General features: G+C 32.2%; 62 protein-coding genes, 7 pseudogenes and 2 other annotated features. All 69 genes and pseudogenes read right to left on the bottom strand.

Annotation, left to right across the window (positions count from 1 at the left end; translation table 11 throughout):
- Positions 1-92: 92 nt before the first annotated feature.
- On the bottom strand, positions 93-809 hold the full coding sequence (gene cwlD, locus LEQ07_RS11950) for an N-acetylmuramoyl-L-alanine amidase CwlD (RefSeq protein ID WP_046823517.1): 717 nt from the start codon (positions 807-809) through the stop codon (positions 93-95).
- 71 nt (positions 810-880) lie between these two features.
- Positions 881-1,273 (bottom strand): 30S ribosomal protein S9, encoded by a 393-nt coding sequence (gene rpsI, locus LEQ07_RS11945; protein ID WP_021431517.1) that lies wholly within the window; start codon positions 1,271-1,273, stop codon positions 881-883.
- A gap of 28 nt (positions 1,274-1,301) precedes the next feature.
- On the bottom strand, positions 1,302-1,733 hold the full coding sequence (gene rplM, locus LEQ07_RS11940) for a 50S ribosomal protein L13 (RefSeq protein WP_021428215.1): 432 nt from the start codon (positions 1,731-1,733) through the stop codon (positions 1,302-1,304).
- 119 nt (positions 1,734-1,852) lie between these two features.
- Positions 1,853-2,584 (bottom strand): tRNA pseudouridine(38-40) synthase TruA, encoded by a 732-nt coding sequence (gene truA, locus LEQ07_RS11935; protein WP_263330816.1) that lies wholly within the window; start codon positions 2,582-2,584, stop codon positions 1,853-1,855.
- An 11-nt stretch (positions 2,585-2,595) separates the two neighbouring features.
- On the bottom strand, positions 2,596-3,393 hold the full coding sequence (locus tag LEQ07_RS11930) for an energy-coupling factor transporter transmembrane component T family protein (RefSeq protein ID WP_046823515.1): 798 nt from the start codon (positions 3,391-3,393) through the stop codon (positions 2,596-2,598).
- Entirely contained in the window at positions 3,387-4,253 is an 867-nt protein-coding gene (locus LEQ07_RS11925) for an energy-coupling factor transporter ATPase (RefSeq protein WP_021428217.1), read from the bottom strand. Before LEQ07_RS11925 ends, LEQ07_RS11930 begins: the two co-directional genes overlap by 7 nt.
- On the bottom strand, positions 4,241-5,080 hold the full coding sequence (locus LEQ07_RS11920; protein WP_263330815.1) for an energy-coupling factor transporter ATPase: 840 nt from the start codon (positions 5,078-5,080) through the stop codon (positions 4,241-4,243). The genes LEQ07_RS11925 and LEQ07_RS11920 overlap by 13 nt, the downstream gene beginning before the upstream one ends.
- A 342-nt stretch (positions 5,081-5,422) precedes the next feature.
- Positions 5,423-5,764, bottom strand: coding sequence for a 50S ribosomal protein L17 (gene rplQ, locus LEQ07_RS11915; RefSeq protein ID WP_046823513.1), 342 nt, complete (start codon positions 5,762-5,764; stop codon positions 5,423-5,425).
- Positions 5,765-5,783: 19 nt separating this feature from the next.
- Positions 5,784-6,731: a DNA-directed RNA polymerase subunit alpha gene (locus LEQ07_RS11910; protein WP_046823512.1), complete on the bottom strand. Its 948-nt coding sequence runs from the start codon at positions 6,729-6,731 to the stop codon at positions 5,784-5,786.
- 77 nt (positions 6,732-6,808) lie between these two features.
- The gene (gene rpsD / locus LEQ07_RS11905; RefSeq protein WP_021428209.1) at positions 6,809-7,432 is read right to left on the bottom strand and encodes a 30S ribosomal protein S4; all 624 of its coding nucleotides are present in this window, start codon (positions 7,430-7,432) and stop codon (positions 6,809-6,811) included.
- A gap of 17 nt (positions 7,433-7,449) precedes the next feature.
- On the bottom strand, positions 7,450-7,848 hold the full coding sequence (rpsK, locus tag LEQ07_RS11900; RefSeq protein WP_021428214.1) for a 30S ribosomal protein S11: 399 nt from the start codon (positions 7,846-7,848) through the stop codon (positions 7,450-7,452).
- A gap of 24 nt (positions 7,849-7,872) precedes the next feature.
- Positions 7,873-8,244: a 30S ribosomal protein S13 gene (gene rpsM / locus LEQ07_RS11895; protein WP_021122034.1), complete on the bottom strand. Its 372-nt coding sequence runs from the start codon at positions 8,242-8,244 to the stop codon at positions 7,873-7,875.
- A 166-nt stretch (positions 8,245-8,410) separates the two neighbouring features.
- Positions 8,411-8,524 carry a 50S ribosomal protein L36 gene (rpmJ, locus tag LEQ07_RS11890; RefSeq protein WP_003373491.1) on the bottom strand — a complete coding sequence of 38 codons (114 nt, stop codon included), beginning with the start codon at positions 8,522-8,524 and terminating at the stop codon, positions 8,411-8,413.
- Positions 8,525-8,558: 34 nt separating this feature from the next.
- Positions 8,559-8,777, bottom strand: coding sequence for a translation initiation factor IF-1 (infA, locus tag LEQ07_RS11885; protein WP_021122032.1), 219 nt, complete (start codon positions 8,775-8,777; stop codon positions 8,559-8,561).
- Between the two features lie 152 nt (positions 8,778-8,929).
- Positions 8,930-9,079, bottom strand: a complete 150-nt coding sequence (locus LEQ07_RS20165; RefSeq protein ID WP_317852076.1) for a hypothetical protein — start codon at positions 9,077-9,079, stop codon at positions 8,930-8,932.
- A 21-nt stretch (positions 9,080-9,100) separates the two neighbouring features.
- Positions 9,101-9,847, bottom strand: a complete 747-nt coding sequence (gene map, locus LEQ07_RS11875) for a type I methionyl aminopeptidase (RefSeq protein WP_046823510.1) — start codon at positions 9,845-9,847, stop codon at positions 9,101-9,103.
- Complete coding sequence (locus tag LEQ07_RS11870) at positions 9,847-10,497, bottom strand: adenylate kinase (protein WP_263330777.1); 651 nt, start codon at positions 10,495-10,497, stop codon at positions 9,847-9,849. The genes map and LEQ07_RS11870 overlap by 1 nt, the downstream gene beginning before the upstream one ends.
- A 14-nt stretch (positions 10,498-10,511) precedes the next feature.
- Complete coding sequence (gene secY / locus LEQ07_RS11865) at positions 10,512-11,780, bottom strand: preprotein translocase subunit SecY (protein ID WP_046823508.1); 1,269 nt, start codon at positions 11,778-11,780, stop codon at positions 10,512-10,514.
- 44 nt (positions 11,781-11,824) lie between these two features.
- Positions 11,825-12,268, bottom strand: a complete 444-nt coding sequence (gene rplO, locus LEQ07_RS11860) for a 50S ribosomal protein L15 (protein ID WP_021428219.1) — start codon at positions 12,266-12,268, stop codon at positions 11,825-11,827.
- Positions 12,269-12,301: 33 nt separating this feature from the next.
- Positions 12,302-12,487, bottom strand: coding sequence for a 50S ribosomal protein L30 (gene rpmD, locus LEQ07_RS11855; RefSeq protein ID WP_021127557.1), 186 nt, complete (start codon positions 12,485-12,487; stop codon positions 12,302-12,304).
- A 15-nt stretch (positions 12,488-12,502) separates the two neighbouring features.
- Positions 12,503-13,012, bottom strand: coding sequence for a 30S ribosomal protein S5 (gene rpsE / locus LEQ07_RS11850; RefSeq protein ID WP_021428196.1), 510 nt, complete (start codon positions 13,010-13,012; stop codon positions 12,503-12,505).
- Positions 13,013-13,030: 18 nt separating this feature from the next.
- Positions 13,031-13,399, bottom strand: a complete 369-nt coding sequence (gene rplR, locus LEQ07_RS11845) for a 50S ribosomal protein L18 (RefSeq protein ID WP_021428220.1) — start codon at positions 13,397-13,399, stop codon at positions 13,031-13,033.
- A gap of 34 nt (positions 13,400-13,433) precedes the next feature.
- Positions 13,434-13,974, bottom strand: a pseudogene (rplF, locus tag LEQ07_RS11840) (50S ribosomal protein L6).
- A 30-nt stretch (positions 13,975-14,004) separates the two neighbouring features.
- Positions 14,005-14,403, bottom strand: a complete 399-nt coding sequence (gene rpsH / locus LEQ07_RS11835) for a 30S ribosomal protein S8 (protein WP_021428203.1) — start codon at positions 14,401-14,403, stop codon at positions 14,005-14,007.
- Between the two features lie 32 nt (positions 14,404-14,435).
- On the bottom strand, positions 14,436-14,621 hold the full coding sequence (locus tag LEQ07_RS11830) for a type Z 30S ribosomal protein S14 (protein WP_021127555.1): 186 nt from the start codon (positions 14,619-14,621) through the stop codon (positions 14,436-14,438).
- Between the two features lie 17 nt (positions 14,622-14,638).
- Positions 14,639-15,181, bottom strand: a complete 543-nt coding sequence (gene rplE / locus LEQ07_RS11825) for a 50S ribosomal protein L5 (protein WP_021431508.1) — start codon at positions 15,179-15,181, stop codon at positions 14,639-14,641.
- A gap of 24 nt (positions 15,182-15,205) precedes the next feature.
- The gene (rplX, locus tag LEQ07_RS11820; RefSeq protein ID WP_021428210.1) at positions 15,206-15,511 is read right to left on the bottom strand and encodes a 50S ribosomal protein L24; all 306 of its coding nucleotides are present in this window, start codon (positions 15,509-15,511) and stop codon (positions 15,206-15,208) included.
- Between the two features lie 22 nt (positions 15,512-15,533).
- Positions 15,534-15,901, bottom strand: a pseudogene (rplN, locus tag LEQ07_RS11815) (50S ribosomal protein L14).
- A gap of 25 nt (positions 15,902-15,926) precedes the next feature.
- A complete protein-coding gene (gene rpsQ, locus LEQ07_RS11810) occupies positions 15,927-16,181 on the bottom strand; it encodes a 30S ribosomal protein S17 (protein ID WP_021428205.1) in 255 nt (84 codons plus the stop codon).
- Positions 16,182-16,204: 23 nt separating this feature from the next.
- Positions 16,205-16,408, bottom strand: coding sequence for a 50S ribosomal protein L29 (rpmC, locus tag LEQ07_RS11805; RefSeq protein ID WP_021122014.1), 204 nt, complete (start codon positions 16,406-16,408; stop codon positions 16,205-16,207).
- Between the two features lies 1 nt (position 16,409).
- On the bottom strand, positions 16,410-16,841 hold the full coding sequence (gene rplP / locus LEQ07_RS11800; protein WP_021428207.1) for a 50S ribosomal protein L16: 432 nt from the start codon (positions 16,839-16,841) through the stop codon (positions 16,410-16,412).
- Positions 16,842-16,874: 33 nt separating this feature from the next.
- Positions 16,875-17,674: pseudogene (rpsC, locus tag LEQ07_RS11795) on the bottom strand (30S ribosomal protein S3).
- 21 nt (positions 17,675-17,695) lie between these two features.
- Entirely contained in the window at positions 17,696-18,031 is a 336-nt protein-coding gene (gene rplV / locus LEQ07_RS11790) for a 50S ribosomal protein L22 (protein WP_021428211.1), read from the bottom strand.
- Positions 18,032-18,064: 33 nt separating this feature from the next.
- Complete coding sequence (rpsS, locus tag LEQ07_RS11785) at positions 18,065-18,346, bottom strand: 30S ribosomal protein S19 (RefSeq protein ID WP_021428212.1); 282 nt, start codon at positions 18,344-18,346, stop codon at positions 18,065-18,067.
- A 33-nt stretch (positions 18,347-18,379) separates the two neighbouring features.
- On the bottom strand, positions 18,380-19,210 hold the full coding sequence (rplB, locus tag LEQ07_RS11780) for a 50S ribosomal protein L2 (protein ID WP_025162560.1): 831 nt from the start codon (positions 19,208-19,210) through the stop codon (positions 18,380-18,382).
- Between the two features lie 31 nt (positions 19,211-19,241).
- A complete protein-coding gene (rplW, locus tag LEQ07_RS11775; RefSeq protein ID WP_025162559.1) occupies positions 19,242-19,532 on the bottom strand; it encodes a 50S ribosomal protein L23 in 291 nt (96 codons plus the stop codon).
- Positions 19,532-20,155, bottom strand: a complete 624-nt coding sequence (rplD, locus tag LEQ07_RS11770; RefSeq protein WP_021431504.1) for a 50S ribosomal protein L4 — start codon at positions 20,153-20,155, stop codon at positions 19,532-19,534. Before rplD ends, rplW begins: the two co-directional genes overlap by 1 nt.
- A 28-nt stretch (positions 20,156-20,183) precedes the next feature.
- A complete protein-coding gene (gene rplC, locus LEQ07_RS11765; protein ID WP_025162558.1) occupies positions 20,184-20,813 on the bottom strand; it encodes a 50S ribosomal protein L3 in 630 nt (209 codons plus the stop codon).
- 91 nt (positions 20,814-20,904) lie between these two features.
- A complete protein-coding gene (gene rpsJ / locus LEQ07_RS11760; RefSeq protein ID WP_021431502.1) occupies positions 20,905-21,216 on the bottom strand; it encodes a 30S ribosomal protein S10 in 312 nt (103 codons plus the stop codon).
- Positions 21,217-21,665: 449 nt separating this feature from the next.
- Positions 21,666-22,859 (bottom strand): elongation factor Tu, encoded by a 1,194-nt coding sequence (gene tuf, locus LEQ07_RS11755; protein WP_046823501.1) that lies wholly within the window; start codon positions 22,857-22,859, stop codon positions 21,666-21,668.
- A gap of 98 nt (positions 22,860-22,957) precedes the next feature.
- Positions 22,958-25,024, bottom strand: coding sequence for an elongation factor G (gene fusA / locus LEQ07_RS11750; protein WP_046823506.1), 2,067 nt, complete (start codon positions 25,022-25,024; stop codon positions 22,958-22,960).
- A 56-nt stretch (positions 25,025-25,080) separates the two neighbouring features.
- Complete coding sequence (gene rpsG, locus LEQ07_RS11745) at positions 25,081-25,551, bottom strand: 30S ribosomal protein S7 (protein WP_263330776.1); 471 nt, start codon at positions 25,549-25,551, stop codon at positions 25,081-25,083.
- A gap of 112 nt (positions 25,552-25,663) precedes the next feature.
- Positions 25,664-26,092: a 30S ribosomal protein S12 gene (rpsL, locus tag LEQ07_RS11740; RefSeq protein WP_263330819.1), complete on the bottom strand. Its 429-nt coding sequence runs from the start codon at positions 26,090-26,092 to the stop codon at positions 25,664-25,666.
- 316 nt (positions 26,093-26,408) lie between these two features.
- Positions 26,409-29,888: a DNA-directed RNA polymerase subunit beta' gene (gene rpoC / locus LEQ07_RS11735; protein WP_263330775.1), complete on the bottom strand. Its 3,480-nt coding sequence runs from the start codon at positions 29,886-29,888 to the stop codon at positions 26,409-26,411.
- 43 nt (positions 29,889-29,931) lie between these two features.
- A complete protein-coding gene (gene rpoB / locus LEQ07_RS11730) occupies positions 29,932-33,633 on the bottom strand; it encodes a DNA-directed RNA polymerase subunit beta (protein ID WP_263330774.1) in 3,702 nt (1,233 codons plus the stop codon).
- A gap of 264 nt (positions 33,634-33,897) precedes the next feature.
- Complete coding sequence (gene rplL / locus LEQ07_RS11725) at positions 33,898-34,260, bottom strand: 50S ribosomal protein L7/L12 (protein WP_021428185.1); 363 nt, start codon at positions 34,258-34,260, stop codon at positions 33,898-33,900.
- A 76-nt stretch (positions 34,261-34,336) separates the two neighbouring features.
- On the bottom strand, positions 34,337-34,840 hold the full coding sequence (gene rplJ, locus LEQ07_RS11720; protein ID WP_021428184.1) for a 50S ribosomal protein L10: 504 nt from the start codon (positions 34,838-34,840) through the stop codon (positions 34,337-34,339).
- Positions 34,841-34,877: 37 nt separating this feature from the next.
- Positions 34,878-35,005: a sequence feature (ribosomal protein L10 leader region), on the bottom strand.
- Positions 35,006-35,057: 52 nt separating this feature from the next.
- Positions 35,058-35,756, bottom strand: coding sequence for a 50S ribosomal protein L1 (gene rplA / locus LEQ07_RS11715; RefSeq protein ID WP_046823502.1), 699 nt, complete (start codon positions 35,754-35,756; stop codon positions 35,058-35,060).
- A gap of 76 nt (positions 35,757-35,832) precedes the next feature.
- Complete coding sequence (rplK, locus tag LEQ07_RS11710; RefSeq protein ID WP_025161505.1) at positions 35,833-36,258, bottom strand: 50S ribosomal protein L11; 426 nt, start codon at positions 36,256-36,258, stop codon at positions 35,833-35,835.
- Between the two features lie 29 nt (positions 36,259-36,287).
- Positions 36,288-36,833, bottom strand: coding sequence for a transcription termination/antitermination protein NusG (nusG, locus tag LEQ07_RS11705; protein WP_025161504.1), 546 nt, complete (start codon positions 36,831-36,833; stop codon positions 36,288-36,290).
- Between the two features lie 15 nt (positions 36,834-36,848).
- Positions 36,849-37,070: a preprotein translocase subunit SecE gene (secE, locus tag LEQ07_RS11700; protein ID WP_021428169.1), complete on the bottom strand. Its 222-nt coding sequence runs from the start codon at positions 37,068-37,070 to the stop codon at positions 36,849-36,851.
- A gap of 25 nt (positions 37,071-37,095) precedes the next feature.
- On the bottom strand, positions 37,096-37,245 hold the full coding sequence (rpmG, locus tag LEQ07_RS11695) for a 50S ribosomal protein L33 (protein ID WP_021121979.1): 150 nt from the start codon (positions 37,243-37,245) through the stop codon (positions 37,096-37,098).
- Positions 37,246-37,459: 214 nt separating this feature from the next.
- The gene (gene tuf / locus LEQ07_RS11690; RefSeq protein ID WP_046823501.1) at positions 37,460-38,653 is read right to left on the bottom strand and encodes an elongation factor Tu; all 1,194 of its coding nucleotides are present in this window, start codon (positions 38,651-38,653) and stop codon (positions 37,460-37,462) included.
- A gap of 64 nt (positions 38,654-38,717) precedes the next feature.
- Positions 38,718-39,364 (bottom strand): annotated as a pseudogene (gene sigH, locus LEQ07_RS11685) (RNA polymerase sporulation sigma factor SigH).
- 60 nt (positions 39,365-39,424) lie between these two features.
- Complete coding sequence (locus LEQ07_RS11680; protein ID WP_046823499.1) at positions 39,425-39,952, bottom strand: NYN domain-containing protein; 528 nt, start codon at positions 39,950-39,952, stop codon at positions 39,425-39,427.
- A gap of 4 nt (positions 39,953-39,956) precedes the next feature.
- Positions 39,957-40,690, bottom strand: a pseudogene (gene rlmB, locus LEQ07_RS11675) (23S rRNA (guanosine(2251)-2'-O)-methyltransferase RlmB).
- Positions 40,691-40,702: 12 nt separating this feature from the next.
- Entirely contained in the window at positions 40,703-41,461 is a 759-nt protein-coding gene (gene thyX / locus LEQ07_RS11670) for an FAD-dependent thymidylate synthase (protein ID WP_263330767.1), read from the bottom strand.
- 134 nt (positions 41,462-41,595) lie between these two features.
- Entirely contained in the window at positions 41,596-42,009 is a 414-nt protein-coding gene (locus LEQ07_RS11665) for a Mini-ribonuclease 3 (protein WP_025162206.1), read from the bottom strand.
- A pseudogene (gene cysS / locus LEQ07_RS11660) lies at positions 41,994-43,390 on the bottom strand (cysteine--tRNA ligase). Before cysS ends, LEQ07_RS11665 begins: the two are co-directional and overlap by 16 nt.
- 113 nt (positions 43,391-43,503) lie before the next feature.
- Positions 43,504-43,677: a hypothetical protein gene (locus tag LEQ07_RS11655; RefSeq protein WP_161794395.1), complete on the bottom strand. Its 174-nt coding sequence runs from the start codon at positions 43,675-43,677 to the stop codon at positions 43,504-43,506.
- A gap of 163 nt (positions 43,678-43,840) precedes the next feature.
- A complete protein-coding gene (gltX, locus tag LEQ07_RS11650; protein WP_263330764.1) occupies positions 43,841-45,322 on the bottom strand; it encodes a glutamate--tRNA ligase in 1,482 nt (493 codons plus the stop codon).
- Between the two features lie 220 nt (positions 45,323-45,542).
- On the bottom strand, positions 45,543-47,258 hold the full coding sequence (locus LEQ07_RS11645) for a proline--tRNA ligase (protein ID WP_263330763.1): 1,716 nt from the start codon (positions 47,256-47,258) through the stop codon (positions 45,543-45,545).
- A 52-nt stretch (positions 47,259-47,310) separates the two neighbouring features.
- Positions 47,311-47,529, bottom strand: a binding site (T-box leader).
- A gap of 148 nt (positions 47,530-47,677) precedes the next feature.
- Positions 47,678-48,157, bottom strand: a complete 480-nt coding sequence (gene ispF, locus LEQ07_RS11640; RefSeq protein ID WP_046823493.1) for a 2-C-methyl-D-erythritol 2,4-cyclodiphosphate synthase — start codon at positions 48,155-48,157, stop codon at positions 47,678-47,680.
- Positions 48,158-48,253: 96 nt separating this feature from the next.
- The gene (ispD, locus tag LEQ07_RS11635) at positions 48,254-48,853 is read right to left on the bottom strand and encodes a 2-C-methyl-D-erythritol 4-phosphate cytidylyltransferase (RefSeq protein ID WP_332843138.1); all 600 of its coding nucleotides are present in this window, start codon (positions 48,851-48,853) and stop codon (positions 48,254-48,256) included.
- A gap of 137 nt (positions 48,854-48,990) precedes the next feature.
- On the bottom strand, positions 48,991-50,079 hold the full coding sequence (locus LEQ07_RS11630) for a PIN/TRAM domain-containing protein (protein WP_046823491.1): 1,089 nt from the start codon (positions 50,077-50,079) through the stop codon (positions 48,991-48,993).
- Positions 50,080-50,177: 98 nt separating this feature from the next.
- On the bottom strand, positions 50,178-51,218 hold the full coding sequence (disA, locus tag LEQ07_RS11625) for a DNA integrity scanning diadenylate cyclase DisA (protein ID WP_263330817.1): 1,041 nt from the start codon (positions 51,216-51,218) through the stop codon (positions 50,178-50,180).
- Positions 51,219-51,248: 30 nt separating this feature from the next.
- Positions 51,249-52,627 (bottom strand): annotated as a pseudogene (radA, locus tag LEQ07_RS22600) (DNA repair protein RadA).
- A 205-nt stretch (positions 52,628-52,832) separates the two neighbouring features.
- Positions 52,833-55,133 carry an ATP-dependent Clp protease ATP-binding subunit gene (locus tag LEQ07_RS11615; protein ID WP_263330762.1) on the bottom strand — a complete coding sequence of 767 codons (2,301 nt, stop codon included), beginning with the start codon at positions 55,131-55,133 and terminating at the stop codon, positions 52,833-52,835.
- A gap of 129 nt (positions 55,134-55,262) precedes the next feature.
- A complete protein-coding gene (locus LEQ07_RS11610) occupies positions 55,263-57,197 on the bottom strand; it encodes an elongation factor G (protein WP_263330761.1) in 1,935 nt (644 codons plus the stop codon).
- Positions 57,198-57,671 lie beyond the last annotated feature (474 nt).

The following is a 57,671-nucleotide window of genomic DNA, read 5'->3' as shown; positions in this document are numbered from 1 at the left end:
TTTTATGTTTAATTTTATATTTATATACATAAAAAGACATAAAAAAACAACTTATATATTTAAATATATAAGTTATTTTTACATATTTCAATTTAATTATGTACATTTGTTCCAAAATATTTTTGAATGCCTGCATATATAGCCCAAGCTACTTTTTCTTGATATTTTTCATCATTCAATAGTTTAGATTCTTTCTCATTAGATAAAAAACCACACTCTATTAACACTGAAGGTATTTTATTATCCTTCAATAAATAAATATCATTACTTGGTTTAACTTCTCTTTGATTTGTTTCATCTACAACTCTCTTTAATTCATCTTGAATAAATTTCGATAACAATTTGCTATCATCTTGTCCTTGAGGATAAAAAGTTTGAGCTCCATAATATTTGCTCTGTTCAAATTTATTTAGATGAACAGATACAAAAGCATCTACCCCTGATTCTTCAATCATTTTCTTCCTATTTTTTAAGTTTTCATTATATTTCTGTCTAGTTGTCTTATCTGGGCTCTCTTCGTACAAACTAATATCATCTTCTCTAGTTAATAATACTAAACATCCACTTGATTCTAACAACTCTCTTAGCTTCAACGTTATTTGTAAGTTTATATCTTTTTCTTCAACAGACTCATCATCACTCAAAGCACCTGGATCTATACCTCCATGTCCCGCATCTAAAAGAATAACCTTATTAGTTACAGGCATATAAGTCAATACATCTTGGGAATTCTTTTTGACTTCAAATATAAATATAGCCAAAAAGCATAAAAGAGCTCCAATCAAACTTACATGCTTAATATATTTCATATAATATCACCCCATATATTATATAAAAAAGACTTTGGAATATTCCAAAGTCTTTGAGTAAACATATATAATTATCTCTTTGAGAATTGTGGAGCTCTTCTTGCTGCCTTTAATCCGTATTTCTTTCTTTCCTTCATTCTAGCATCTCTAGTTAAGAAACCTTCTTTCTTTAAAGCTGGTCTTAACTCAGCATCTACTGTTAATAAAGCTCTAGATATACCATGTCTTATAGCTCCAGCTTGTCCAGTGAATCCTCCACCTTCAACTTTTACTATAACATCGTATTTGTTTTCAGTTCCTGTTAAAACTAATGGTTGTTTAACATCTCTTATTAAAGTTTCATAGTTGAAGAATTCTTCAACTTTTCTTCCATTTACTATTATATTTCCTTCACCTGCAACTAATCTTACTCTTGCTACAGAGTGTTTTCTTCTTCCTGTTCCATAGTATTGAACGTTAGCCATGATTAACTCCTCCTTTCACCCGTTATGATTATTTAAAGTTTAAAACTTCTGGATTTTGAGCTTCGTGTCCGTGATTTGGTCCAGCAAATACTCTTAATCTAGTCATCATTCTGCTTCTTAATTTGTTCTTACATAACATACCGCTAACAGCATGCATAACAACCTCTTCAGGTTTCTTTTCCATCATTTCTCTATATGTTATTTCTTTTAATCCACCTACATATCCAGTGTGGTATCTGTACATCTTTTGATCTAATTTCTTTCCTGTTAAAACTACTTTATCAGCATTTACAACAACAACGAAATCTCCACCATCAACGTGAGGAGTGAAAGTTGGTTTATGCTTTCCTCTTAATATTGTAGCTATTTCAGTAGCCATACGACCTAATGTTTTTCCTTCAGCATCAACTACGTACCATTTTCTTTGTACGTCAGCTGGTTTAGCTATATAACTTTTCATTACAAGTCCCTCCTTATCTTATTTCCATATGATATTTTACCGTCTATGTCAAGTCCGGGGCAAGTGGACTTATTAACACACTCTTGTATATTTTAATACATGCACCCTAGTGTGTCAAGCTAATAATCAACTTTTTTGAGAAATAATCCGTGTGCTGGAGCTGTATGTCCTGCCATCGATCTCAACTTTGATTCTATTATGCTCGACATGCTATTATCTATTTTCCCTCTTCCTATATCAACTAACGTTCCAACTATAATCCTAACCATATTATATAAAAATCCATTCCCTTCAATTTCTATAACTATCAAGTCTTCACACTTTGAAATATCTATATCATAAATAGTTCTAACTGTGTCTTTAACACTTGATCCCGAGCTCATAAATCCCTTAAAATCATGTGCTCCTTTTAATGATTCAGCTTCTTTTTTCATCTTTTCAAAGTCTAAATCATATTTTACAAAATAAGAAATATCACTATATATAGGGCTTCTATATCGGTTATTATATATAATATATCTATACCTTTTTCCTTTAGCTGAATATCTAGAGTGAAAATCTAAATTAACTTCTTCTGCATTTATTATAACTATATCTTTCGGCAACTTAGAATTTAATGCATTAGGTATTTTTTCAATAGGAATATTACACTCCGTATTAAAATTTGCAACTTGTCCCAACGCATGAACCCCTGCATCTGTTCTTCCAGATCCAGTTATTTTTACACTCTCATTAGTTATATCTTTTATTGATTGTTCAATATTACCTTGAATACCCAATGAATCATTTTGCTTTTGCCATCCACAAAATCTTTTACCATTATATTGGATAGTTAATTTTATATTTCTCATATTATACCTCTTTAAACAAATCTTATAAACACTACAATTCCTAAGTATAAAACTTGTACAACATATGCTATATAATCTGCTTTAGTCATTATACACTCTTTCATCTTAGTTCTATTATCTCCACCCCTATAACATCTAGCTTCCATAGCCATAGCTAGCTCATCAGCCCTTCTAAAAGCACTAATAAATAAAGGTATTAATAGTGGAACTAGGTTCTTAGCTCTATTTATGATATTTTTACTTTCAAAATCTGCTCCTCTAGACATTTGAGCTTTCATTATTTTATCTGTTTCATCTAATAAAGTAGGTATAAATCTTAGAGCTATAGTCATCATCATAGCTAACTCATGAACTGGAAATCCTATTTTTTTAAAAGGATTCAATAGTCTCTCTATACCATCTGTAAGTTCTATAGGTGATGTAGTAAGTGTTAAAAGAGATGTCCCTACAACTAAAAATATAAGTCTTAAAGCCATAAATATAGCTTGACTAACACCTTGGTATGTTATCTTTACAAATCCAAATGACCATATAGGGTCTCCAGGTATAAAAAATATATTAATTACAAATGTAAATATTATAATCCATTTTAAAGGTTTTAATCCTTTCATAATGAACTTTACTGGTATTTTAGATAAACCTATTACTGCAATCAAGCTTGCTACCACTATTAAATATGGCCAAAATTTATTTATTATAAACAAAGATATCATAAATATAAACGTTGCTATAAGCTTAACTCTAGCATCTAACTTATGAATACTCGAGTTTGTAGGATAATATTGGCCTATTGTTATATCTTTTAACATTTTCCCTTACCTCTCATAACTCTTATTATTTCGTTTTTAATTTCTTCTATAGTAATTGCATCTTCTTTTATCTCAAACCCATGTTCTTTTAATTTTATAGATAATTCCAATACTTGAGGTATATCTAAGCCAATCTCTTTAAGTCTACTAGAGTGATTATTAAACACTTCTCTTGTGGGTCCCATAAACTCAACCTTACCTGAATTCATAACTATTATAGTTTTTACTAACTTAGCCATGTCATCCATGCTATGAGAAGATAATATTATGGTCATATTTTTTTCTTCATGTAAGTCTTTTATTAATTTAAAAATTTCATCTCTACCTTTTGGGTCTAATCCTGCTGTTGGTTCATCTAATATTAACACTTCTGGATTCATAGCTATAACTCCAGCTATTGCTACCCTTCTTTTTTGTCCTCCTGATAACTCAAAAGGCGATTTATCTTTAAACGCTTCATAATCAAGTCCGACAGCTTCCATAGATGCTTTAATCCTATTGCTTATCTCTTCTTCTCCTAAACCTAAATTTGAAGGTCCAAAAGCTATATCCTTTTCGACAGTTTCTTCAAATAGCTGATACTCAGGATATTGGAATACAACACCTACTTTTTTTCTTATATCTGTTAAGTTTAAATTTTTATCGGTTATATCAAATTCATTTATTAAAATTTTTCCCGATGAAGGTTTAAGAATTCCATTTAAATGTTGAATTAAAGTAGATTTCCCAGAACCTGTATGACCTATTAAACCAACAAAATCACCTGATTTAATCTCTAATGTTATATCATCTAAGGCTCTACTTTCAAATGGTAATCCTTCATTGTATATATGAGTTAAATTTTTTATTACAATTGACATAGTTTCACCACCATCTCATCTACAGTTAATATATCTCCATCTATATCTAATCCTTCTTCTTTAAGTTCTTTACTTAATTCAGTCATGCACGGAACATCTAAGCCTATATTTTTTAACATTTCTACTTTAGAAAAAACTTCTTTAGGAGCACCTTCCAATACTTTTTTCCCTTTTTCCATAACAATAACTCTATCTGCATCAACTGCTTCTTCCATAAAATGAGTTATATGCATTATGCTTATATCTTCTTCTTTATTTAACCTTCTAATTGTTTTCATTACTTCTTTTCTTCCAGATGGATCTAACATAGCTGTAGCCTCATCAAATATTATACATTTAGGTTTCATAGCTATTATCCCCGCTATTGCTACCCTTTGTTTCTGTCCTCCTGATAGTAAATGAGGTTGTCTATCTCTCATTTCATACATCCCCACACTTTTAAGAGACTCTTCTACTCTTTTTCTTATTTCTGGAGGATCTATACCTAAATTTTCAGGTCCAAATGCAACATCTTCTTCTACTATAGTGGCAACAATTTGATTGTCTGGGTTTTGAAATACCATACCTGCAGTTTGTCTAATATCCCACAGATTTTTTTCTTCCTTTGTATTTAATCCATTTATATAAATATTTCCACTCGTTGGCATAAGAATTGCATTTAAGTTTTTAGAAAGAGTTGATTTTCCCGATCCATTATGACCTATAACTACAACAAACTCTCCTTGCTTTACATTTAAACTCAAGTTGTCTATAGCTTTAAACTTATCATCTTCTGTTACATATTCAAATGAAATATCTTCAACACTTACTATATCATTAACTTTCATAAACTTTTCTCCTTTTGTTAGTAGTGCTCTTAATTTACAATTTCTATTGTATTATAACACAATTTAAATTCTAAATTAATATAAAAATCCACCTAAAATATATGTGTATGACTTTATATTTCATTTTATCTTCATCAAATTTCAAAACTCATTTATAAAATAAAAATTTATTTACCTTCATAACTAAACGGACAATTTAATTTATAACTCAAGTAATTTCATAATTTTGTTATTTTTTTATTCAAGTATAAAATAATTCCTTATAACTTATTATCGTTTTTGTATATTAACATTTTTATTAAATATAAAAAAAGGACTAGGCTAAGCCTAATCCTTTATATACTATACTAATTCTATTAGAGCCATTTCAGCAGCGTCGCCTCTTCTTGGTCCCATTTTCATTATTCTAGTGTATCCACCGTTTCTCTCTGCATATTTTGGAGCTATATCAGTGAATAAGTTGTTAACTACTGTCTCATCTAAAACATAAGCTAAAACTTGTCTTCTAGCATGAAGATCTCCCCTCTTAGCAAGAGTTATCATCTTTTCTGCCATTCTACGAGTTTCTTTTGCTCTAGTAACTGTAGTTTCTATTTTTCCATTTCTTAGTAAGTCTGTTACTAAGTTTCTTAACATAAGATTTCTGTGAGCAGTTACACGTCCTAATTTACGGTACTTAGCCATGCTTATCCCTCCTTTGCGCTTACTCTTCGCTTGGTTTAAGATTTAATCCAAGTTCTTCTAACTTTTGGATAACTTCTTCTAATGACTTTTTACCTAAGTTTCTAACTTTCATCATATCTTCTTCAGATCTATTAGCTAGTTCTTCAACTGTATTTATTCCCGCTCTCTTTAAACAGTTGTAAGATCTAACTGATAAGTCAAGTTCTTCGATAGTCATTTCAAGAACTTTTTCTTTTTGATCTTCTTCTTTTTCTACCATTATTTCAACATTGCTTACATGCTCTGTTAAATCTATGAATAGATTTAGATGTTCAACTAGAACCTTAGCTGCAAGTGATATTCCTTCTTGAGGATTTATACTTCCATTAGTCCAAACTTCAAGTATTAATTTATCGTAATCTGATTTTTGACCAACTCTAGTATTTTCTACATGGTAGCTAACTTTTTCAACAGGAGTATATATTGAGTCTACAGGAAGAACTCCTATAGGCATATGCTCTGTTTTATTGTCTTCAGAAGATACATAACCTCTTCCTTTATTAACAGATATTTCCATGTTAAGCTTAGAATTATCATCTAGCGTAGCTATATGTAAGTCTTTGCTTATTATTTCAACATCTGGAGGACATATTATGTCAGCTCCTGTTACTGTGCATGGTCCTTGTGCTTCTATTTTAAGTGTTCTACTTCCTTCACCATCTATAGTAGCTGATAATTCTTTTAATGCTAATATTATTTCTGTAACATCTTCTTTAACACCAGACACTGTTGAGAATTCATGAAGAACTCCATCTATTCTTATAGAGTTAACAGCTACTCCTGGTAAAGAAGATAATAATATTCTTCTTAGTGCATTACCTATAGTTATTCCATAACCTCTCTCTAGAGGCTCTATAACGAATTTACCATATCTATGGTCTTCGCTAATTTCAATTATATCTACTCTTGGTTTTTCTATTTCTATCATGGACAAAACCCTCCTTAAAATTTATTAATCCACTGAGGGTAAACAAAATCTTAAAATATTTTTTATAACTATACTTATTACTTAGAGTAAAGCTCTATTATTAAGTGTTCAGCTATTTCAAGATCTATATCTTCTCTTCCTGGATTAGCAACAACAGAAGCTGTCATGTTCTCTAAGCTAGCATCTAACCATTTAGGAGCTATTCTTGAGCTATTTTCAACTAATCCTTTGAATTTTGCAGAAGATTTAGATGTTTCTTTAACAGCTATAACATCTCCATTAGAAACTGTTAAAGAAGGTATATCTACCTTATGTCCGTTTAAAGTGAAGTGACCGTGTCTTACTAATTGTCTAGCTTCTTTTCTAGAAGATGCTAATCCCATTCTGTAAACTACGTTGTCTAATCTTCTTTCTAATAAGCTTAATAAGTTTTCCCCTGTTATTCCAGGTGTTTTCTCAGCACGCTCATATAAATTTCTGAATTGAGTTTCTAAAACTCCGTATATTCTCTTAACTTTTTGTTTTTCTCTTAATTGTAATCCATAGTTAGAAACTTTCTTTCTTCCTTGTCCATGTTGTCCTGGAGCATAGTTTCTCTTAACTATAGCACATTTGTCAGTATAACATCTGTCACCTTTAAGGAATAACTTCATTCCTTCTCTACGACATTGTCTACATGATGCACCTGTATATCTTGCCATTAATTACACCTCCTATATTACACTCTTCTTCTTTTTGGTGGTCTACATCCGTTGTGTGGTATTGGAGTAACGTCTTTTATCATAGTTACTTCTAATCCAGTTGCTTGTAAAGCTCTTATAGCAGCTTCTCTACCAGAACCTGGTCCTTTTACGAATACTTCTACAGTCTTTAATCCGTGTTCCATTGCAGCTTTAGCAGCTGTTTCAGCAGCCATTTGAGATGCAAATGGAGTTGCTTTTCTTGATCCTTTGAATCCTAATTGTCCAGAACTTGCCCAAGATAATGCGTTACCATGAACGTCTGTTAAAGTTATTATAGTATTGTTAAAAGTTGATTGTATATGAGCATGTCCACGTTCTATGTTTTTACGCTCTCTTCTTCTAACACGTGTAACTTTCTTTTTTGGTTTAGCCATTATTCTTCCCTCCTCTTCTAACTATTACTTCTTCTTCTTACGAGATACAGTCTTTCTAGGACCTTTTCTAGTTCTAGCGTTAGTCTTAGTCTTTTGACCTCTTAGAGGAAGACCTTTAGCATGTCTCATACCTCTGTAACATTTTATATCTCTTAATCTCTTTATGTTTAAAGCTATTTCTCTTCTTAAATCTCCCTCAACTAAGAAATCATTATCTATTATCTTTCTTAAATCATTTACTTGATCTTCAGATAAATCTTTGATTCTTACGTTAGGATCTATGTCAGCTTTAGCTAATATTTCGTTAGCAGTTGCCTTACCTATACCGTAGATATATGTTAAGCCTATTTCTGCTCTTTTTTCTCTAGGTAAATCTACCCCAGCTATTCTTGCCATACTTTGCACCTCCTACAACTTAACTTTTTTAACTTTTTTCATGATTAAATTTTCTTAAATAATAAGTTAATTCCGATTCATGTTTATATAAAATCCAAAAAAAGTTTGTTAATTATCACAATATGATATTATACTATAATATTTAACAAAATGCTAGCACAATTTATTAACCTTGCTTTTGCTTGTGCTTAGGATTTTCACATATAACCATTACTCTTCCTTTTCTCTTTATTACTTTACATTTTTCACATATTGGTTTTACTGATGGTCTTACTTTCATTATTAATCCCTCCTTATAGACTAGCATCGATAGTCTACTTCTTACGCCAAGTAATTCTTCCTCTTGTAAGGTCATATGGAGAAAGCTCAACATTAACTTTATCTCCTTCAAGAATCCTTATAAAGTTCATTCTTAGCTTCCCAGAAAGATGACATAAAACTTCATGTCCATTTTCTAGCTTGACTTTAAACATAGCATTAGGTAAGTTTTCTGTAACTGTACCCTCAAATTCTATAACATCTTTTTTGGCCATTAACTAACCAAACCTCCATTCAATAAGCTAAACATTGTTTAACTTTCCAAGTTCAGCTCTTAAAAAAGTATTTGTGATAGATTCATTAGACTCTATCTTATTTTTAACTATACAATTAATAATATCATACTTTTGCAAGTGCTTAACTTTTTTTAGTTTAGGATTTTCAAGTTTTCTTTTTTACCATCGGATATAAGAACATACTTATCATCAATTATTTTTACTACGAAAAATAATCTCCCAGCATCTCTTCCAGATGTATTTTTAACAACTTGCCCTACACTTATGTTACTTGATAGCATAATTTCCACCTACATTTCTGACTATAACTTTGTTAATATCAAAGGTTCATCTTCAGTAATAGCTATCGTATGCTCATAATGAGCTGACTTTTTAGAGTCTATTGTAACAATTGTCCAACCATCACCTAACATTTTAACATAGTGTGTACCATAGTTAACCATAGGCTCTATTGCAAGAACCATACCCTCTTTAAGTTTAGGGCCCTTACCTGGTCGTCCATAATTAGGTATTTGAGGATCTTCATGTAGTTGTTTACCAACCCCATGCCCTACAAGATCTCTAACTACAGAAAAATTGTTATTTTCTACATGTGTTTGTACTGCGTGCGAAATGTCAGAAAGTCTACATCCTAGTTTAGCAAACTTTAATCCTTCATAGAAGCTTTCTTTTGTTACTTCTATTAATTTCCTATCCTCTTCAGATATTATGCCTACCGCATGTGTTTTTGCTGAATCTGCATGATATCCTTTAAAATAAGCACCTATATCGATACTTATAATATCACCGTCTTTTAAATTTTTAGATCCAGGTATTCCATGTACAACTTCTTCATTAATAGAAGCGCATATAGATCCTTTAAATCCGTTATACCCTTTAAAAGATGGGATAGCATTATATTTTCTAATATGATTTTCAGCTATTTCATCTAACTCTAAAGTAGATATTCCCGGTTTAATAGCATCTCTTAAAATCTCATGTGTTTCAGCAACGATTTTACCTGATTCTCTCATAAGTTCAATCTCTTGCTTAGATTTTAAAATAATCATTATTTTTCACTTCCTAGAGCCTCAACTATATCTCCAAATACATTCTCTATAGATTGTTGACCATTTATATTAGCTATTATACCTTCTTCAGAATAATAGTTAACTAAAGGCTTAGTTTCATCTAAGTAAACTTGTATTCTTTTTGATACAGTTTCTTCATTATCATCAGCTCTTTGGTAAAGTTCTCCTCCACATACATCGCATACGCCATCTACTTTTGGAGGGTTAAACTCAACATGGTAAGTAGCTCCGCAAGATTTGCAGATTCTTCTACCTACTGCTCTACCTACTAATATATCTTTATAAACTTCAATGTTAACAACTTTGTCTAAAGATATACCAACTTCTTTTAGATATTCATCTAAATGTTGAGCTTGAGCTACATTTCTTGGGAATCCATCTAACATGAATCCTTTTTCACAATCAGGTTGAGCTATTCTATCAGTAACTAAACCTACTGTTAATTCATCTGGAACTAAAAGACCTTGATCTATATATCCTTTAGCTTTTTTACCAAGTTCTGTACCTTCTTTTATATTCTTTCTGAATATATCTCCAGTTGATATATGAGGTATATTGTATTTTTCTACTATTCCTGCTGCTTGAGTACCCTTACCCGCACCAGGAGGTCCAAGTAATATTATTCTCATATGATCATCTCCATTTATTTTAAAAAGCCTTGATAGCTTCTCATTACTAGATTTGATTCTAGCTGTCTCTTAAGCTCTAATGCAACACCTACAACTATAAGTAATGATGTACCAGCTAAACTTAAATGTACTCCAGTAAATTTACCTATTATAGAAGGAATTACAGCTATAACAGCTAAGAATAATGCTCCTGCTAAAGTTAATCTTGATAATATTCTATTTAAGTAATCCATGGTTGGATTACCCGGTCTTATACCTGGTATAAAACCTCCACTATTTTTCATATTATTAGTTATATCTTCAGTATTGAACGATATAGTAGTATAGAAATAAGAGAAGAATATTATTAACACAACTTCTATAACTAAATATATCCAGAATCCTGGCTCTCCACTTGGAGATAAGAATTTAGTTACAAATGCTTGAGCATCTTTTCCCATAAATATAGCTATAGTTTGAGGGAAAGCTAACAGTGAACTTGCAAATATAACTGGAATAACTCCAGATTGATTTACTTTCATTGGTATATGGGAATTTTGGCCCCCATATGTTTTTCTTCCTACAACTCTTTTAGCATATTGTACAGGTATTTTTCTTGTAGCTTCTTGTATATATGTAACCGCAGCTACTGTAAGAAGCGATACTACAGCCATAACTATTAATACCCATAATCCAACACTTCCGCTTTCAAATTGAGATATTGATTGAGTTATGTCTTTAGGAATTCTCGATATAATCCCTATAAATATTATTACAGAGCTTCCATTACCTAATCCTTTTTCAGTAATCTTATCTCCCATCCACATTAAAAGCATACTTGCTGAAATTAATGTGACTATAACAGTAACTATAAAAAATACACTATCTGTTTGTAAAGCACGTCTCACTATTCCTAGTGTTATACCGATAGCTTGTACTATAGCTAATCCTAATGCTGTATACTTAGTGTATTTATTTATCTTTTTCTTACCTTCTTCACCAGACTTTTGAAGTTCTTCAAGAGATGGGAATCCGATAGTTAAAAGTTGAATGATTATAGATGCCGTTATATAAGGACTGATTCCTAATGCAAATAAAGTAAAGTTGCTAAAAGCTCCTCCTGTAAACATATTATACAGGGAAAGAAGACCGTTTCCGTCAACCATTCCCTTTATAATATCTCTATTAACTCCAGGAACAGGAATTGTACATCCTATCCTAAAGATAACAATCATCATCAAAGTATATAAAATTTTTCTTCTTACATCTTTTATTTTCCAAGCTTGTTTTAAGTTTGACAGCACGTTAAACTCACCCCTGCCTTATGGCCAAGAGTTAGCAGATTAGATTAAACTAATTCTGCTTTTCCTCCAGCTTTTTCTATTTTTTCTTGCGCTGAAGCAGTAAACTTAGCAGCTTTTATAGTTAAAGCTCTTTCTAAGTTACCTTCACCTAAGATTTTAACGCCGTCTTTTTCTATTTTGCTTATTACTCCAGTTGACTTAAGTAATTCAGCTGTTATTTCTGTTCCGTTTTCGAATCTATTTAAAGTTTCTACGTTAACTAGTGAGTAAACTTTCTTACAAGGATTCTTGAATCCTCTCTTAGGAAGTCTTCTAGCAAGTGGCATTTGTCCACCTTCGAATCCAACTCTTACTCCACCACCTGAACGAGACTTTTGACCTTTTTGTCCACGTCCTGAAGTTTTACCTTGTCCAGTAGCAGTACCTCTTCCTAATCTTTTTTTAGAAGAAACTGCACCTTCAGCAGGTCTTAATTCATGTAACTTCATGGATTGCACCTCCCTTAGTATTTGTTTAAATTATTATTCAGCTATTTCAGTAACTTCTACTAAGTGACTAACTTTAGCTATTATACCTCTCATTTGAGCGTTGTCTTCTTTAACAACTACTTGCTCTCTTTTTCTTAATCCTAACGCTTCTACGTTCTTTCTTTGGTTAGGAGTAGTTCCTATTGTACTTCTAACTAACTTTATTTGTAATTTAGCCATTTTTTTACTACCTCCTTACCCTAGAAGATCTTCTACTTTTTTACCTCTAAGTTTAGCTATATCTTCAGCTGTTCTTAAAGATTTTAAACCTTCTATTGTAGCATTTACCATGTTTCTTGGGTTGTTAGTTCCTAAAGATTTAGCTCTAACATCCTTTAATCCAGCTAATTCAAGTACAGCTCTAGCAGGTCCCCCAGCTATAACTCCTGTACCTTGAGCAGCAGGCATTATTAATATTTTTCCAGCACCAAAATGTCCGTTTGTTTGGTGAGGTATAGTTGTACCAACCATAGGTACAGTTATTAAATTCTTCTTAGCATCTTCAACTGCTTTTCTTATAGCATCTGGTACTTCCATAGCTTTACCAGCACCTATACCAACGTGTCCGTTTTCATCTCCAACAACTACTAAAGCTGCAAATCTAAAGTTTCTACCACCTTTAACAACCTTAGTAACACGTCTTACTTCGATAACTTTCTCTTGAAGATCAAGTTGTCTTGCATCTATTGGTTTACGACGTAGCATTATTTTCCCTCCTTTGTATTAGAACTTAAGTCCAGCTTCTCTAGCACCTTCTGCTAATTCTTGAACTCTTCCGTGATATAAGTATCCACCTCTGTCAAATACAACTTCAGTTATACCTTTCTCTACAGCTCTCTTAGCAACAAGTTCTCCAACTTTTTTAGCTGCTTCTTTATTTCCACAGTGATTAACAGCACCTTTTATTTCAGCTTCTAAAGAAGATGCAGAAACAACAGTTACTCTGTTTGTATCATCTATTATTTGAGCATATATGTTATTAGAACTTCTAAATATACATAATCTTGGTCTTTGAGTAGTTCCAGTTATTTTTCTACGAACTCTCTTATGTCTTTGAAGTCTATTTGCGTTTTTGTTAGCTTTTTTAAACACAGAGATCACTCCTTTCTAGCTTTTATGTTTGGTATTATTTCTTACCAGTTTTACCTTCTTTACGTCTTACAACTTCACCAGCGTATCTTATACCTTTACCTTTGTATGGCTCTGGCTCTCTCCAAGCTCTTATCTTAGCAGCATAGTTACCTACTAATTGCTTGTCGATTCCTTTAACAACTAATTCAGTTTGGTTTGGAGCTTCAACAGTTATTCCTTCTGGATCTACCATCTCAACTGGATGAGAGTATCCTAAGTTCATAACTAACTTGTTTCCTTGTTTTTGAGCTCTGTAACCAACACCAACTAACTCTAACTTCTTTTCGAATCCAGTAGTAACACCTACTACCATATTATCTATTAAAGTTCTAGTTAATCCGTGTAAAGATCTATGTTTTTATTATTAGTTGGTCTCTCAACTAATACAGTATTTTCTTCTTTTTTATAGCTAATTCATTACTGAATTGCTTTTCTAAAGTTCCTTTTGGTCCTTTTACTGTAACTAAGTTATCTTCAGCTATAGTTATTTCAACACCTGCAGGAACGTTTATTGGCTTAACACCTATTCTTGACATAGTTGCACCTCCTTACATTGTTCGTTTTTATTACCAAACGTAGCAGATTACTTCTCCACCAACGCCTGCATTTCTAGCTTGCTTGTCAGTTAATATACCCTTAGAAGTAGATATTATTGATATACCTAATCCGTTTAATACTTTTGGTAATTCTTCTTTAGCAGCGTAAACTCTCATACCAGGCTTAGATATTCTCTTTAATCCTGTTATAACTCTCTCGCCTATTTGTCCGTACTTTAATTGTATTCTTATTATTCCTTGCTTTCCATCTTCTATAACATCGTACCCTCTTATGAAACCTTCTTCTAATAAGATTCTAGCTAATTCTTTCTTCATATTAGAAGCAGGAACATCAACAGTTTCATGCTTAACCATGTTAGCATTTCTTATACGTGTTAACATATCTGCTATTGGATCTGTCATTGTCATAATTGTAAACCTCCTTCCATTTTAATCAAGTCTTACCAACTTGCTTTTCTTACACCAGGTATTTGACCTTTATAAGCTAATTCTCTAAAGCATATACGGCATATACCGAATTTTCTTAGCACAGAGTGTGGTCTACCACATATTGTACATCTAGTGTACTCTCTAGTTGCGTACTTTTGCTTTTTTTGTTGTTTTACAACCATCGCTTTTCTAGCCACTGGAATCCCTCCTTTATTTACTTAGAATATGGCATTCCTAATAATCTTAATAACTCACTAGCTTCTTCATCAGTTTTAGCCGTAGTTACGAATATTACATCCATTCCTCTTACTTTGTCAACCTTGTCGTACTCTATTTCAGGGAATATAAATTGCTCTTTTAATCCTAAAGCGTAGTTTCCTCTTCCATCGAATGCATTAGCATTAACTCCTCTGAAGTCCCTAACTCTTGGTAAAGAAATGTTTACTAACTTGTCCATGAAGTAGAACATCTTGTCAGCTCTTAAAGTAACTTTAGTTCCAACAGGCATTCCTTCTCTTAATTTGAAGTTAGCTACTGATTTTCTAGCCTTTGTTATAACTGGCTTTTGTCCAGATATCATTTCTAATTCTGCAACTGCAGCTTCTAATCCTTTTGGATTTTCTCTTGCATCACCTATACCCATGTTTATTACTATTTTCTCTAACTTAGGTATTTCCATAACATTTTTGTATCCAAATTTCTCCATTAAAGCTGGAGCAACTTCTTTAACATATTTTTCTTGTAATCTAGAAGTCATTTGTGGTCCCTCCTTTCAAGCTTATTATAATTCTTTTCCGCTCTTTACTGATACTCTAACTTTTTGCCCATCTTTAACTTCAACTCTAACTCTAGTACCTTTTCCTGTTTCAGGATCTACTGGCATTACGTTAGATATGTGTATTGGGGCTTCTTTATTTATTATTCCACCTTGTGGGTTAACAGCAGTTGGCTTTTGGTGTTTAGTTATAACGTTAACACCTTCAACTAATACTTTATTAGTTTTAGTGAAAACCTTAGCAACTGTACCTTTTTTACCTTTATCTTTTCCTGCTATAACTACAACAGTGTCACCTTTTTTAACACGCATCATGTCCTATTGCACCTCCTTATTATAGTACTTCTGGAGCAAGAGATACTATCTTCATAAAGTCGTTGTCTCTTAACTCTCTAGCAACAGGCCCGAATATACGAGTTCCTACTGGAGTTTTATCATCTTTTATGATAACTGCAGCATTCTCGTCGAATGATATATAACTACCATCTTTACGTCTTACGCCTTGCTTAGTTCTTACTATAACAGCTTTAACTACTTTACCTTTTTTACAACTCCACCTGGTGTTGCACTTTTAACAGTTGCAACTATAACGTCACCTATGTTACCATATCTTCTTTTACTTCCGCCTAATACACGGATAGTTAAAAGTTCTTTAGCTCCTGAGTTATCAGCAACTCTTAGACGTGATTCTTGTTGTATCATATCGTAATCCCTCCTTCTCTACAAACTACTTAACTTTCTCTATAACGTCAACTAGTCTGAATCTCTTGTCTTTCGATAAAGGTCTAGTTTCCATTATTCTTACTCTATCTCCGATGCTACATACGTTGTTCTCATCGTGAGCCTTAAATTTCTTAGTTCTCTTAACTGGCTTGTTATATAATGGATGACGTACGAAATCTTCAACAGCAACAACTATTGTTTTTTCCATTTTATTACTAACAACACGGCCTACTCTTACTTTTCTTCTTCCTCTTTCCATGTTTGACAGCCTCCTTTCCAAAATTAAGCTCTAGTTTCGTTTAACTTTCTTTCAGCAAGTATAGTTTTAACTCTAGCTATATCTTTCTTAACGAACTTGATTCTTGCTGTGTTTTCTAATTGACCAGTAGCTAATTGGAATCTTAAGCTAAATAATTCACTTTTAAAACCATTTAACTTGTTCATTAACTCTTCGCTTGTTAAATCTCTTAGTTCTTTAGCTTTCATCCTATTCACCACCCTCTACTTCTAAATCTTCACGTTTCACAAACTTACATTTAACTGGAAGTTTATGCATAGCAAGTCTCATTGCTTCTCTAGCTTTATCTTCTGAAACACCTGCTAATTCGAACATAACTCTTCCTGGTTTAACTACTGCTACCCAGTATTCTGGTGAACCTTTACCAGCACCCATACGAGTTTCTGCAGGTTTTCTTGTTACTGGTTTGTGAGGGAATATCTTTATCCAAACTTTTCCCCCTCTTTTTATATATCTAGTCATAGCTATTCTGGCAGCTTCTATTTGGTTAGAAGTTATCCAAGATGGCTCTAAAGCAACTAAACCGAACTCTCCATAAGTAACTTTGTTACCTTTATGAGCCTTTCCAGCTAAGCTACCTCTGTGTACTCTACGACGTTTTACTCTTTTTGGCATTAACATGAGTATTTTCCTCCTTCCTTAACTGTGCTTCTATTAAGCTTGTTTATTCTCAGTTCTTTGAGGTCTTGGTCCTCTGTTGTTTGATCTGTTGTTGTTAGATCTATCATTTCTTCTGTCGTTTCTTCTATCGTTTCTTCTGTTGTCTCTTCTATCTCTTCTATTATTATCTCTTCTATCTTCTCTTGGGTTTACACCGTTTCTAGTTGGTAAAACTTCTCCGTTGCATATCCAAACTTTGATACCAGTCTTTCCATAAGTAGTGTTTGCTTCAGCAAATCCGTACTCTATGTCAGATCTTATTGTTTGAAGAGGTACATTTCCTTCGCTGTATCCTTCAGTTCTAGCCATTTCAGCTCCACCAAGTCTACCAGAAGCAGATACTTTTATACCTTTAACTCCTGATTTCATAGCTCTTTGTATTGCTTGCTTCATAGCTCTTCTGAAAGCAACCCTTCTTTCTATAGCTAAAGCTATATTTTCTGCTACTAATTGAGCTTCTTTATCAGGGTTTCTAACTTCTACTATGTTAACTATAACATTTTTTTAGTCATTTTTTCTAACTCAGCTTTAAGAGCTTCTATTCCAGCTCCACCTTTACCTATAACTACACCTGGCTTAGCAACGTGTAAGTCTAGCTTTAATTTGTTTGCTGATCTTTCTATTTCTATCTTAGCAACACCAGCTGAGTATAATTTATTCTTTAAGAATTTACGTATATTATGGTCTTCTAATAATAAGTTTCCGAACTCTTTTTTATCAGTTGCGAACCATCTTGAGTCCCAGTCCTTTATAACACCGACTCTTAAACCGTGTGGATTAACCTTTTGACCCATGTGTTTCCCTCCTATCTATTATTATTTTTTCTCTTTAAGAACAACCTCTATATGTGAAGTTCTCTTTCTTATCATAGTTGCACGACCCATAGCTCTAGGCATGAATCTCTTCATAGTTGGTCCTTGATTAGCAACTATTGAAGCTATATATAAATTTTCAACATCCATCTCGTGATTGTTTTCTGCATTAGCTTTCGCTGATTTTACAACCTTAGCTATTATTGAAGCAGCTCCTCTTGGAGTATACTTTAATATTGCTAAAGCTTCATCAACATTTTTTCCTCTAACAAGGCCGCATATTTGACCTGCTTTTCTAGGTGATACACGTACGTATTTTGCAGTAGCTTTTGCTTCCATTACAATTTCCTCCTTCCTTAGTTAGATCTTTAATTATCTTCTCTTATTAGATTTTTCGTCGTCCTTGTGCCCTTTGAAAGTTCTTGTAGGAACGAATTCACCTAACTTGTGTCCAACCATATCTTCAGTTATATAAACTGGCACATGTTTTCTTCCATCATGTACAGCTATTGTATGTTCAACCATTTGTGGGAATATAGTTGAAGATCTTGACCAAGTCTTTATAACTTCTCTATTTCCAGAAGCATTCATATCTTCTATCTTCTTTAAAAGTCTTGCATGTATAAAAGGTCCTTTTTTAGTTGATCTTGACATTTTATTTCCTCCTTTCGAGCAAAAATAAATCTATTACTTAGTTCTTCTTGATACGATTAACTTATCAGAAGCTTTATTTTTCTTTCTAGTTTTATATCCAAGTGCTGGTTTACCCCAAGGAGTAACTGGATTAGCTCTACCTATTGGAGATCTACCTTCCCCTCCACCGTGTGGATGGTCACAAGGGTTCATTACAGAACCTCTAACTGTAGGTCTTATACCCATATGTCTTTTTCTACCAGCTTTACCTATAACAACGTTACCGTGTTCTAAGTTTCCAACTTGTCCTATTGTAGCTTTACAATTTATGCTTACTAATCTCATTTCACCTGATGGTAATCTTAGTAATGCTGTTTTTCCTTCTTTAGCCATTAATTGAGCAGATGCTCCAGCAGATCTAACTAACTGAGCTCCTTTTCCTGGCTTTAATTCAACGTTGTGTACTACTGTACCAACTGGCATATCTTTTAATGCCATTGCGTTACCTGGCTTTATATCAGCTTCTGGTCCTGATAATATAGTATCTCCAACTTGTATTCCAACTGGAGCTAGTATATATCTTTTTTCACCGTCAGCATAGTTTAATAATGCTATGTTAGCAGTTCTATTTGGATCATACTCAACAGTAGCAACCTTAGCAGGTATTCCATCTTTATTTCTCTTGAAATCTATTATTCTATATTTTCTTCTGTTTCCTCCACCTCTGTGACGAACAGTTATTTTACCATGTACGTTTCTTCCAGAATTCTTTTTTAATGAAACTAAAAGAGATCTTTCTGGTTCATTACAAGTTATTTCATCAGAAACTAAAACTGTCATTTGTCTTAAGGCAGGAGAAGTTGGTCTAAACTTTTTTATAGCCATCTGTTTTCCCTCCTTTGTTTATTAAGGTTAATTACATACCTTGGAAGAATTCTATTTCTTTACTATCAGCAGCTAACTTAACTACTGCTTTCTTGAAACTTGCAGTTCTTCCTTCGTTTCTACCCATTCTCTTAACTTTTCCATCGTAGTTTAAAGTATTTACTTTATCAACTTTAACTCCGAATATGCTTTCTACAGCTTTCTTTATTTCAGTTTTGTTTGCGCTTTTAGCAACAACAAAAGTGTATTTCTTCTCAACCATTTCAGTCATACTTTGTTCAGTTACAACTGGTTTCATTATTATATCATGTGGATTAGTCATTATGCGTACACCTCCTCCACTTTCTTAACTGCATCTGTAGTTATTACGAAAGTATCGTACTTTAATATGTCATAAACGTTTATAGTGTTAACTGTAGCAGCTTGAACACCTTCTATGTTTCTAGCTGATTTTACAACATTCTCGTTCTTTTCAGCTGTTACTACTAAAGCTTTCTTAGAAGCATTTATGTTCTTTAATATTTGAACGAATTCTTTAGTTTTTGGAGCTTCCATGTTTAAAGCATCTAAAACTATTATTTCGTTGTTTTGAACTTTAGATGATAAAGCTGATTTTATAGCTAATCTTCTAACTTTCTTTGGTAAAGTGTAGCTGTAATCTCTTGGCTTAGGTGCAAAAGCAACTCCTCCACCAACCCATTGTACAGCTCTTATAGAACCTTGTCTTGCTCTACCAGTTCCTTTTTGTTTCCAAGGTTTTCTTCCGCCACCTCTAACTTCTGCTCTAGTTTTAGCAGATTGAGTACCTTGTCTCTTGTTTGCTAATTGATTTTTAACTACTTCGTATAATACGTGCTCGTTAACTTCAACACCGAATATAGCTTCTGCTAATTCGATTTCTCCAACATTTTGTCCATTAACATTTAATATATTTAATTTTGGCATTGTGCTTCCTCCTTTCTTAGGTTAGTTATTATTTAGAAGCCTTTACTGCTTCTTTTATAGTTACTACTGAACCTTTAGCTCCTGGTATAGCACCCTTAACTAATATAAGGTTCTTATCAGCATCTACTCTAACTACTTCTAAGTTTTGAACAGTTACTGTAACGCTACCCATGTGACCAGCAAGTTTTTTGTTTTTGAAAACTCTACCTGGGAAAGAACATGCTCCCATTGAACCTGGTCTTCTGTGGTATCTAGAACCGTGAGATTCAGGACCTCTTGATTGACCATGTCTCTTTATTGGACCTTGGAATCCCTTACCTTTACTTGTTCCAGTAACATCTATCATTTCTCCAGCTGCAAATATATCAGCTTTCATTTCTTGTCCTACTGTGAACTCTTCTACTGAATCCATTCTGAATTCTTTTAAGTGTTTCTTTAATACGTTAGCAGCAGCAAGATGTCCTTTTTGAGGCTTGTTTAAAGATTTCTCTTTAGCATCTACAAAACCTACTTGAACTGCATTGTATCCTTCTTTTTCTGTTGTTTTTATTTGAGTAACCACTACTGGTCCTGCTTCAACAACAGTTACAGGTACTACATTCCCTGCTTCAGTGAATATTTGAGTCATTCCTAACTTTTTTCCTAATATTCCTTTCATATCGCACCTCCTATAATCTTACAGCGGATTATGATTTCTCATAATCATTCTAAGATAGTTGCCTTATAGGATCGTATCTTAGAGGCTTATCTTATAACTTTATTTCTATATCAACACCAGCTGGTAAGTCTAACTTCATTAATGAGTCAACTGTCTTAGGTGTTGGGTTTGCTATGTCTATTAATCTCTTATGAGTTCTCATTTCGAATTGCTCTCTAGAGTCCTTATACTTGTGTACAGCTCTTAATATAGTTACAACTTGCTTTTCAGTTGGTAGTGGCACAGGTCCTGAAACTTGTGATCCAGCTTTTTTAGCAGTTTCAACTATTTTAGCAGCTGAAAAATCTAATAATTTGTGATCATATGACTTTAATCTTATTCTTATTTTTCCATTGTTAGCCATTTTAGTTTCCCTCCTTTATCGTACGTTTAATTTTTTTGGTTACGCACGACTGATACCGATACACAGTTCCGGGTGTGTTGTGTTTTTTTAAAAATCGGCATCTCGTCGCCTATCTCTAGGATATTACTTTACTTGTCTTTCATTTCGCATCTCTCAAGCACACTATTATAGTTTATATTATTTTTACTTTTTTCAAGTTTTTTATAATTTTACAAAATATTTTTGTATGTAAAACTTACTACAAATTTTGTGTTGAGAATCTTAACGGGTACTAGGATAGTATATATTCTTTCAGCAATTTTGTCAATGATTTTATTTTTTATAATAATTAAATAAAATTTTCAATTTATCTTAATTTCCACTTTATAAAAAACATTTCTAATTTCTTTAGTTACATAAAAAAGAGGAAGATGATAAACATCTTCCTCTTATATATAGTGGATAATAGATTACTCTATTATAGAAGCAACAACACCTGATGCTACTGTTCTTCCACCTTCTCTTATTGCGAATCTTAATCCTTCTTCTATTGCTATTGAGTTTATTAACTCTATAGTCATTTGGATGTTATCTCCAGGCATAACCATTTCTACACCTTCTGGTAACTTACAAGCTCCTGTTACGTCAGTTGTTCTGAAGTAGAATTGTGGTCTGTATCCATCGAAGAATGGAGTATGTCTTCCACCTTCTTCTTTCTTTAATACGTATACTTCTGCATTGAACTTAGTGTGAGGCTTAACAGTTCCTGGCTTAGCTAAAACTTGTCCTCTTTCTATTTCATTTCTTTGTATACCTCTTATTAATGCTCCTATGTTATCTCCAGCTTGTGCTTGGTCTAATAACTTTCTGAACATTTCTACTCCTGTTACTACTAATTTTCTTGGCTCTTCAGCTAAACCTACTAATTCAACTTCATCTTGAACCTTTAATATTCCTCTTTCAACTCTACCTGTAGCAACTGTTCCTCTACCTGTTATAGAGAATACGTCTTCTACTGGCATTAAGAAATCTTTATCTACATCTCTCTCTGGAGCTGGTATATATTCGTCTATTTGCTCGAATAATTCAACTATTTTATCTCCCCACTCTGAAGAAGAATCTTGTAATGCCATTAAAGCAGATCCTCTTACTATTGGAGTGTCATCTCCTGGGAACTCGTACTCATTTAATAAGTCTCTAACTTCCATTTCAACTAACTCTAATAATTCTTCATCATCTACCATATCACATTTGTTTAAGAATACTACTATGTATGGTACACCAACTTGTCTTGATAATAATATATGCTCTCTTGTTTGAGGCATTGGTCCATCAGTTGCAGAACAAACTAATATAGCACCGTCCATTTGAGCAGCACCTGTTATCATGTTCTTAACGTAGTCAGCGTGTCCTGGGCAGTCAACGTGAGCGTAATGTCTGTTTGGAGTCTCATATTCAACGTGAGCAGTTGATATTGTGATTCCTCTTTCTCTTTCTTCTGGAGCTTTATCTATATTAGCGAAATCTACTGCTTCCCCTAATTGATATCTATCGTATAATGTTTTTGTTATAGCTGCAGTTAATGTAGTTTTACCGTGGTCAACGTGACCTATTGTTCCTATATTAACGTGTGGCTTGTTTCTTTCAAATTTAGCTTTAGCCATTTTGAATTCCTCCCTTTAATATTGGTTTTATTTTTTGTAAGACGAGGATTCCCTCGCCTTACTTTTTTATTATATACAAAATTAATTAAATTAATTAATTATTTACCTTCAGCTATTTTTTTAGCAACTGAAGCTGGAACTTGCTCATAATGGTCGAATATCATAGTGTATGTTGCACGACCTTGAGTAGAAGATCTTAACTCTGTAGAGTATCCAAACATTTCTGAAAGTGGAACGAATGCATTTATAACTTGTGCACCAGATCTAGCTTCCATACCTTGGATTAAACCTCTCTTAGAGTTTAATCCACCCATAACGTCTCCCATGTATTCTTCTGGAGTAACAACTTCAACTTTGAAGTATGGCTCAAGTAATACAGAGTTTCCTCTCTTAAGAGCGTCCTTCATAGCCATTGATCCTGCCATCTTGAATGCCATTTCTGAAGAGTCAACCTCATGGTATGATCCATCGTATAACTCAACAGCAACGTCAACAACTGGGTATCCAGCAACTATACCTGAAGCCATAGCTCCTTGTATACCTGCATCTGTTGGTCCAACGTACTCTTTCGGTACAGATCCACCAACAGTTTTGTTTTCAAATTTATATCCTTCACCTGGTTCTTGAGGATTAACTCTGATCTTAACGTGACCATATTGTCCTCTACCACCTGATTGCTTAGAGTACTTGTACTCAACATCAACTGGTTGAGTTATAGTTTCTCTATAAGCAACTTGTGGAGCACCAACGTTAGCTTCAACTTTAAATTCTCTTAATAATCTGTCTACTATTATCTCTAAGTGTAATTCACCCATACCACCGATTATAGTTTGTCCAGTTTCTTCATCAGTTCTAACTCTGAAAGTTGGATCCTCTTCAGCTAACTTTTGAAGAGCAACACCCATCTTTTCTTGAGCAGCTTTTGATTTAGGCTCTATAGCAACATCTATAACTGGCTCAGGGAATTCCATAGATTCAAGTATTATTGGGTTAGCTGGATCACATAAAGTATCTCCAGTAGTAGTATCTTTTAATCCTACTGCTGCAGCTATATCCCCTGCATATACTATAGATATTTCTTCTCTAGTATTAGCATGCATTTGTAGTATACGTCCTATTCTCTCTCTCTTACCTTTAGTAGCATTCAGGATATAAGAACCACTTTCTAGTGTTCCTGAGTAAACTCTGAAGAATGCTAACTTCCCAACGAATGGGTCAGTCATTATTTTGAATGCTAAAGCTGAGAATGGTTCTTCATCAGATGAATGTCTTTCTGCTTCTTCTCCATCTTCTAATATACCTTTTATAGAAGCTATATCAGTTGGAGCTGGTAAGTAGTCTATAACAGCATCTAATAATAACTGAACACCTTTGTTCTTGTAAGCAGATCCACAGAATACTGGGTTAAGTTCACAAGCTATTGTAGCCTTTCTTATAGCAGCTTTTAATTCTTCTATAGTTGGCTCTTCACCTTCAAGATATTTCATCATTAACTCTTCGTCAGTTTCAGCTACTGCTTCAACCATTTTTTCTCTCCACTCTTGAGCTAATTCTTTCATATCTTCTGGTATTTCAGTTATTTCTATTTCAATACCTAAGTCATCTTTATAGATATGAGCTTTCATTTCTAATAAGTCAACTTCACCTTCTAACCAATCTTCCTTACCTATTGGTAATTGCATTGGTACAGCATTTGCACTTAATCTGTCTTTCATCATTTGTACAACATTGTAGAAATCTGCACCCATGATGTCCATCTTATTTACGAATGCTATTCTAGGTACACCGTAATTATCAGCTTGTCTCCATACATTCTCAGATTGAGGTTCAACCCCACCCTTAGCACAGAATACAGCAACTGATCCATCAAGAACTCTTAGAGATCTTTCAACCTCAACTGTAAAGTCGACGTGACCTGGTGTATCTATTATGTTTATTCTATGGTCTTTCCATGCAGCAGTAGTAGCAGCAGAAGTTATTGTTATACCTCTCTCCTTCTCTTGCTCCATCCAGTCCATTTGAGAAGCTCCTTCGTGAGTTTCTCCTATTTTATGAGTTTGCCCTGTATAGAATAGGATTCTTTCTGTAGTAGTAGTTTTTCCAGCATCTATATGAGCCATGATTCCTATATTTCTAGTTCTTTCTAAAGGAAACTTTCTAGCCATGATTCTCCTCCTTACGACATCCTATCTAATAAAAGGATATCAAATATATCCTATTATTAGAATCTGTAGTGAGCAAATGCTTTATTAGCTTCTGCCATTTTATGAGTATCTTCTTTCTTCTTAACAGAAGCTCCTGTATTGTTAGCAGCATCCATTATTTCTTTAGCTAGTTTTTCAACCATACCTTTTTCACCACGAGCTCTAGTATAGTTTACTAACCATCTTAATCCTAAAGTTTGTCTTCTTTCAGGTCTAACCTCAACTGGAACTTGGTAGTTAGCTCCACCAACTCTTCTAGCTTTAACCTCTAAAACAGGCATGATGTTGTTCATAGCTGTTTCGAAAACTTCTAAAGCATTTTCTCCAGTTTTTTCAGCAATTATCTCGAAAGCATCATATACTATTTTTTGAGATTTCCCTTTTTTTCCATCTATCATTAAATTGTTTATTAACTTAGTTACTACCTTACTTCCGTATACTGGATCTGGTAAAACTTCTCTCTTTGGAACATTACCTTTTCTTGGCATTTTGCTTCCCTCCTTAATTATTTAATCTTAAATCATAGGTACTCGACATCATATAAAACGCCGTGATGCCATAAATATATATATATTTAAAGCACCGAACTATAATTGATTTTTAATTGCTTATTTTTGCAGCTTTAGGTCTCTTAGCACCGTACTTAGATCTAGCTTGCATTCTCTTATCAACACCAGCTGTGTCTAATGTACCTCTTAATATGTGGTATCTAACCCCTGGAAGGTCTTTAACTCTTCCTCCTCTTATAAGAACAACACTATGCTCTTGTAAGTTGTGTCCTTCTCCTGGTATATAAGCAGAAACTTCTATACCGTTAGTTAATCTAACTCTGGCAACTTTTCTTAAAGCTGAGTTAGGTTTCTTAGGAGTAAATGTTTTAACTGAAGTACAAACTCCTCTTTTTTGTGGAGCACTAGTATCAGTTGATTTCTTGTGTAAAGAATCGTATCCTTTTTGTAATGCTGGAGCAGTAGATTTCTTTTCTATCGCTTTTCTTTTCTTACGAACTAATTGGTTAATTGTTGGCATCATCTGCACCTCCTTCCAAATTTTTCGATCTTAAATGACCGCCAACTACATCAATATGGCCTCATATTGATATAATATGTAGCAAATCTGCTACAATGCAATAAATGTCTATAACACACATTTGTGGTTTTAGCTCTTTAGTTTGGTGCATATTATTATGCTTTTTATTAGTTAAAATAAAATATATTTAAAATATTACTAAGAGCTTAGCCCTTAGTAATATTTAATATCTTACTTCACATACCTTTACATTTTAGCATCAGCGACACCTTATGTCAAGGATGTTTAGTTTATATAACAAAGTAAAATTATTCTTCTATTTTTCAACTGCTATATTTTTGTATCTCTTCATTCCTGTTCCTGCTGGTATTAACTTACCTATTATAACATTTTCTTTAAGACCTATTAAGTGATCTTCTTTTCCTTTTATAGCAGCTTCTGTTAATACTCTAGTAGTTTCTTGGAATGATGCAGCTGATAAGAAAGATTCTGTTGCAAGAGATGCTTTAGTTATACCAAGTAAAACCCTCTTAGCTGATGCAGGTCTTAAGCCTTGAGCTTCAGCTTCTTCATTTGTTTTATTGAATGTAAGAACATCTTCATATCCTCCTGGTAATAAATCAGTATCACCTGGATCTTCAACTTTAACTTTAGATAGCATTTGTCTAACAATTACCTCTATGTGTTTATCGTTGATGTCAACCCCTTGCATTCTATAAACTCTTTGAACCTCTTTAACAACATAGTCTTGAACACCTTCAATACCTTTAACTCTTACTATATCATGAGGATTTATTGATCCTTGAGTTAAAGCTTCTCCAGCTTCTACAAATTGACCATTCTTAACTCTTAATCTTGAACCATACGGTATAGCATACACTTGTGATTCTCCTTGTTCTGGAACTACTGTAACTTCTTTTCTCTTACCAGTTTCATCTATCTCTACTCTACCTGATACTTCAGTTATTGTAGCAAGACCTTTTGGCTTTCTAGCTTCAAATAATTCCTCTACCCTTGGAAGACCTTGTGTTATATCTCCTCCGGCAACCCCACCTGTATGGAATGTACGCATTGTAAGCTGAGTACCAGGTTCACCGATTGATTGAGCAGCTATTATACCAACAGCTTCTCCTATATTAACTTCTTTACCAGTAGCTAAGTTTCTACCATAACACTTAGAACATACTCCATGGTTAGTTTTACAATTAAGAACTGTTCTTATCTTAACTATTTCTATTCCCGCTTCTATAATTTTTTCAGCTTGATCTTCTTGTATCATAGAATCAGCTTCAACGATTACCTCACCTGTTTCTGGGTGAACTACAGGATCTATAGTGTATCTTCCCACTATTCTATCATATAATTCTTCTATTACTTCATTTCCATCTTTTATTGCAAAGATTTCTGTATCTTCTGTTGTCCCACAATCAACATCTCTAACAATAACATCTTGACTGACATCAACAAGTCTTCTTGTTAAGTATCCTGAGTCAGCTGTACGTAGAGCTGTATCGGCAAGACCCTTTCTAGCTCCATGTGAAGATGTAAAGTATTCAAGTACTGATAAACCTTCACGGAAGTTAGATTTAACTGGTATTTCAACTGTCTTACCAGATGCATTGGCCATCAGACCACGCATACCAGCTAACTGTCTTATCTGGTTCTTAGAACCTCTGGCTCCAGAGTGAGCCATTATGAAGATGTTGTTTAATCTATCTAGGTTAGCCATAAGAGCATCTGTAACTTTTTCAGTAGTTTCTGTCCAAGTTTCTATTACTCTCTCATATCTTTCCTCGTTAGATATAAGACCTCTTCTATATGCTTTTTCATATTTATCAACCTTACCTTCAGCTTCAGTTATATAACCTTTCTTAGCTTCTGGTATTTTCATATCTGCAACAGCAACAGTTATACCACCTCTTGTAGAATATTTAAATCCTAAAGATTTTATATGGTCTAACATCTCAGCAGTTACTGTGTTTCCATGCTTTCTGAAACACTTATCTATTATTTTTCCTAAAGACTTTTTATCTGCTAAGAAATCTACTTCTAAAGCAAATTTATCTTCGTTTCTATCAACGAATCCTAAGTCTTGAGGTATATTTTCATTGAATATAAATCTACCAACAGTTGCTTCTACTAATTGAGTTCCAACACCCTCAACAGTTCTTCTTACTTTAACTAATGAGTGTAATGTAACTGCCTTATTATCATAAGCAAGCATCATTTCATTATAATCTTTGAAGACCATTCCAGTACCTCTAGCACCTTCTTGAGCTTCTATTGTTAAGTAGTAGCATCCTAGAACCATATCCTGAGAAGGAGTAGTTATAGGAGAACCATCTTTAGGAGCAAGTATGTTATTTATAGATAACATTAAGAATCTTGCCTCAGCTTGAGCTTCAACAGATAAAGGAACATGTACCGCCATTTGGTCACCATCGAAGTCAGCGTTGTACGCTGTACATACTAATGGATGTAACTTTATAGCTTTTCCTTCAACTAAAACTGGTTCAAACGCTTGTATACCTAATCTATGCAGAGTCGGAGCACGGTTAAGCATTACTGGATGTCCTTCTATAACATCTTCTAATACATCCCAAACTTCCGGCTTAACTTTTTCTACTATAGATTTTGCACTCTTTATGTTGTGTGCATATCCTTCTTTAACTAATCTATCCATAACGAATGGCTTGAATAATTCAAGAGCCATCTTCTTAGGAAGACCACATTGATAGAATTTAAGTTCCGGTCCAACAACTATAACAGAACGTCCTGAGTAGTCAACACGCTTACCAAGTAAGTTTTGACGGAAACGACCTTGCTTACCTTTAAGCATATCTGATAACGACTTTAATGGTCTATTTCCTGGTCCAGTTACCGGTCTACCTCTTCTACCATTGTCTATTAAAGCATCTACAGCTTCTTGAAGCATTCTCTTCTCATTTCTTACAATGATGTCTGGAGCTCCAAGCTCTAATAATCTCTTTAATCTGTTATTTCTATTTATAACTCTTCTGTATAAGTCATTTAAGTCAGATGTTGCAAATCTTCCTCCATCTAATTGAACCATCGGTCTTAAATCAGGTGGTATAACTGGAATAGCATCTAATATCATCCACTCTGGTTTATTTCCAGATTTCTTAAATGCTTCTACAACTTCTAATCTTCTTATAGTCCTAACTCTTTTTTGACCTGTACTATCTTTTAGTTCAGCTCTTAATTCTTTACTTTGTTGCTCTAAGTCTATGTTTTGTAAAAGCTTCTTAACAGCTTCAGCACCCATTCCTACTTCGAAAGTATTATATCCATACTTTTCTACAGCAGTTCTGTATTCTTTTTCTGTTAATAATTGCTTTTCATTTAATCCCGTTTCACCAGGATTAGTTACTACATAAGATGCAAAGTATAATATTTTTTCTAACGATCTAGGAGACATATCAAGTAGAAGTCCCATTCTACTTGGTATCCCTTTGAAGTACCAGATATGAGACATAGGAGCTGCTAGCTCTATATGTCCCATTCTTTCTCTTCTTACCTTCGCCTTAGTTACTTCTACTCCACATCTATCACAAACAACACCTTTATATCTAACTCTTCTGTACTTTCCACAGTGACACTCCCAGTCCTTTTGTGGTCCAAATATTCTTTCACAGAAAAGACCATCTTTCTCAGGCTTAAGTGTACGGTAGTTTATTGTTTCAGGCTTTTTTACTTCTCCTCTAGACCATTGTCTTATTTTTTCTGGAGAAGCCAATGCTATTTTTATTGACTCGAAATTGTTTAGTTCAAACAAGGAGTTCTCTCCCTTCTATTTGAGATTTACTTAAAATAAGAAACTATATATCAAAGTCTTCATCGTCGTAATTTAAGTCTTCGTAAACTACGTCTTCTTCAAATTCTAATTCTTCTACTTCTTCTTCTGATGTTTCAAGATTATCTATTTCTTCAACTATGCTATTTTCTTCAAGTTCGCTTATGTTTTCCATAACATCTAATTCAAACTCTTTAGCATCCTCATCTATATCTATAGATTCTCTTACTTCTATTTCTTGATCTTCTTCTGTTAATACTTTTACATCTAAGCATAAACTTTGAAGTTCTTTTATTAAAACTTTAAATGATTCTGGTATACCCGGTTCAGGTATATTTTCACCTTTAACGATAGCTTCGTAAGTTCTAACACGCCCTACAACGTCATCTGACTTAACTGTAAGAATTTCTTGAAGTATGTGAGCAGCACCATATGCTTCTAATGCCCAAACCTCCATCTCTCCGAATCTCTGACCACCGAATTGTGCTTTACCACCAAGCGGTTGTTGAGTTACTAAAGAGTATGGTCCTGTACTTCTTGCATGTAACTTATCATCAACTAAATGATGTAGTTTTAACATGTACATATATCCAACTGTAATTCTATTGTCAAACGCATCTCCAGTTCTACCATCATATAAAGTTACTTTTCCATCTTCTGGGTATCCTGCTTCTACTAATGCTTTTCTTATATCCGGCTCTTTCGCTCCATCAAATACTGATGTAGCTACATGCCATCCTAAAGTTTTAGCAGCAAGACCTAAATGAACCTCAAGAACCTGTCCGATGTTCATACGAGATGGTATACCTTGTGGGTTAAGAACTATATCAAGTGGTTGACCATTTTCCATGAATGGCATATCTTCTTCAGGTAATACTCTTGAGATAACCCCTTTATTACCATGACGTCCAGCCATTTTATCCCCAACTCTTATTTTTCTCTTCTTAGCTATATAACATCTAACTAATTCATTCACTCCTGGAGATAAATCATCTCCATTTTCTCTTGTGAACACTTTTACGTCAACTATTATACCAGATTCTCCATGAGGTACTTTTAATGAAGTATCTCTAACTTCTCTAGCTTTTTCTCCGAATATAGCACGAAGTAATCTTTCCTCTGCAGTAAGTTCTGTTTCTCCTTTAGGAGTTACTTTACCTACTAATATATCTCCAGAGTCAACTTCTGCACCTATTCTGATTACACCTCTTTCGTCTAAGTTCTTTATAGCACTTTCTCCGACGTTAGGTATATCTCTAGTTATTTCTTCTGGTCCTAGTTTAGTATCTCTAGCTTCACATTCATATTCTTCTATATGAATAGTAGATAGTCTATCTTCTTTTACAAGTCTTTCATTTATTAAGATAGCATCCTCATAGTTGTAACCTTCCCATGTCATGAATGCTATGAAGCAGTTTCTTCCTAAAGCTACTTCTCCCATTTCAGTAGATGGTCCATCAGCTATAACATCTCCAGCTTCTATCTTATCATTTTTATTTATTATAGGAGTTTGATTTATACAAGTACCTTGGTTTGAACGCTTAAACTTAAGTAACTTATATCTATCTTTATTTCCATCTTCTCTTCTTATGATTATCTCTTCTGCACTTACTCTTTCTGCTATACCAGCATTTTTAGCAACTACAACTGCTCCAGAGTCTTTAGCAGCTCTATATTCAACACCTGTACCTATGATAGGTGCTTCTCTTCTTACTAGTGGTACTGCTTGACGTTGCATGTTCGATCCCATAAGCGCACGGTTGGCGTCATCATTCTCTAAGAATGGTATCATAGCTGTTGCTATAGACACAACTTGCTTAGGAGATATATCCATGTAGTCAACTTTTTCAGTAGGAACTAATTCCATGGCACCATTTACAGTTCTACATACAACTCTGCTGTTTACGAATGCATCATTATCATCTAAAGGTTCATTTGCTTGAGCTCTTATGAATAAATCTTCTTCGTCAGCTGTTAAGTAATGTATTTCATCTGTAACTTTTCCGCTGTCCTTATCATATTTTCTATAAGGAGACTCTATAAATCCAAATTCATTTATTTTTGCATATGTTCCTAGAGAGTTTATAAGACCGATGTTTGGTCCCTCTGGAGTCTCTATCGGACACATTCTTCCGTAGTGAGAATGGTGAACGTCACGAACTTCGAATCCAGCTCTTTCTCTTGAAAGTCCTCCTGGTCCAAGTGCTGATAGTCTTCTCTTGTGAGTTAACTCTGATAATGGGTTTGTTTGGTCCATGAATTGTGATAGCTGAGAACTACCAAAGAATTCTTTTATTGCAGCTGAAACAGGTCTTATGTTTACTAATGCTTGAGGAGTTATAGATTCCATATCTTGAACCGTCATTCTTTCCTTTATAACTCTTTCCATTCTTGAAAGACCTATTCTAACTTGGTTTTGTAGTAATTCACCAACTGATCTTATTCTTCTGTTTCCTAAATGATCTATATCATCTATATTACCTATTCCATAGAATATATTAAATTGGTAGCTTATAGAAGCAATTATGTCATCTAATAATATATGCTTTGGTATAAGTTCTTTCATTCTAGATTTTATAGCTTCTTTTATCTCTTCTTCTTCACTATACTCATCTAAAATTTCTTTTAAAGTTGGGTAGTGAACTTTTTCTTTTATCCTTAAATCGTCTATATCAAAGTTTATATGTGATTTTATATCTACAAAGTTATTCCCTATAACTTTTACAACTTTTTCATCTTCAGTCAATAACTCAACAACATTTATTCCTGAGTTTTGTATAGCAACAGCTACCTCTAAAGATATTTTTTCTTCAGCTTTAACAAATACTTCCCCTGTTTCTGGATTTATAATATCGTTAGCTGAAATTTTGTTCATTATTCTATAGCATAATGCAAGTTTTTTGTTAAACTTGTATCTACCAACTTTAGCTAAGTCATATCTCTTAGCATCAAAGAATAATGCATTTAATAATGATGATGCACTTTCTACTGTTGGAGGTTCACCTGGTCTTAATTTTTTGTATATTTCTATAAGACCTTCTTCAACAGTTTTTGTGTTATCTTTTTCTAATGTAGCCATTAATCTTTCATCTTCGCCTAATAGCTCTATTATTTCTGCATCTGAACCTATTCCAAATGCTCTTAATAAGACTGTAACAGGTTGTTTTCTTGTTCTGTCAACTCTTACAGATATAACATCATTAGAATCAGTTTCGTATTCTAACCACGCACCTCTGTTTGGTATAACAGTAGATGATATAAGTCTTTTACCTGACTTATCCATTTCTTGAGCATAGTAAACTCCAGGAGATCTAACTAACTGACTTACTATAACTCTTTCTGCTCCGTTTATTATGAAAGTTCCCTTTTCTGTCATTAAAGGGAAGTCACCCATAAATACTTCTTGTTCTTTTATTTCACCTGTTTCTTTATTTATAAGTCTTACTTTAACTTTTAGAGGTGCACAATATGTTGCATCTCTTTCTTTACATTCTTCTATGTCATACTTCGGTTTCTCGTCTAAAGAATAATCAACAAATTCTAATATAAGATTACCTGTATAATCTTCTATAGGTGAAATGTCTTCAAACACTTCTTTTAAACCTTCTTTTAAAAACCACTCATAGGAATCGCATTGTATTTCTATAAGATTTGGTACATCAGCTATCTCTTTTATTTTTGAGTAGCTCATTCTAGTTCTCTTACCTATCGTGACAGGATGTGGCATTCACTTTTCACCTCTCAATAATTAAAAATAAAACCATAGTTTATTCTAACGCATCTAATAATTCTAACATAATTGCAAGCTTTTTTCAATATATAACTTTTATGTATATGCATAATATTAGCTTTTTTTGTTCGACATAAAACATGCATTATTTATTATGTTCAAAAATCATTCTCTAATTCGCTTTTTTAAAAAATATACTGTTATTTTTTGTATTTTAGGAAAAAAAAAGATGCCCTAAAGGACATCTTCTTTAAAAGAAAACTACTTAACTTCTACTGAAGCTCCAGCAGCTTCTAACTTTTCTTTCATTTGTTCAGCTTCATCTTTAGAAACTGCTTCTTTTAATGTCTTAGGAGCATTATCAACTAATTCTTTAGCTTCTTTTAATCCTAATCCAGTTATTTCTCTAACAGCTTTTATAACTCCAACTTTTGAAGATCCAGCACTTGTTAATACTAAATCAAACTCAGTTTTCTCTTCAGCAGCTCCACCAGCAGCAGCACCAGCCATCATAACTGGAGCTGAAGCAGATACTCCGAATTTCTCTTCTGCAGCTTTAACTAATTCATTTAATTCTAAAACTTTCATGTTTTCTATAGCTTCTAATATTTGTTCTATTGTCATTGTTAGCACCTCCGAATTATATTCTTTTCAATTAATAATTGTTATTTTTTTCTTATTCTTAAGTTTTAAGCTATTATTAAGCTTCTTGACCTTCTTGCTTCTTGATCATTGCATCTAATAAGTATGCAAAGTTTGATACTGGAGCTTTTAAGCTTCCAAGTAATTTAGCAAGAAGTACTTCTCTTGATGGTATGTTAGCGAATGCAACGATATCTTCTTTACCGTAGAATTCTCCTTCAACTACACCCATTTTTAATTCCATTTTTGGATGAGAATCCATAAATTCTTTTATTATTCTAGCTGGAGCAACTGGATCTTCGTATCCGAATGCTATCGCATTTGTTCCTACTAATAATTCGTCATTGAATTGTTCTATACCAACTTCTTTAGCTGCTTTTCTAACTAAAGTGTTTTTATATACTTTGTATTCAACACCAGCTTCTCTCATTTTCTTTCTTAATTCAGTTACTTCTTCAACTGTTAATCCTTTGTAATCAACAACTATAGCAGAAGAAGAGTTTTGTAACTTCTCAACTATTTCAGCAACAACATGTGATTTTACTTCTATAGCTTTTCTCATCTGGTCAGCACCTCCTTCATCCGATAGGTTTTATCTGCCGCAACTTATAAAAGCTTTTGTAATCATATAGACATACAAAAGCTTTAGCATCAAAATTTATCTAAAACCTCGGTAGGATATTAAGCTTAAAGCACCTACTGTCTACGGCAAATCTATTCTTTTTTATTTATTAACGAATATTATTTTAACATCGTTATTTATCAATGTCAAGCTTTTATTATTCAGCTATTTTAGCAGGATTAACTTTAACTCCTGGTCCCATAGTTGAAGTAACAGCTACGCTCTTTAAGTATTGTCCCTTAGCAGCAGCAGGCTTAGCCTTAACTATAGCATCCATTAATGCAGCAAAGTTTTCAGTTAACTTTTCTCCACCGAAAGATACTTTTCCTACTGGAACGTGTATTATGTTAGTTTTATCTAATCTATATTCAACTTTACCAGCTTTTATTTCATCTATAGCCTTAGCTACATCGAAAGTAACTGTTCCTGATTTAGGGTTTGGCATTAAACCTTTAGGTCCTAATACTCTACCTAATCTACCTACTACACCCATCATGTCTGGAGTAGCAACAACTACATCAAATTCAAACCAGTTTTCACCTTGTATTTTTTGTACTAAATCTTCAGCACCTACAAAGTCAGCACCAGCATTTGTAGCTTCTTCAGCTTTTGCACCTTTAGCAAAAACTAAAACTCTTTTAGTTTTACCAGTTCCGTGTGGTAATACAACCGCACCTCTTACTTGTTGGTCAGCGTGTCTTGAGTCAACACCTAATTTTATATGAGCTTCTACAGTCTCATCAAACTTAGCAGTAGCAACTTCTGCAACTAAAGCTAAAGCTTCTGAAGCATCGTATAATCTAGTTCTATCTATCTTATTTAAAGCTTCTACGTATTTTTTACCTTTTTTAGCCATTTTCATGTCCTCCTTGTGGTTATATTGGTTTTTTACCTCCCACTTTTTCAAGCGAAGATAACTAATCTAATATTAATTAGTCTTCAACAACGATACCCATACTTCTTGCAGTACCAGCTATCATTCTCATAGCAGATTCTACTGAAGCAGCGTTTAAGTCAGGCATTTTTAACTCAGCTATTTCTCTTACCTTAGCTGAAGATAAAGTAGCAACCTTCTTCTTATTTGGCTCTCCTGAAGCAGTATCTAATCCAGCAGCTTTCTTTAATAATACTGCAGCTGGAGGAGTTTTTGTTATGAAACTGAAAGATCTATCTTGATAAACAGTTATAACAACTGGTATTATCATTCCAGCTTGATCTGCAGTTTTAGCATTGAATTCCTTTGTGAATCCCATTATGTTAACACCGTGTTGTCCTAATGCTGGTCCAACTGGTGGAGCTGGTGTAGCTTTCCCTGCAGGTATTTGTAATTTTATTTGACCTATAACTTTTTTAGCCATTGAGCGCACCTCCTCAGATTATTTATTCTCTAGTTATATTTTTCTATGCCTTTGTAGTCTATTGCAAATAGAGTTTTTTTACCAAAAGCATCTATACACACTTTTACTTCTTTTGATTCCAGGTCTATCTCTTCTATAGTTCCTATTTGTCCTTCAAAAGGACCATTAGCAACCTTTATTACTTCGCCAATTTCAAAATTTATGTCTCCGCTTACTAATTTAGGAACAGCTGTATCTATGCCCATAGCTATTACTTCTTCTTCACTTAAAGGAACTGGCTTAGAACCTGGTCCTACAAATCCAGTAACCCCTTTAGTATTTCTTACGACATACCAAGATTCATCAGTAATAACCATTTTTACTAGTACGTACCCTGGAAATACCTTACGTTGTCTAGTTTTTTCTTTCCCAGTTTTTGTAGTCTCAACTACATCTTCAGTAGGGACAACCACTTGAGTTATGCAATCTTCCATACCTCTAGTTTTAACAGCTTTTTCAATTGTTGCTTTAACTTTATTTTCATGACCTGAATAAGTATGTACTACATACCATCTAGCCTCTTGTAATTCCGACATTCTGATTCTCCCTTTCTATTTTAGTATTAGATTTAGTGCACCAGATAATACACTATCTAAAGCCCATACTAAGATAGTAGCCGAAACAACAACAGTTAAAACAACTCCTGTGTTTTTTAAAAGCTCTTTCTTTGTTGGCCACGTAACTCTTTTTAATTCACTTTTAGTTTCCTTAACATATCTAACGAAACTAAATTTCTTTTTAGTTCTTGGACTTTCATTTATTTGGGCAGCCATTCCACACTCACATCCTTAATAAAAACTATTTTGTTTCTTTATGAGCAGTATGCTTCTTACAGAATCTACAATATTTTTGTAATTCTATTCTATCTGGGTTATTCTTTTTGTTTTTAGTAGTGTTGTAGTTTCTTTGCTTACACTCTGTACATGCTAAAGTTACTTTAACTCTCATCTGCTACACCTCCAACTCGTAAATACAATATATATATTGTTAACTTTATTGCCTACTCTGTATAATAGGTTCAATTTATCGTTTTTGAATCATCACCTCATATAAATTATCACAAATTAGTAGGCATGTCAATGTTTTTGTTAGTTTCAAGTTAAAAAAGAGGAGGATATCCCCCTCTTTTTTTAGTTTTCAAACTTATATTTAAATAACAGAATTACTCTATTATAGAAGCAACAACACCTGATGCTACTGTTCTTCCACCTTCTCTTATTGCGAATCTTAATCCTTCTTCTATTGCTATTGAGTTTATTAACTCTATAGTCATTTGGATGTTATCTCCAGGCATAACCATTTCTACACCTTCTGGTAACTTACAAGCTCCTGTTACGTCAGTTGTTCTGAAGTAGAATTGTGGTCTGTATCCATCGAAGAATGGAGTATGTCTTCCACCTTCTTCTTTCTTTAATACGTATACTTCTGCATTGAACTTAGTGTGAGGCTTAACAGTTCCTGGCTTAGCTAAAACTTGTCCTCTTTCTATTTCATTTCTTTGTATACCTCTTATTAATGCTCCTATGTTATCTCCAGCTTGTGCTTGGTCTAATAACTTTCTGAACATTTCTACTCCTGTTACTACTAATTTTCTTGGCTCTTCAGCTAAACCTACTAATTCAACTTCATCTTGAACCTTTAATATTCCTCTTTCAACTCTACCTGTAGCAACTGTTCCTCTACCTGTTATAGAGAATACGTCTTCTACTGGCATTAAGAAATCTTTATCTACATCTCTCTCTGGAGCTGGTATATATTCGTCTATTTGCTCGAATAATTCAACTATTTTATCTCCCCACTCTGAAGAAGAATCTTGTAATGCCATTAAAGCAGATCCTCTTACTATTGGAGTGTCATCTCCTGGGAACTCGTACTCATTTAATAAGTCTCTAACTTCCATTTCAACTAACTCTAATAATTCTTCATCATCTACCATATCACATTTGTTTAAGAATACTACTATGTATGGTACACCAACTTGTCTTGATAATAATATATGCTCTCTTGTTTGAGGCATTGGTCCATCAGTTGCAGAACAAACTAATATAGCACCGTCCATTTGAGCAGCACCTGTTATCATGTTCTTAACGTAGTCAGCGTGTCCTGGGCAGTCAACGTGAGCGTAATGTCTGTTTGGAGTCTCATATTCAACGTGAGCAGTTGATATTGTGATTCCTCTTTCTCTTTCTTCTGGAGCTTTATCTATATTAGCGAAATCTACTGCTTCCCCTAATTGATATCTATCGTATAATGTTTTTGTTATAGCTGCAGTTAATGTAGTTTTACCGTGGTCAACGTGACCTATTGTTCCTATATTAACGTGTGGCTTGTTTCTTTCAAATTTAGCTTTAGCCATTTTGAATTCCTCCCTTTGTATATTTGTTAATGCTTACATTAAGCTTATGCTAAGTATTTTACTATTAATTATTTCTGTTTTCAAGATATTTTTCCAATTTTCTCTTCACTCTTTGTAACGCATTATCAATAGACTTAACATCTCTATCCAATTTATCTGCTATGTATTGATAAGACTTGCCATTTAAGTACAATTCTAAAACTTCTAGCTCCAACTTACTTAAAATTTCATTCATCTTTGATTCTATATTTTTAAGTTCCTCTTTGCTTATTATTAATTCTTCTGGATCAGTAATTATACTTGTTGCTATTATATCTAATAAAGTTCTATCTGATTCTTCATCATATATAGGCTTGTTCAAAGATACATAAGAGTTAAGTGGTATATGTTTTTGTCTTGTTGCTGTTTTTATTGCTGTTATAATTTGCCTTGTTATACATATCTCTGCGAAACACTTAAAAGAGTTTGTTTTTGTACCGTCAAAATCTCTTATAGCTTTGTAAAGTCCTATCATACCTTCTTGGATTATGTCTTCTTTATCCGCTCCTACTAAAAAGTATGACTTTGCCTTTGATTTAACAAGTTTTTATACTTGGTAATTATATACTCAAGTGCTATTGTGTCCCCTTTGTTTGCTTTTAATACTATTTCATATTCATCTTGCTGAGAATTATTTATAAACCCAAAATTATTTTCTTTAGCTACTAACATTTTACTATCCCCCATTACTTAATTTCATAGGTATATTATAGTTTATTAAACTTAGTAATTTCAACGGTTTCTACGAATGTTCTCAAGTTTCGACAAAGTTTCTTTATCTAATCTATCTTCTAACCAATTTCTTTGAATTTTGCGCTCTGACCCTATTTGTTTACTTCTTATCTTGTTTTTGGCGTCTTCTATGTCTAATTTAAGCTCTCTAGCTGATATTCTAGATGCTCCTTTACCTAATACTATTTGCTGTTCAGCATAATCATTTGTAGCTACTTTTACAACATCATACTTAGATAAAGATGTTATATATTTTTCAATATAACTATCTGCTGTTTGATGTTCTTTTGTGTAAACCACTGTTATATATTTTCTATTTTCTATTTTTTCCATAGAGCTTTTAACATTATATGCATCAAAAACAATAATGGCTTTTTGGCCTGAAAATTCTGCATATTCAATGATTATATCAATTAATTTTTCCCTAGATGCATCTAAATCTTCTACTGAAATACGTCTAAGTTCTTCCCATGCATTTATAATATTATATCCATCAATTATTAGATAATGATTAAACTTTCTTTTCATTACCTTATTTAGAGCCTATTCTTTGTTTGAATATTTCATATAAAAGTATACTTCCTGCAACTGATGCATTTAGTGAAGTAACATTTCCTACCATAGGCATTTTTACTATATAGTCACAATTCTTTTTAACAAGCCTTGATATACCAAACCCTTCACTTCCTATTACTAGACCTATAGGCCCTGTTAGGTTTTGCTCATAAAATGTTTGTCCATCCATATCTGCGGCTGCAATCCATAATCCGTGATCTTTTAATGTTTTTATTGTATTAACTATATTAGTTACCTTGCAAACCGGTACATACTCTACGGCCCCTGCAGATGCCTTTACAACTGTAGGTGTTATATGAACTGATCTTCTCTTTGGAATTATAACTCCATGTGCACCTACTGCATCCGCTGTTCTTATTATTGATCCTAAATTATGAGGATCTGTTATTTCATCTAATATTATAAAAAATGGGTCTTCTCCCTTATCTTTTGCATTTTGAATTAGATCATCTAGTTCAAAATATTTATATTCACTAACATTAGCTATTACACCTTGATGTGAATGACTAGTACTTATTTCATCTAATTTATTTCTATCTACATATTGTATTATTATATTTTTTCTTTTGCCATTGCAGTTATCTTTTTTATAGAGCCTTCTTTAGCCCCATTCGCTATCATTATTTTATCTATCTCTCTATCGTTTTTTATAGCTTCTATAACTGGATTTCTACCTTCTATAATTGCCAAACTCTTCACCGCCTATAAATTATTAAACTTTTCTCTTACTTGAACAATATTTCCACAAGTCATTTTTCCTTCTGGACAAGGTCCTTTTATACACTTTGGCCCTATATTCTTAAATAATATAGGAGCTATTAATCTTACCTGTCTTAACATTTCTATAGATAACTCTCTAATTTCCCATTGTGCTCTTTCACAACATCTATGATTAAAGAAGTTATATAAACTTCTAGTATTCATTGTAAATACCATTTTCGTTTCACATGCATTAGGAAAAACATATCTTGCATCTTCTATTGCTTTCTTTTCTGCATTTCTTTTAGCTTCCTTCTCATTTTTTCCACTTTTGATTAAATTATTATAATGTTTTTCAAATAATATATCCACTAATTTGTCATAAGCTTCTTGATCTTTATTCATAGCATCTATAAATAATTCTTTAGCTTCCTCGATACTCTCTATTTCAGGAGGAACTATATACTCAAATTGATCTAGCTTAACATATCTTTGACTTTGTTGAGAAAAACTTGCTATACGATGTCTAACAATTTGATGTGAACAACTTCTTGATATCCCTTCTACAGCAAATGTAAATGTGACATGCTCTAACGGAGATTCATGTCCTATATTTATTAACATATTTAAAAATTTTTCTACACTTTCATCAGTTAAATTTTGTTCTATTTCATCTACTCCTACAGATGAATAACATAATTTTGCTGCCATTGATATCACTTTTTCTGGTTCAGGTGTGTGTGCTATTACTTTAACTTTCATGTGTGTACCTCCTTTAATAGTTTATTATATTATTATACATTATTTCGTCTAAAAATGGAGTTTTTTAGATTAACATAAATTTTTATATAAGCATAAAAAAGAGCTAATCTCTACATAGAGATAGCTCTTTTTTATTATATGCTCTCTTCTGTTATTTCAATTGCTTTTTGAATTATATAGTTCAATCTTTCATAATCTTTTTTCATATGAAGATATCCTATTAAAGCTTCAAATCCAGTAGCATTTTTATAGTCTATAATATCCGCATTTTTAGGTGTAGTATGAGACTTTTGATTACGTCCTCTTTTATATATTCTGTGTTCTTCTTCAGTCAATGATTCCTCAATAGTAAGAATCACATTTGCTTGAGCCTTAGCTTTTACATATTTTATAGCTGTCTTATGCAAATCATTAACTTTCTTATTTACATTTCTATTTATAAGATACTCCCTTATATGTGATTCATATACAGTATCTCCTAAATAAGCAAGAACCAGTGGTGATACCGTAGCTAAGTTTACATTTTCCATTATTACACCCTTTTCCATTTAGTTCCTTGTCTTGTATCTTCTAAAACAATTCCCATTTCTAATAACTTATTTCTTATTTCATCTGCTAATGCAAAATCTTTATTTTTCTTTGCATCAACCCTATCTTGTATTAACTTTTCTATATCAGCATCTAAAACTTCTTCTTGTTTTTATTAACTATATTTAAAACATTAGTTAATTCCTCAAATTCAGTTAAGCACATCTTAGCAAACTCTATTGATGACTCTTCATTTACATTAGTGTTTATAAATCTAGCTAATTCAAATATAACACTTATAGCATCAGCTGTGTTTATATCATCATCCATAGCAACTATGAATTTTTCTCTAAATAAATTTAATTCTTCACTTAAACTTTTTTCGTCTTCTTTTATATCTGTTACTTTTAGATTACTTAATGTAAATTCTAATTTTTCTTTTGTATTATATAATCTTTCTAATCCAGCTCTTGACTGAGATAACATTTCATCACTAAAGTTTACTGGATTTCTATAATGAGCTGATAGCATAAAGAATCTTACAACTTCTAAATCATACTTATCTGCTATATCTCTTACTGTAAAGAAGTTACCTTTAGACTTACTCATTTTTTCATTATTTATATTTATATAACCATTGTGTATCCAGTAGTTAGAGAAAGTCTTTCCACTTCTAGCTTCACTTTGAGCTATTTCATTTTCATGGTGTGGGAATGCTAAATCTTGCCCTCCAGCATGTATGTCAATAGTATCTCCTAAGTATCTCTTAGACATAACAGAGCACTCTATATGCCAACCTGGTCTACCTACACTCCATGGACTTTCCCATCCTGGCTCTCCTTCTTTTCTAGGCTTCCATAATACGAAATCCATAGGATGTCTTTTTTGAGAGTTTACTTCTATTCTTGCTCCTGCTTCTAGGTCTTCTTGATTTTGTTTAGATAATTTTCCATATCCTTCAAATTTTTGAGTATCAAAATAAACTTCTCCATTTACTGCATAAGCATATCCTTTTTCTTCTAATTCTTTTATAAATTCTATTATTTCATTGATATTCTCAGTAACTCTTGGATGAACAGTAGCTCTTTTTATTCCTAATCCATCTGCATCTTTAAAATATTCATCTATGTACTTGTCAGCAACTTGCTCCGGAGCTATTCCCTCTTCATTACTTCTTTTTATTATTTTATCATCTACATCAGTAAAGTTTTGAATATATTTTACATCATAACCTCTATATTCTAAATATCTTCTAAATGTATCAAATATTATAAAGGGTCTAGCATTTCCTATATGGAAGAAGTTGTAAACTGTAGGTCCACAAACATACATCTTTACCTTTCCTTCTTCGATTGGTACAAATTCTTCTTTTGTCCTAGTTAACGTATTGTATAACTTCATAATATTCACCTCACCATTGTTTAATTTATAAATCTAACTATATAATCTATTATAATTTATATTCGCCCGAATTAATAGTACTACTATTATACCCTCGGGCTTTTATAAACAAACTATTTAGTTTTAATTAGATCATTTTTTTCTAAAAATTCTATTTTATTAGATACACAATTTAAATATATATCATCATTAATGATTTTCTTATTTTTCATTTTACTAACTATGTCTATGTAGTCTTTACAAAGTTGATCTAGTTCCTCCTTTATTTCGTTAATATCTATACTCATACAATCCTCCTAAAAATATACATTGTTTTAATAATAAACTATTTAAAATATATTTAGTTTAACTGTGCAAAATCCCTTTATTTTTAGGTTGTAATCTTTCTTCAAAAAACTACATAAAAAAATCTCACCTAATAAAAGGTGAGATTTTTTACTATAATTTTTACTATAATAAATTCTCTTTTACATATTTTATTCTATTTAAACATGTTTGTTTACCTATAACAGCAGCTGCTTTTGGTAAATCTGGACCATGCATTTGTCCAGTTAATACTATTCTAGTTCCCATGAATAAATTTTTACCTTTTATTGCATGTTCTTTTTGTATTTCTTTAAACATCGCCTTAAATAACTCTTCACTTATTTCGTCTGCAGCATTAATTTTTTCCTCTAATGCATTTATTAATGTTGGCATATGCTCTAATTTTAAGAATTCTTGACATTCTTCTGTTTCTAACTCTACTTTGTCTCCAAAGAATATATTTACGTGATCTGTTACTTCTTTTACATATTGTAATTTTTCTTTAACAACAGAAACCATAGCTTTTACAAATTCATATCTATTTTTAGCATCTTCTTCTGTTATGTATCCAGCTTCTATTAAGAAAGGTATTGCTAAATCAGTTATATATTCATCTGAAGCATCTTTTATATAATGTTGGTTAACCCAATTTAATTTATCTGTATCAAATACTCCTCCACTCTTAGAAACTCTTTCAACAGAGAAGTGTTCTTCTAATTCTTTCATAGTAAATAATTCTTGATTATCTTCTGGAGACCAACCAACTAAAGCAACATAGTTTACTAATCCTTCTGGTAAGTATCCTTTTCTCTTGAAGTCTTCTACAGCAACATCTCCATGTCTTTTACTTAATTTTTTCTTTTCTTTATTAAGTATATTTGGAAGATGCACAAATGTAGGAGCTTCCCAACCAAATGCTTCATATAAATATACATGCTTTGGAGTAGATGATATCCATTCTTCTCCTCTTATAACATGTGTTATTTTCATCATATGGTCATCTACAACAACTGCGAAATGGTATGTTGGGAATCCATCAGTTTTTATAAGTACTTGATCATCTAATTCATCAGTGTTAAATTCAGTTTCTCCTCTTACTAGATCAGTAAACTTTATAACATGATTTTCAGGTAATTTTAATCTTATTACATGTTCTTCACCAGCTGCTAATTTAGCTTCTACTTCTTCTTTTGATAAATTTCTACAATGGCCATCATACTTTGGAGTTTCTCCAGCTTCTTTTTGTTGTTCTCTAACTTCATCTAATCTTTCTTTTGAACAGAAACAATAGTATGCTTTTCCACTATCTAATAATTCTTGTATATAACCTTTATATATGTCTAATCTTTCAGATTGTATATATGGTCCGTATGGGCCAACTTGAGTTACATTTTTATTTTCATCTAACATAACTCCTTCTGTATGGTTAACTCCTGCCCATGACATTGCTTCTAACATATTTTCTATTGCACCATCAACAATTCTAGTTCTATCAGTATCTTCAACTCTTAATATGTATTCTCCACCCATTCTTTTTGCAAATAGATAATTGTATAATGCAGTTCTTAAACTACCTATATGAACAAATCCTGTTGGACTTGGAGCAAATCTTACTCTTACATTCATAATTTTACCTCCTAAAATAATCTTAATATCTATTATAATACCAAACTTAATCAGTATTTATAATAAAAACTTTATATTACTATTACTATAGTTACCCTATTTTTTAAATTTTCCACCTGTGGATAATTGTATTTTTATACAAAATTAAATAGTATATATATCCACATTTTATTCAAAATGTTAATAACTTCGTGGATTATATATACTATTTTAATTTAAACTATCCTAACTTAACTTCATGTTTAGCAAATTCAGCTTTTATTTTATCATTTATTTCGTCTAAAGATATTAACTCTTTTTCTGCTTCGTCTCTTAATTTAAACTCAACTTTTCCATCAGTTATATCTTTACCTACTGTAATTCTCATAGGTATACCTATTAATTCAGAGTCTTTGAATTTTACCCCTACTCTTTCATCTCTATCATCTAATAATGCTTCTACTCCCATAGCTGTTAATTCATTGTATATCTTCTCAGCTGCTTCCATATGCTCAGCTTTCTTAATATTTACAGGAACTACAACTACATGATATGGAGCTATTGCTAAAGGCCATACTATGCCATTGTCATCATTATGTTGTTCTATAACTGCTGCTGCAGTTCTTTCAACACCTATCCCATAACATCCCATAACTATTGGTTTACTCTTACCATCTTTATCTATAAATTTAGCTCCCATAGTTTCTGAGTATTTTGTACCTAATTTGAATATATGACCAACTTCAACTCCTCTAGCTATTTCAAGTGGCGCTCCACAACATGTACATTTATCTCCTTCTTGTACATTTCTGAAATCTCCAACTACACCATCAAAATCTCTACTAAAGTTAGCATTTCTTATATGGTAATCAGTTGTATTTCCACCAACCCCTATGTTACTTTGCTCTGCTACTTCTTTATCTATAAATACATAATCTGCTTTCATTCCTATTGGTCCAGCAAATCCAACTTCAGCATTAGTTAATTCTTTTACTACTTCCTCTCTTGCTAAATCAAATTCTATAACTTCACCTATAGCGTTAGCAACTTTAACTTCATTAACGTCTCTATCTCCTCTTACTAAAACAACAACTGTCTTTCCATCTGCTTCATATATTAATGTTTTAGCAAATGTATCTGCTGTTGTATTAAAGAACTCACACAATTGTTCTATAGTAGTTACTCCTGGAGTATGAACTGGTTCTAATTCTCTCATTTCTTCTTTAGCTTTTAAATCATCTACTGAGTTAGCTTTTTCTATGTTTGCTGCATAATCACAACCAGTACAGAATACTATTTCATCTTCACCTACTGGAGATTTAACCATAAACTCCGCTGAAGTCGATCCTCCTATAGCTCCTGAATCAGCTTGAACTGGACTATTTTCTAATCCACATCTTCTAAATATTTCTGTATATGCATCATACATATCTTGATATGATTTATCTAATCCAGCTTCGTCAGTATCAAAGCTATATGCATCTTTCATAGTGAAAGACTTAGTTCTCATTACTCCGAATCTTGGTCTTCTTTCATCTCTATATTTAGTTTGAATTTGATATAAGTTTAAAGGTAATTGTTTATATGAAGTAATCTCTTGTCTTATTATATCTGTGAAAACTTCTTCATGAGTAGGTCCTAAGCAGTAATCTCTAGTATTTCTATCTTTTAATCTAAACATTTCTGCTCCCATTACATCCCATCTTCCAGACTCTTGCCATAATTCAGCTGGAATTAATGCAGAACATAATATTTCTTGACATCCCTTTTTATTTAATTCTTCTCTTATTATATTTTCTATTTTTTTAAAAACTCTTATTCCCATAGGTAATTGATTGTATACCCCTGATGACATTTTCTTTATCATACCAGCTCTCATCATTAACTGATGACTAGTTATCTCTGCATCTGCTGGAACCTCTCTTAAAGTAGGCATAAACATTCTTGACATTTTCATATTTTCTTCCTCCTATTGAATTTTTTATAATCAAAAAAACCCTTCATCTCAATATAGAGACGAAAGGTTATATTTCCGCGGTACCACTCTAGTTAATTGATAAGTAATTTTATCAATTCTCTTTATAGGATGTAACGGTCCTTCCCGTAAGAACTTTTTACCATTCTTAAGCTCTGAGACTGGTTCAAAGAATAATTTTTAGAAACTTTCACCAAGTGTTTCCTCTCTGTAAAAAATACTATCTTTTACTATTTCTCTTCTTAGCTTTTTAATTATAAATAATTGATTCTATTTTATAGTAATTAATATACCTTGTCAACGTATCTAATTGCATTTTAGTAAGCTTTTGTTATACCTACTATTATGTTCTTGGCGAACTTTTTGATACATTATTTATAATAATTTTATAGAATTTATTTCTAATTGTCAATGTTAATTAATAAACAAATACTTTGCGATGAAATTCCTTCTTTGTTCCCTGTGAAACCTAATCCTTCTTCTGTTGTTGCTTTAACATTTACATTGTTTATATCTGTATTTAAAACTCTTGCTATATTTTCTCTCATTTTTTGTATGTGTGGAGCCATTTTAGGGGCTTGTGCTATAATTGTCGCATCTAAGTTTCCAATAGCATATCCTTTTTCTTTTATTAAATTATATACATGCTCTAATAATTTCATGCTGTCTGCACCTTTATACTTTTCATCTGTATCAGGGAAGTGTTTACCTATATCCCCAAGTGCTAATGCGCCTAGTATAGAGTCCATTATTGCATGAAGTAAAACATCTGCATCTGAGTGCCCCAATAATCCTTTTTGGTGCTCTATTTCAACTCCACCTAGTATTAACTTTCTATTTTCAACTAGCTTATGAACATCATATCCCATTCCTACTCTCATTTTTTATCCTCCGAAATTATATATTTTTTAGAATTTGCTCTCCAAATTCCAAGTCTTCTTGTGTAGTTATTTTTATATTATTATATGACCCTTCTATCATTTAACATTATAACCTATTCTTTCTACTAACATTGCATCATCAGTTCCATAGTAATTGTTATTACATGCATCTTCGTATGCTTTTGTTATAATATCATATTTAAAAACCTGAGGAGTTTGTACCGCCCATAAATAACTTCTATTTGGAGTGTCTACAATATTTCCATTATCACTTACTACTTTTATCGTATCTTTTACCTTAACTCCAACAACTATAGCATTATACTCATTAGCTTCATCTATAGATCTTTTTATTATATCATCTGTCACAAAAGGTCTAGCACCATCATGTATTAGTACTACATCACATTCTTTTTTTAACATTTTTATTCCATTGAACACAGAATCTTGTCTTTCATTTCCTCCATGTGCTACTTTTATATTTGTAAATCCATATTTCTCTTTAATATTTTTATTAAAGTATTCTTCTTCATCTTTTCTTATAACAACAACTATATCATCTATATTTTCATTATTATAGAATTTGTCTATAGTGTGTGCTACAATTTCTTTATTATTTAGCTTTATAAATTGCTTATTTATATCTTTCTTCATCCTACTTCCAGTTCCTGCTGCTACTATTACAACACCATTCATAAACTCACCTCTTACAATATACGAATAAATAACTTAAATATATTTTACCATAGTAATAATTAAATTTTAATAAACTAGAAAATTCAATACACTTTATCAAAAAAAGCCTTCAGAACTTTTATCCTGAAGACTTTTAACTAATCAACTTTAGGTTTTCCAAATATCATTCTTCCTGCTGGTGTTTGTAATACCGATGTAACTAAAACACTTATAGTTTCTCCCATATGTTTCTTTCCACCATCTACTACAATCATAGTACCATCATCTAAATAGGCTATACCCTGATTAGATTCCTTACCTTCTTTAACAACTTGAACTATCATATGTTCACCAGGTATCGCTACTGGCTTAATTGCATTAGCTAATTCATTTATATTAAGAACTTCAACACCTTGAACTTGAGCTACCTTGTTTAAGTTGTAGTCATTTGTAACAACTTTACCCCCAAGTGTTTCAGCCAACTTTAATAATTTTGCATCAACTTCTGCTATATCATCAAAATCTCTGTTGCTTATTTCAACTTCAATATTTAATTCTTTTTGAATTATGTTAAGTATATCTAATCCTCTTCTCCCTCTAACTCTTTTTAAGTCATCTGAAGAGTCTGCTATATGTCTTAATTCATCTAGAACGAAAGTAGGAATTACAAGTTTACCTTCTATAAACCCAGTTTGGCATATTTCAGCAATTCTACCGTCTATAATAACACTAGTGTCTAAAACTTTAGGTGGTATACTTTTTTCTTCTTTTTTAGAGTTCTTGTCCTTATTTACAGATAACCTAGTTAACTTGTTTAAGTTAAAAATATCATCCTTACTCTTTAGTGCTATTCTACTACCTAAATAACCTAAAAATACATATGTAAATAAAGATAGTAAGCTTCCTATTACAGGTATCTTTAACATCAATATTAATTGACTTACAAGATAAGCTATAACAAAACCAACTATTAATCCTATTGTTCCTAATATTATATCTGTTTGAGGATATTTAGAAATTTCTCTATCCATAGCTTTTGCTATTTTCTTAGATTTGTTCATAATCCAAGGAGCTATTATAAAGAATACAAAACCTATTACTACTCCAATAACTATAGAAATTATAAATACATATAGCTCTGATCCTAACGAAATTTGAGGAAATTTTTGAACTAATGATATATACGTTGTCATACCTAACACGAATCCTACTAATGTAAGTATCGCTCTTATTATCTTAGATACCAAATTTTCACCCCCTATATTTTTTCCTTAATATTTTCTTATTATAATCAAACTATTAACTATATTCAAGCACAATATTGTTTCAAATTTGACATAATATATTATATATGTCTATCTATAAGTGATAATTCTTGCATTTTTATAAGTCCATTTTTTATATATTTTGCTCTTATTTCACCTATTCCCTCAACATCATCTAAATCTTCAATTGTTGCACATAGTATATCCTGAAAATCTTCAAAATAATTAACTAAATTCTCAATTATAGCACTAGGCAATCTATGTATTTTATTTAATATTCTATATCCTCTTGGTCTAATAGGCATATCCATACTTTCTGAAAAACCTGTATATCCTAACATTTTTGCTATATTTGCTAAATCAAGTAACTCTTCTGATGATAATGATATAATTTTTTTCTTAAATTCAGCTAAATTCATATCATTTCTTTTATAATCTTTTAGTATTTGGCTTTGATCTATTTTAGTTGTTCCCATTAGTTCCTCAACCTGCATACTCAAAAGTGTACCTTCCACACCTAATTCTACTATATACTTTTCAATTATATTTGTCACTCTCATAACCATTTCTATCTTTTGAACTACGAGTACAACATCATACAAAGTTACGAAGTCTTTAAATTCTAGTGCATTTAAACTTATTATAGCTTGGTCTAAAACAGACTTATATTTCTCTAAAGTTTGTAATGCTTGATTGGCCTTAGTAAATATCTTTGATATATCTTCTACTACATATTTCTTATCCCCTTGATATACAGTTATAACATTTCTTCTTTGAGATATAGCTATTACAATTCCTCCAGTTTGTTTTGCAACCCTTTCAGCAGTTCTGTGTCTTGTTCCAGTTTCAGATGTTTCAATTGAGTAATCTGGTATAAGTTGAGCATTTGCAAAGAGTATCTTCTTTATATCTGAACTTAAAACTATAGCTCCATCCATTTTAGCTAGCTCATATAAGTATGCTGGAGAATATTCTGCATTTATAGCAAATCCTCCATCAACAATGCTCATAACCTCATCGCTATCGGCAATTACAATAAGTCCTCCTGTTTTAGCCTTTAAAACATGGTCTATTCCCAATCTAAGGTCTGTACCAGGAGATATCATTTTTAGCGTTCTAATTGCTTTTTTTCCACTAAAAAATCATCCATTTTATCTATTTCCTCCTAATACCATATTTATAGCTTGTCTTACACTATCCACTGGACATATCTCTATCCCTTTTACACCTTTAACTGCCTCATAATTGCTCTTTGGAATAACGATTTTAGTGAAACCTAACTTCTTACATTCTGCGATTCTCTTTTCTATAAAACTCACCGCTCTTACTTCTCCTGTTAATCCAACTTCTCCTGTAATTGCTACATTTCCATCTATAGGTATATTTCTAAAACTAGAAGCTATTGCCATAACTATGCCGAGATCTATAGACGGCTCATTAATTTTTATTCCTCCAACAACATTTATATATATATCCTGATTTTGTATTTGCATACCAACTCTCTTTTCAAGCACAGCCATAAGTAACGATACTCTATTGTAATCTACCCCTGTAGCTGTCCTTTTAGGAATACCAAAACTAGTAGGTGATGCTAATGCTTGTAACTCTAAAAGCATTGGTCTGGTACCTTCTACCGTAGATATAATTATAGATCCTGCTACATCTTTAGGTTTTTCAGCTATAAGTATTTTAGATGGATTTTCTAGTTCAACTAAACCTACTTCTCTCATCTCAAATACACCTAATTCATTTGTAGACCCAAATCTATTTTTTACAGCTCTTATCAATCTATACGTATTGAATCGTTCTCCTTCAAAATATAATACAGTATCTACCATATGCTCTAACACCTTCGGACCTGCTAGTGCACCTTCTTTAGTTACATGTCCAACTACAAAGGTTGATATACCCATTTTTTAGAAATTTTCATAAATCTCGAAGTACCTTCCTTTATCTGGCTTACAGTACCTGGAGCAGATGTAATTTCAGGACTAAAAACAGTTTGTATTGAGTCTAATATAATTAAATCTGGATTTACACTTTCTAAATGAGCTTCTATTATACTTAAATTATTTTCAGCAAATATATATAAATTATCGGACTTTATTCCTAATCTTTGAGCCCTCATTTTTATTTGAGATGCAGATTCCTCTCCTGATATGTATAAAACTTTTTTACCGCTATTAGCAACGTTACTTGAAACTTGTATAAGTAATGTTGACTTACCAATACCTGGATCCCCTCCGACTAAAACTAATGATCCTTTAACTACTCCTCCACCTAAAACCCTATCTAACTCGTTTATACAAGTTGAAAATCTTTGCTCTTTTATAGTTTCTATAGAGTTTATATTTAAAGGTCTAGATGATGATTTATCTATAACAAAAACCTCTTTATTTGATTTGGAAGTTTTTTCTTCTATTTCTTCGACAAATGTATTCCATTTGCTACATTCTGGACATTTTCCTAGCCATTTGCTATTCTCATATCCACATTCTTGACACACATATTTAGTTTTTATTTTAGCCATTTATAAACTCACCCTTATGTAATTTTTTATATATTATTAATTTTATCATATATATCTATTAATATGTTAAATTTATAATATATAAAAAAATTCACTTAGTTTAATAAAATACATAGCTCGGAAATTACATTTATCCTTTATTTTGAATTAAATGTAATTTCCAATAAAAGAATCAATATTTAAACTAAGTTTTTTATATTTTTAATCATTTATTTTCAAATATAACTTTTTCTTCAACAACGTTAGCTATTATATTAGCTCCTTTTTTTATATCTCCACTCAATATCATATCTGCTAATACATCTTCTATTTCTTTTTGAATAGCTCTTTTTAAAGGTCTAGCTCCATATTCTAAATCTATTCCATATTTTGATATAAGGTTTAAAACATCATCGGAAATTTCTAAACTAATATTGAGTTGATTTAATCTGCTTATTAAATTACTAAGCATTATTTTAGAAATCTCATGTAAATTATCTATATTTAACTTATGGAAAACCACTATATCATCAATCCTATTTATAAATTCTGGCTTAAATCTATTCTTAACTTCTGATAAAATTTTTTCTTTCATAGCCTTATAATTTTCATCAATTACATTTTTATTTTCATAGGCTGAAAAACCTATTATTTGTTGTTTGTTTATACTTTTTGCACCTATGTTAGATGTCATAATTATTAGTGTATTCTTAAAATCTACAGTTCTTCCTTTAGAGTCTGTTAGTCTTCCTTCATCTAATACTTGAAGTAATATATTAAACACATCTTCATGTGCTTTCTCTATTTCATCAAATAAAACTAAAGTGTATGGATGTCTTCTTACAGATTCGGTCAATTGACCTCCATCATCATGACCTATATATCCAGGAGGAGATCCTATTAACTTTGAAACTGAATGTTTTTCCATATATTCTGACATGTCTATCCTAATAATTTGATTTTCATTTCCAAAATGAGCTTCTGCTAATGCTTTGCATAATTCTGTTTTCCCAACACCTGTAGGCCCTAAGAATAAGAATGATCCTATTGGTCTTTTGGGATCTTTTAATCCTGCTCTAGATCTTCTAACTGCTTTTGATACAGCATTTACAGCCTCCTCTTGCCCAATAACTCTTTGATGAAGTATAGATTCTAAGTTTAGTAATTTATCTCCTTCAGATTTAACTATTTTACTTATAGGTATTCCAGTCCATAAACCTATTACCTCTGTAACTATTTCACTATTAACTGTAGGTTTATTATTTTTTAATTTTAAATTCTTCATTCTGATTCTAGAAGCAGACTCATCAATTATATCAACTGCCTTATCTGGTAGATATCTATCTACAATATATCGACTTGATAAATCAACTGCTGCTTTTATTGCTTCTTCTGTTATTTTTACGCCATGGAAATTTTCGTATTTTTCTTTTAATCCTTTTAAAATTTTGATTGATTCCTCTTTAGTTGGCTCTTCAATTAAAATTGGTTGTAATCTTCGTTCTAGTCCAGTATCCTTTTCTATACTCTTTCTATATTCATCTATAGTTGTGGCCCCTATAACTTGTATATCTCCTCTTGATAATACTGGCTTTAGTATATTAGATGCATCCATAGAATTTTCTCCTGTTGCTCCTGCTCCTACTATAGTATGCATCTCATCTATAAATAATATAATGTCATCAGATTTGACAACTTCTTCTATTACTTTCTTTATTCTTTCTTCAAACTCACCTCTATACTTAGCACCTGCAAGCATTCCTCCTATATCTAAACTGTATATAAGCTTTCCTTGAAGTGAACTAGGTACTTTGTTGCTTTCTATATTAATTGCTAACCCTTCTACTATAGCAGTCTTTCCTACTCCAGGATCACCAATTAATATAGGATTATTTTTAGTCCTCCTACTTAAAATTTGAATAATTCTTTGCATTTCATCTTCCCTACCAATTAGTGGGTCTAGTTTAGCATTCTTTGCATATTCATTTAGATTAACTGCATATTTTTCAAGTGTAGGAATATTTAATTTTTCCTTTTCTTTCTTAGGTTCTTCCATCTTACTTTCATCTCTAAAAAGTATTATACTTGTTTCTGGTCTAGATACCTCTATTAAAGATTTAATTATGACTTGCTCAGTTATATTATTCATACTTAGAATTTTCACTGCTAAACTATCTGTTTCTTGTAAAATTGCTAACAAGATATGTTCAGTATCTATAAGAATACTATCAAACTGTTCTGCAAATATAGCTGAGTTATCTAATACATCTTTGCTTCTAGGACTTAAAAAAATATCATCTGTACTATCATTAATTCCTATTCCATATATATCTATAATTTTTTCACATATTATATTTTCATCCATCCCTAATTTTAATAAAACCTTAGAAGCTGTACCTTCTTTCTCTTTAATTAAACCAATCAATAAATGTTCTGTACCAACTACTCTATGACCAAACTCTTTTGCATATTCTATAGATATATCTATCGCTTTTTGAGCTACCTTCGAAAATTTGTCAAAGTACAATATAGTCCCTCCTCAATTTTAATATTAGATATATATATACTATATGCCCTAATAGTTTTTATTGTTTCAATAAATAAAGAAATCCTAGGAATTATATTCCTAGGATTTCTTTTTAATTAAATTTTTAGATTAATTACTATCAGAGTTAGATATTATTTTTTGTGCGATTTGTGCTGGAACTTCTTCATATTTATCAAGTTCCATTTCAAAATAACCTCTACCTTGTGTCATAGCTTTTAAATCTATAGCATACTTAAATGTTTCTGCCTGTGGAGCATTTGCATAAATAACTTGTTTCCCATTATTAGTAGGTTCCATACCTAATATTCTTCCTCGTTTTTTATTTATATCACCCATAACATCTCCCATATATTCATCTGGAACTACTATCGTTAATTTCATTATAGGTTCTAAGAGAACGGGTACTGCTTGCTCTACTCCCTTTTTAAAAGCTATATTAGCTGCTAATTTGAAAGCCATTTCTGAAGAATCTACATCATGATAAGATCCGTCATAAAGCGTTGCCTTTATATTAGTAACTGGATATCCAGCTAGTATTCCTTTTGACATAGATTCTCTTATTCCCTTCTCAACTGCAGGTATATATTGTTTAGGAACAGATCCTCCAAATATATCTTCTTCAAATTCAAAATCACTTTTAGAATACTCGAACCTGATTTTAACATCTCCATACTGTCCATGTCCTCCAGATTGTTTTTTATGCTTACCTTGAACATCTGCTTTTCCTTTTATAGTTTCTCTATAAGCAACTTTTAAATCTGTTAAATCTACATCTAATCCAAATTTTTCTTTCATTTTATTCTTAACTATATTTATATGAAGCTCGCCTTGGCCACCTATTAAAACTTGTTTAGTTTCTACATTCCTACTCCATGTAATTGTAGGATCTTCTTCTGATATTTTGCTTAAAACAGCGCTAATCTTATCTTCATCACCTTTATTTTTAGCTTGTAATGCAAAATATATTTGAGGCTTAGGGAAATTAAACTGTTCATCTATTTTATCATTTTTATTTATAGATATAACATCTCCTGTTTGCAAGGAATTTACCTTAGTCATAACAACTATATCCCCTGCATTAGCAGATTTCATTTCAGATAACTCATTATTGCTCATAGTATATATATTATAAATTTTTTCTTTTATGGACTTATTTACATTATATACTTCTACATCTTTTTTTATGTTTCCTTTTAAAATTTTAACATATGACATTTTTCCTATAAAAGGATCTACTATAGTCTTAAATATGCTTCCTTTTAACTCATCATTTTCATCTATGCACTTAGGTTGAATATAGCTAGATATAATGCCTAATATCTCCTCTGTACCTACATTATTTATTGTAGACCCACATATTACTGGTATTATATCTCCATTTTGAATACCTATAGTTATGCCTCTCTTAATATCTTCTTCTGCTAAATCTTCTCCACTAAAATATTTTTCTAATAACTCATCATCAGTTTCAGCTATTAATTCTAATAATCCTTCTCTTGTTCCTTCCACTTGCGTTTTAAATTCATGGCATAAATCTGAATTACTTTCAAATATATTATGTAGCTTAATAAATTCATCCCCACTATATATAGGCATATACATAGGAACTATTTTATTGCTATACTTATCTCTTAGTTGTTCAATTAAATCTTTATATCTGGATTTGTCATTATCAATTTTATTTATAAATATAAGTTTAGGTATAGATTCTCCTGCAAGTTCTAGTGCTTTTTCTGTTCCAACCTGAATGCTAGTAGTAGCATCTATAACAATAACAGCAGCATCACTAGCACTTATAGCTGATATAACATCTCCTGTAAAATCAGAATATCCAGGAGTATCTAGTAAATTTAATTTGTAATCTCTATATTCTATAGGAACTAAATTCATACTATATGTCATACTTATCTTATCTGTTAGTTTAGGCATTTTATTTGTAGTTTTAGAAGTATATGCCATTGCTTCAATTAAATTTGTTTTTCCACATCCACTATGGCCTAATATAGCTATACTTCTTATATTATTACTATCATATACCTTCATATCTAAGCACCTACCTCATATCATTTTAATAATTTATATGCAATTAATGTAAGGCTTTATGTGCAATTATTTTAAATATTAAACTATTAAAAGTAAAATGTATCTCGTTTAACGTGAAACATAAACTTAAAAGTATATTCTCTTATCTCTTTATATCATACCGTACGAGCGTAATTCTTATTTATTTTACACATCAAAAAGTTATTAAGGTTTAGTTTGCAACACCGAGGTCATTCAAAGTATTTTCTCTTATCATTTAATCCACTCTCGTATAAGCGCAATCCTTTTATATTTTACACAACAAAAAAGTGGTTGATATTTAGTTTGCAGCGAAGTGGTCATTTAAAGCATCTTCTCAGCTTTATGACGCAAGCGCAAACTAAATATCAACCACCACTTAAATCCACGTAAAATAAAAAAGATTACGCGGCTACGTCCTACTCTCCCAGGCAGCTTCCCACCAAGTACCATCGG

The organism is Paraclostridium sp. AKS73 (genome assembly GCF_025671395.1).
Taxonomy (GTDB): domain Bacteria; phylum Bacillota; class Clostridia; order Peptostreptococcales; family Peptostreptococcaceae; genus Paraclostridium; species Paraclostridium benzoelyticum.
This window is presented reverse-complemented; position numbering and strand designations above follow the sequence as displayed.

What these genes read in the sequence shown, in the direction of transcription:
- cwlD (WP_046823517.1), bottom strand. Translation starts at nt 809, where the DNA reads ATGAAATATATTAAGCATGTAAGTTTGATTGGAGCTCTTTTATGCTTT.
- rpsI (WP_021431517.1), bottom strand. Translation starts at nt 1,273, where the DNA reads ATGGCTAACGTTCAATACTATGGAACAGGAAGAAGAAAACACTCTGTA.
- rplM (WP_021428215.1), bottom strand. Translation starts at nt 1,733, where the DNA reads ATGAAAAGTTATATAGCTAAACCAGCTGACGTACAAAGAAAATGGTAC.
- truA (WP_263330816.1), bottom strand. Translation starts at nt 2,584, where the DNA reads ATGAGAAATATAAAATTAACTATCCAATATAATGGTAAAAGATTTTGT.
- LEQ07_RS11930 (WP_046823515.1), bottom strand. Translation starts at nt 3,393, where the DNA reads ATGTTAAAAGATATAACAATAGGCCAATATTATCCTACAAACTCGAGT.
- LEQ07_RS11925 (WP_021428217.1), bottom strand. Translation starts at nt 4,253, where the DNA reads ATGTCAATTGTAATAAAAAATTTAACTCATATATACAATGAAGGATTA.
- LEQ07_RS11920 (WP_263330815.1), bottom strand. Translation starts at nt 5,080, where the DNA reads ATGAAAGTTAATGATATAGTAAGTGTTGAAGATATTTCATTTGAATAT.
- rplQ (WP_046823513.1), bottom strand. Translation starts at nt 5,764, where the DNA reads ATGGCTAAGTACCGTAAATTAGGACGTGTAACTGCTCACAGAAATCTT.
- LEQ07_RS11910 (WP_046823512.1), bottom strand. Translation starts at nt 6,731, where the DNA reads ATGATAGAAATAGAAAAACCAAGAGTAGATATAATTGAAATTAGCGAA.
- rpsD (WP_021428209.1), bottom strand. Translation starts at nt 7,432, where the DNA reads ATGGCAAGATATACAGGTGCATCATGTAGACAATGTCGTAGAGAAGGA.
- rpsK (WP_021428214.1), bottom strand. Translation starts at nt 7,848, where the DNA reads ATGGCTAAACCAAAAAAGAAAGTTACACGTGTTAGAAGAAGAGAGCGT.
- rpsM (WP_021122034.1), bottom strand. Translation starts at nt 8,244, where the DNA reads ATGGCAAGAATAGCTGGGGTAGATTTACCTAGAGAAAAAAGAGCAGAA.
- rpmJ (WP_003373491.1), bottom strand. Translation starts at nt 8,524, where the DNA reads ATGAAAGTAAGACCATCAGTAAAACCAATATGTGAAAAATGTAAAGTA.
- infA (WP_021122032.1), bottom strand. Translation starts at nt 8,777, where the DNA reads ATGGCCAAAAAAGATGTTATAGAATTTGAGGGTACAGTTACAGAAAAC.
- LEQ07_RS20165 (WP_317852076.1), bottom strand. Translation starts at nt 9,079, where the DNA reads ATGCTATCAAGTAACATAAGTGTAGGGCAAGTTGTTAAAAATACATCT.
- map (WP_046823510.1), bottom strand. Translation starts at nt 9,847, where the DNA reads ATGATTATTTTAAAATCTAAGCAAGAGATTGAACTTATGAGAGAATCA.
- LEQ07_RS11870 (WP_263330777.1), bottom strand. Translation starts at nt 10,497, where the DNA reads ATGAGAATAATATTACTTGGACCTCCTGGTGCGGGTAAGGGTACTCAA.
- rplO (WP_021428219.1), bottom strand. Translation starts at nt 12,268, where the DNA reads ATGAAGTTACATGAATTAAGACCTGCTGAAGGTGCAGTTTCTTCTAAA.
- rpmD (WP_021127557.1), bottom strand. Translation starts at nt 12,487, where the DNA reads ATGGCTAAATTACAAATAAAGTTAGTTAGAAGTACAATAGGAACTACT.
- rpsE (WP_021428196.1), bottom strand. Translation starts at nt 13,012, where the DNA reads ATGCTACGTCGTAAACCAATAGATGCAAGACAACTTGATCTTCAAGAG.
- rpsH (WP_021428203.1), bottom strand. Translation starts at nt 14,403, where the DNA reads ATGACAATGACAGATCCAATAGCAGATATGTTAACACGTATAAGAAAT.
- rplE (WP_021431508.1), bottom strand. Translation starts at nt 15,181, where the DNA reads ATGACTTCTAGATTACAAGAAAAATATGTTAAAGAAGTTGCTCCAGCT.
- rplX (WP_021428210.1), bottom strand. Translation starts at nt 15,511, where the DNA reads ATGCGTGTTAAAAAAGGTGACACTGTTGTAGTTATAGCAGGAAAAGAT.
- rpsQ (WP_021428205.1), bottom strand. Translation starts at nt 16,181, where the DNA reads ATGGAAAGAGGAAGAAGAAAAGTAAGAGTAGGCCGTGTTGTTAGTAAT.
- rpmC (WP_021122014.1), bottom strand. Translation starts at nt 16,408, where the DNA reads ATGAAAGCTAAAGAACTAAGAGATTTAACAAGCGAAGAGTTAATGAAC.
- rplP (WP_021428207.1), bottom strand. Translation starts at nt 16,841, where the DNA reads ATGTTAATGCCAAAAAGAGTAAAACGTCGTAGAGTACACAGAGGTAGC.
- rplV (WP_021428211.1), bottom strand. Translation starts at nt 18,031, where the DNA reads ATGGAAGCAAAAGCTACTGCAAAATACGTACGTGTATCACCTAGAAAA.
- rpsS (WP_021428212.1), bottom strand. Translation starts at nt 18,346, where the DNA reads ATGTCAAGATCAACTAAAAAAGGACCTTTTATACATGCAAGACTTTTA.
- rplB (WP_025162560.1), bottom strand. Translation starts at nt 19,210, where the DNA reads ATGGCTATAAAAAAGTTTAGACCAACTTCTCCTGCCTTAAGACAAATG.
- rplW (WP_025162559.1), bottom strand. Translation starts at nt 19,532, where the DNA reads ATGACTAATCCACATGATATAATAATGAAACCAGTTGTAACTGAACAA.
- rplD (WP_021431504.1), bottom strand. Translation starts at nt 20,155, where the DNA reads ATGCCAAAATTAAATATATTAAATGTTAATGGACAAAATGTTGGAGAA.
- rplC (WP_025162558.1), bottom strand. Translation starts at nt 20,813, where the DNA reads ATGAAAGGAATATTAGGAAAAAAGTTAGGAATGACTCAAATATTCACT.
- rpsJ (WP_021431502.1), bottom strand. Translation starts at nt 21,216, where the DNA reads ATGGCTAACAATGGAAAAATAAGAATAAGATTAAAGTCATATGATCAC.
- tuf (WP_046823501.1), bottom strand. Translation starts at nt 22,859, where the DNA reads ATGGCTAAAGCTAAATTTGAAAGAAACAAGCCACACGTTAATATAGGA.
- fusA (WP_046823506.1), bottom strand. Translation starts at nt 25,024, where the DNA reads ATGGCTAGAAAGTTTCCTTTAGAAAGAACTAGAAATATAGGAATCATG.
- rpsG (WP_263330776.1), bottom strand. Translation starts at nt 25,551, where the DNA reads ATGCCAAGAAAAGGTAATGTTCCAAAGAGAGAAGTTTTACCAGATCCA.
- rpsL (WP_263330819.1), bottom strand. Translation starts at nt 26,092, where the DNA reads ATGCCAACAATTAACCAATTAGTTCGTAAGAAAAGAAAAGCGATAGAA.
- rpoB (WP_263330774.1), bottom strand. Translation starts at nt 33,633, where the DNA reads ATGCCACATCCTGTCACGATAGGTAAGAGAACTAGAATGAGCTACTCA.
- rplL (WP_021428185.1), bottom strand. Translation starts at nt 34,260, where the DNA reads ATGACAATAGAACAAATATTAGAAGCTATAGAAAACATGAAAGTTTTA.
- rplJ (WP_021428184.1), bottom strand. Translation starts at nt 34,840, where the DNA reads ATGAGAAAAGCTATAGAAGTAAAATCACATGTTGTTGCTGAAATAGTT.
- rplA (WP_046823502.1), bottom strand. Translation starts at nt 35,756, where the DNA reads ATGGCTAAAAAAGGTAAAAAATACGTAGAAGCTTTAAATAAGATAGAT.
- rplK (WP_025161505.1), bottom strand. Translation starts at nt 36,258, where the DNA reads ATGGCTAAAAAAGTTATAGGTCAAATAAAATTACAAATACCTGCAGGG.
- nusG (WP_025161504.1), bottom strand. Translation starts at nt 36,833, where the DNA reads ATGTCGGAATTACAAGAGGCTAGATGGTATGTAGTACATACTTATTCA.
- secE (WP_021428169.1), bottom strand. Translation starts at nt 37,070, where the DNA reads ATGGCTGCCCAAATAAATGAAAGTCCAAGAACTAAAAAGAAATTTAGT.
- rpmG (WP_021121979.1), bottom strand. Translation starts at nt 37,245, where the DNA reads ATGAGAGTTAAAGTAACTTTAGCATGTACAGAGTGTAAGCAAAGAAAC.
- tuf (WP_046823501.1), bottom strand. Translation starts at nt 38,653, where the DNA reads ATGGCTAAAGCTAAATTTGAAAGAAACAAGCCACACGTTAATATAGGA.
- LEQ07_RS11680 (WP_046823499.1), bottom strand. Translation starts at nt 39,952, where the DNA reads ATGAAAAGAAAGTTTAATCATTATCTAATAATTGATGGATATAATATT.
- thyX (WP_263330767.1), bottom strand. Translation starts at nt 41,461, where the DNA reads ATGAAAGTTAAAGTAATAGCACACACACCTGAACCAGAAAAAGTGATA.
- LEQ07_RS11665 (WP_025162206.1), bottom strand. Translation starts at nt 42,009, where the DNA reads ATGGAAAAGGGTGTAATAATGGAAAATGTAAACTTAGCTACGGTATCA.
- LEQ07_RS11655 (WP_161794395.1), bottom strand. Translation starts at nt 43,677, where the DNA reads ATGAGTATAGATATTAACGAAATAAAGGAGGAACTAGATCAACTTTGT.
- gltX (WP_263330764.1), bottom strand. Translation starts at nt 45,322, where the DNA reads ATGAATGTAAGAGTAAGATTTGCTCCAAGTCCAACAGGATTTGTTCAT.
- LEQ07_RS11645 (WP_263330763.1), bottom strand. Translation starts at nt 47,258, where the DNA reads ATGAAAATGTCAAGAATGTTTATGCCTACTTTAAGAGAGGTTCCAGCA.
- ispF (WP_046823493.1), bottom strand. Translation starts at nt 48,157, where the DNA reads ATGAGAGTAGGAATGGGATATGATGTTCATAAGCTAGTTGAAAATAGA.
- ispD (WP_332843138.1), bottom strand. Translation starts at nt 48,853, where the DNA reads ATGAATGGTGTTGTAATAGTAGCAGCAGGAACTGGAAGTAGGATGAAG.
- LEQ07_RS11610 (WP_263330761.1), bottom strand. Translation starts at nt 57,197, where the DNA reads ATGAAGGTATATGATAGTAATAATATAAGAAGTATAGCTATATTAGGC.